This is a genomic window from Rhodococcus sp. NPDC060176 (assembly GCF_042728675.1).
Taxonomy (GTDB): domain Bacteria; phylum Actinomycetota; class Actinomycetes; order Mycobacteriales; family Mycobacteriaceae; genus Rhodococcus_F.
On sequence record NZ_JBHWYS010000012.1, the window covers coordinates 1 to 57,671 of the forward strand.

Consider the following 57,671-nt stretch of genomic DNA (forward strand, 5'->3'; position numbering starts at 1 on the left):
ATTCGTGGCACCAGGTTCCTCATGCGCAACGATCCCGAACTTGCCGCTCAGGCTCCCAGCCGTCGACGCCCCCACCTGTCCGATTTCATCGCGGCCGGTAAGCGAGGCACAGTTCCCACCTCGTTCGAGCTGGTCAAGCGGATGTCGACCTACTTCAGCAAGTCGTACCACCCCAGCAAAGAGGGCTCGACCGCCCAGGCGGTGCAATACCTCGCGTCGTCACCCGCAGCCCAGGCGGCCGCACGGTGACTTCGCACTCGATTCGCGGAAGATGAACATTGCTTGGTTGTCGATGTGTTCGGATCGGTATTGTTGGGGAGCGATCGCGGGCCCGCTCCTGACGTGCCTTATGTTGACTGAGCCGGTGTCGCGGGTGCAGATGCCCGGTCGTAGGCGTCTTGCACGATGAATTGGCGGATTTTGCGAGATGTTCGAAACCGAAATTTCTTGGGATGGGATGTGTTTCGAGGTGCCGAAGCGCTGGTAGGCGGCTGTGCTTTTCTCTGTGGATTTCGGCTGGAAATGGCGTGGCTTTGACGCCGTGGTTGGCACGGTGGATGCGTCGTTGCGCGTGGCAGTATGCCGTCGTGTTTCTTGTTGTTTCGCTGGGGTTCAGGGTGAGGGGAGCCTGAAGATTTGTGACAGTGAAGCACCAATGCGGGCTGATGCGCCGGTTCTCGACGCCTGAGCGTTTTTCGATGACGCTGCTCGGGGCGGTTTCGTGTGATGTGTGCGATCCGCCGCTGGTTTGCCAGATCTTCTCGTGTGCGGTGAGCTTTCGCTGGGCCGAGTTGCGTTGGTTTGCACGTTCGCGTGCTGTCCGCAGGTCGATGATCGGCGTGGTGCGATCAGTGGTGTGGTGTTCGTCGTCGGCTCGTTGGGGCTGGGGTGGTGGTGCGGAATATGCGCAGGATGAGGGTGGCGGGGTTGTCTGCTGTGGTGGCGGTGAGGGTCTTGAGCTCGTTCCACAGCGGCGTGAGTTCCTCGATGCGGTCGGTGGTGAGGTGTCGGAGTTGGTGTTCGGCGGTGGCGTAGAGAGGAAGGGGGGTCATCGGGTGCACGGAGTATCCCAGCGACTGTGTGTGTATCCAGAATTCTTCTGCCAGTGCACCGCCGCGGATGTAATCGCCTGCCGAGGTGCCGGTTTGGGTGATGACGGCAATCGCGCCACTTGAGGTCAGGCGCGCGAGAGTATCTGAGCGGAGTGCGTGCCCGGTGTTCCATTGGTTGAGGTGGGTCATGACGTCAGGACGGCGGAGGAGTTCGAGGACGGCGAGCTCCGCGGCGGGGGTGCCGAGGCTGGTGACTTCGATGCCGGTGTCGAGATCATTCGAGTCGGGCCAGCGCAGTTCGGCGATCATTTCCCGGTGCAGGTGGTCGGTGAGGAAGCGGATGCGGTCGGTGGCGCTGATGGTTTCCGCAAGTCGATCGATCGTGTCTCGGTCCTCGATGAGGTGTATGCGGTGGGTCTCGGTGGACAGGCACGCGGCCAAATCGGTCAGATCCGTCAGGTTGGTGGAGGTCGGGTCGGTGTCGGGTGCGCCGCGGTGAGTGACACGGTTGAGCATTCCGGGGAGTTGCGCGGCGAGTTGAGGGTCGGTGCCGGTGGTGAATGCGATTCGGGCGATTGTAGCGGTTCCGTCGCCGCTGATCTCTGTGGTGCCGAGGATGTTTCGGTGGGCGGCGGCGATGCGCGCGTTGTGCAGCGCTGCGCCGAGGGCGACGAAACTTCCTCGGTGTTCGATATCGACTGTCGAGGAACGAGTTTCGTCGATCCGCAGGGTGAGCCCTGTCGTATCGACGTCGATGATCCAGGGTTGAGCGTTGCCGCCGGAGGGGGCGCGGGTGGCAGCGAATGCGACGGCGTCGGTGGCCGTGTACGCGTCGTACAGGGACCGGACGTCAGGTGCGCCGGTGCGTGCTGTTTGACCTGCGGCCGCGCCGGTCAGGTCTTGGGGAAGGTGTGGTTCGCGTAGCTGATCGAGGTGGTCACCGATGTCGATCCGTACTCGTCCGGAGGGTAGCAATTCGCCGAGACCGAACCGGCGTACCGCCGCGGCGACGGAAGCGCCGCCGAGCAGGACGTCTCCGCCGAGTTGGGGCCAAGTGGACAAGGCGGTACCGACGTCGAGAACGGAAGCAGCCATTCGGGAAGAGATGGCACTTCCTTCGAGGATGCGCAGGCCGAACGGGATCTTTTCCCGAACCGGTAGTTCGGCCACCGATGCGGAATCAATGTCGCCGAGCAGCCCATGGAACAGAGATCGTTGCGGGTCGAGATCGTAGCGTTCGACGTCGATCAGGCCGCGATCGCTGGTTTCCATGACGACGGGGATACCGCGTCGGCGGGCACGGTCGCGGATGAGGACTTTGACGTCGAAGGAGTCGCATTCCTCGATCACCAGATCCAGTCCGTCGAGGAAGGCATCGATCGTGTGTTCGTCGACTCCACAGGCCCAGGCCTCGACGCGAAGATACGGATCGATTTCGGCAATGCGACGCTGCGCGAGGACCGCTTTGTTCACGCCCAGGTCAAGCACGGTGGCGGAGAGGCGGTTGAGGTTGGAGAGGTCGAGGTCGTCGAAATCGGCCAGACGTAGATACCCTGCTGTTCCTTCGAGGGCGATGGCGTGAGCTATAGCGCTTCCGACGCTCAGTCCCACGATCCCGATCCGCAACTGCGAGAGTTGTTCCTGTTCGGCCGTGGTGATCTTGTTACGGTTGCGATCGAGGCGCAGGCGCCGGAAACCGGCCGGTCCGAGAAGCCGCACGACGGTACGCCGCCACGGGTAGTGAATCCACCGAGGAGTTTCGGTGAGTTCGAGTTCACCGGGCGCCGGTGTCAATGCGCGCAGCGAAGCTCGTTGGGTGGCAAGTGTGTCGAGGACATCGACTCCGGTAGTACGGAACTCGGCGACGCGGCGCAGGTGAGTGGGGTCGGTGTCGTCGAGGACTTCTGCGTGCACTGTCGGTGTCTCGATCGTTACCGGGGACCCATCTTCTGCCGTGTATTTCTGCACCACTGGTTTCCTGCTTCCTTTCCCGTACCCGCCGCGACCTCTCGGCCGGTATTCGGATATTCAAGCACTTCGAGGGCGTTCTTGTTGCCTGGCTAGCGTGTGTGCGTCGTTCTGGTTGGGTCCTGGCAGTGCGGCGAGATGACAATCACCGGTGAGTAACCGCTTCGGGTTGCTCACCGGTGTCCGGGCGCACCTCGCCGCTCGGAACTTTCGAAGGGGCCATCGTCATGACCGTAATTTCCGAGAGCCAGTACAAGTACGAGAGTGGTGTCAAAACACTCAGCACCGTGGTGATATCGCGGCTCGATGGTGTGGAATTGGTTCTCTCCACACCATCGGCGGACGGGGGCCTATGGGAGGAATACCTGCACGGCGCGTACGAGTCGTACTGCCGGCACGGTGCCCAGGCAGCACTCGATGTCTCGGCAGTGCGCGAGGGAACATCGACGTCGTTGTTCTACGCGCTAGTCGAGGGGGGCCGAGTGGTTGGTGGGGTACGCGCTCAGGGTCCGTACACATGCGCGTCGCAGTCACACGCTCTGGTCGAGTGGGCAGGCAACGCCGGATACGTACAGGTCCGGGACGCGATCGCCGCCCGGGTTCCCGGCGGGGTGGTGGAGATGAAATCGGCGTGGGTGTCCCCGAACGCCCTTCGACCACAACAGCTCGCGGGTGCGTTGGCGAGGGTGGCGTTACCGACCATGGAGCGCCTGCACTCTCGGTACGTGATGGCCACGGCCGCCGATCACGTGTTGGCGAGGTGGGAATCGTCCGGTGGCCGGGTCGATCCTTCGGTGCCGGCGACCGCATATCCGGACTCGCGGTATCACACGCGTATTATGTGGTGGGATCGCCGCACACTGCACGCGGATGCGGATCCGATCGTATGGCGGCGGATGTGGACGGAGCACGACGCATTGTGTCGATCGTCTGTGCCCGGCGCTGCGCTGCCGGTGCAGTCGCAGCCACCAGCGTTCGGGGACATCAGTGTGGAGTTGCCGTTGGTGTCGTGATCTCGAAGCGGACGGGTTCGGTGCCGTCGGTGTGATTCGGAGCGAGTAGATCGACGCTCATCGGCGGGAGGTGTTCGCACCTGATCGTGTTGCGGCCCGCCGCTTTCGCTGCGTACATCAGCGTATCCGCACGGCGGGTCAGCACATCGACGAACTCACTGAGAGTCATACTCGGTGCGGGTGCGTGATCGTCGACCGCGCAGAAGATCCCCCCGATACTGACTGTGACATCACAGGATTCGGCAACCGCGCCGCGGATACTCTCCGACAGCGCAACGACCTCGTCGAAGTTCGAGGCGGGGAAGAAGGCCACGAATTCTTCCCCGCCGAACCGCCCCACCAACACATCGGTGCGAACAGCCCTTCGGGTCGCTGCGACGACCTCGTTGAGAACGTGGTCGCCGACTGCGTGACCGAAATGATCGTTGATCTGTTTGAAATGATCGACATCGACAACGAGAAAGCCCACTTCAGCTGCACCACTAGGATTCTCGCGGGTGTACCGTTCGATGCGATCGAGAAAACCTCGCCGATTCGGCAGACCCGTCAACGGATCGGTGTTCGCGAGCTCCCGGTACCGGGCGCGGGAGAATTCGAGAGAACGCCTCAATGTGCCGATCATGAACACCGGCAACCCGATCACGGCGACCGACACTGCGCAACTGACCAACGCCGATGCGAGGCCCTCGGCGACGGCGATCGACACCGACCACGCCAGCGCGATGGCAACAATCGTGTGCCCCACGATGACGCGCCTACTCGATGCCATTGCCGCGATCGCAGGTATCGCCGAGAGCAGCGTCACGATGCCCCGGGCAGCGGACGGATCAGTCACCAGGTACGCAGCCAGAGCGATACCGGCCATTCCGACGAGTCCGAGTGCTGAGAACATCCGGTCGGACAGTCGCCCGACGACCAGCGTGATCAAGAAAATCGCGGTCGTCGTCGCCCACACCCCGAGCAGATAAACAGGTGCACCCTCTCGAACGAATGACGGCGACAACAACGCGATCAAAGGCAGGGGAATTGCACCTGCGGTACTGATGAGGACCGCCATCGACCGCGCGTCCGTCCGCTCACGAAAGCTCGCATACCACCCGTACAGCCCACCTGGCCTCATTCACGAGACTCTAAACGAACCAACTCATCAGAATACAGCCGCCCCACGCATAGACACCCTTGAGCATCCATCAAGAAGATCTGGAGAAGGCGCATTTGTACAGCGAACATCCGCTTATCGACGTGAACTACGAAGCAAGTGTCGTTACAATTTCGAACTGCAGCACACTTTTCGTTATCGAGGCGTCCAGTCGCCGGAGGAGCGCACACAGACAGGAGTGGAGACATCTTCGCCGAACAACTCGACACGCTCTGCACTCGGCCGGAACGGCGGGTGACGAACGTGATGTTGTCGCGCGCCCTCGCCGACAGAGGCTGCGACGTGTCGAAATCGTACCTCTCTCAACTGCGCAATGGTGTCAGAGCGGATCCCGCAGTGGAGATCGTGGAAGCGCTCGCCGATTTCTTCGGGGTGCCGGTGGACTACTTCTTCGCGCCGCCCCAGCCCCCAGACCCAATCTCCTGCATGCAGGCGGACATCGAGACCCTCCGCGACGTCGATAATGCGGCACTGGCACGACTGCTGATGTCAGTACAGGATCTTTCGCTCGTCTCGTTCAATCTTCTGATCAATTTGGCCGACCGACTTCGCGTGGCGGAGGGCTGCCGCAGTTTCCGCCGACCTGCACATCTATCACCGCCCCACACCACGGCGTGAAGATCGCAGCCCCGAGGCCGATCCGTCCGCCACCTGCTGAACGTCGGACATGACAACGGGAACACTGCAGGAATACACGGTCGTCCCGCCCGGACCTACGACCGAGTCTCGCGGCGAGGTGGTCTCAGAGGCATGAAGCGCAGTTCTCACGCAGACGCGAAAGAGATGATTTCCGATATCGAACGGCTCACTCGCGATCAGTGGGCGATTGGTGACGATAATTTCCGTTATCGCACCGTCTCATCGAAATCGCCTGGTCAGCACACTTTCCGACCGCGAACTCTGTCGGTAGCCGCAGGTAGCGTGCGGTTTATGGCCGAAGTCGCGAAGAACATGCTGGTCGAGGCTCCGGCTGTCGGGAATTCCCGACAGCCGGAGCCTATGGTGTCGGCGGATGTTCGTGCCCGGATCGAACGTTCGGTGGCGGAGTCGAAGTCCCCGAGTACCGTGCGGGCGTTCGCGTCGGATTGGCGACGATTCGACACGTGGTGCGCACGTCACGAACATCGGGAGTTACCGGCAGATCCACTGGTCATCGCCGCATGCCTGACCGACGCCGCCGCCGCCGACACACTCGCCGACACCGGGACGCGGGCGTATGCGCCGGCAACACTCTCGCGGTCGATCAGCGCGATCGGCCACCGGCACCAAGTAGCCGGGTACCCGCCACCGACAACGGATCCGATCGTCACCGCGACCCTGTCCGGGATCCGCCGAAGCTATGCCGCGGCAGAGGATCGGCCGCGTCGGCAGATGGCTCCGCTGCTGACCTCCGACATCGTCGCCATCGTGGCGCACGCCCGAGAAGCTGTTACCGGTTGGGCCGGCGAAGTCCTCGAACGCCGCGACACTGCCCTGTTGTTGATGGGGTTCGCCGGTGCGTTCCGGCGCAGCGAACTCGTCGGCCTCGACTGCGGCGACATCGCCGTGCACCGCCTCGACGGGTTGCATGTTCGGCTGCGGCGGTCGAAGACCGACCAGGACGGTACCGGCGCGGTCAAAGCACTGCCCTTCACCACGTCGCACGTCAGTTGCCCGCCATGCGCTGCATTGCGCTGGTTGCAGGTCGTCGCCGCATACGAACGAGGAGAGAGCCGGAGTGATCCGGTTGCTGCGCACATCGCCGGTCTTCGACGGTCACCTGTGCCGCGGCGCAGTACTCACAGCCTCGCCCCACATGCCGCTGTTCCGGTCGATCGCCAAGAACGGAAACCTCTCCACCACAGCGGAGTCGGGCCGATCCAGCTCGGATCGTAGGCGACAGCGATCCGTGGAGCACATCTCGCGGACCAACTACCGCGAACGACGATTCGTCAACACGTTGAAAGCTTGCCGGATAGAACAAACGGAGGAGTCTCATCATCTCGGTCCTGAGTTGCGGCATTTCCCGGTCAGTGAAACTCCTGGTCATGGTATCCGCAGGACCGCCGATAACCGATTCGAACAGCAGCGCGACCGCTGGTCCTTGCGCAGTGACGATGGGAATCTCGATCAGCTCACCAATACCTGGGACGCAATTCAGGGTCACGCCTTCCGGCGTTGGGCGACTGATGCCAGTGACGAGGGCGGCGCAGATGTTGCGGCCGACACCAGGATTCCGAGGGATGCCCGAGCGTGGAGGAAAGACGAACTGCATACTTCCCTGGCCGGTGGCCACGACCAACAGTTCGTGTCTGGCCGCGACTTCATCGAGTTCGTCGATGTGCACGCGGCGATTGATGAGGCGTCCGCCCAACTCCTCGAAGTCTTTCATCAAAGTTGTAGGTACAAACGATAGTCGACTGCGACGCTTGGTCCGGCGGCCGGCACGGAGTATCCCGTCACTATGTCGGTCCCCATGTGCTGGTAGCGGTGGCTCCAACCGAAATCATCGGGATTCCAATGCAGTACCCCCCACTCTTGTTCGCGGGCCAAGGTGTGGTGGTGATGCATCACGGTATTGAGCAGCCGTCCGCTTGCGAGCTCGTCGCCAGAGTTCGCCGTGTACACCGTTGCCGGAACGCCCCTTTTTCGTAGAAGAATGCCGAGGTGCAACCCACCTATTCCGGCACCCACGATTCCTATAGAAGACATCAAACTCCTCGACTCGTGGTTGGTCATGTCAGATTAGGTGCGAACTACCGAACCAAGACGTACCTATTCGGGTCAATTGGCAATCCCACGCGGCGTCCGCGCCGATACCGCCCCAGCGGGTGACAAGGCCCCGGCGGGTGACAAGGGTGGGTGAATCGGACCGGAGTTTCCGGGGACTTTGATATGCCTCGAGTTTCCCGGAGTTCGTTTGTTTTACTTCAGGCATTGATGCACCCGAGAGAGGTCCACGATGCCCCGACGCTACCCACCCGAGTTCCGCCGAAAAGTCCTCGACCTGTTGAAGTCAGGACGCACCGTCGCCGAGGTCGCCGCAGCTCTCGATGTCACCGAGCAGACCATCTACAACTGGCGCAACCAAGCTCATCGATACCGGGCAAAAGCCGGGGCTGAGCTCGATCGAGAGCGCCGAACTCGCCGCCGCTCGACGTCGCCATCGCCGAGTTGGAGACCGAACTCGCCATCGCCAAACGCTCCACCGAGTTACTGAAGTCGGTGGTGCTCCCAAAAGGCGGTTCGAAGCGATCGAAGTGACGGCCAAGGAAGACTACCCGTTCAGACAGCATGCCGGGTCCTGGAGGTGTCCGAGTCCGGTTTCTACAAGTGGCGCAATCGCCCACCCTCGGAACGCTCACTGCGACATGCCTGGTTGACGCAGCTGATCACCGAGGTGCATACCGCCTCGAATCGCACCTACGGTGCGCGGCGCATCCACGCTGAACTCACCCTTGGTCACGGTATTGCCGTGGGACACGGCTGCATCGAACTATTGATGAGAACTGCTGGTGTGAAAGGACTTCCGGGAAACAAGCGTGCCCGTTCCAAGCATCAGACCCCAACCGCAAGCGATCTCGTGGACCGTAAATTCACCCGCAACGAACCGAACAAGCTGTGGGTCACGGACATCACGGAACATCCCACGCCTTGGATTCCAGCAATCGTCGCAACACCTACTGAAAGGTGTTGCAATGGCTGGCAAAAAGTACACGGATCAGCAGAAAGAAGAATTCTTCCGACTACTCGATAGAGGTGGCACGGGCCGCGCCGCAGCGCGTGCAGTCGGCGTTCACGAAGACGCCGGCTACAACTGGTTGCGGAAGACAGGGCTGACCATGGCGCGGGCAGCGCCTCGCACTTATCCTGTGGAGCTCAAAGCTGAGTTCTTGCGGCTCGTTCGCGAGCGACAAATCATCTCAATTGTTGCCCATGAGCTGGAGATTCATCGGCCAACCGCTTATGCATGGGCGCGGAAAGCAGGGATATCGACCAGCGAGGCGCGCAAGGTTAACCCGCGGCGTGAAGAGTTCCTACGTCTGCGAGCGGCGGGACTCACGCGCGTAGAAGCGAGGGCTCGCGTCGGGGCCGATGCCCGATCGGCGACCGACTGGGACAAAGGCATCACGATCATCAACCGGGGTCGGGTCTATTCCGACGGTCGGGTGGTGCGGTACCCCGTAAAGAACAATGATGTTGTGCCAGAACGAAGAACTCGCGCGATCGGCGGAAGTGTCGACCTCAATGTGGTCGAGAAGATCATCCATCCCCGTTACCTCAGCCTGCTCGAACGGGAGCAGCTGCAGGATCTACGGCGTGCGGGGTTGTCGATCCGGGCGATCGCGTCGGAGATGCGACGCGCACCGTCGACGATCAGCCGAGAGCTCAAGCGCAACACCGTCTCGGTGAGGGGATATATGCCTCATACGGCGCATCGGCTGTCGGTGAAGCATCGGGCCACGCCGCGGCAGGCGAAGCTGGTTGCCAATGCCGAGCTTCGTTCCTATGTCCAGGAGAAACTGGCGAAAAGGTGGTCGCCGCAATAGATCAGTCACCGACTGATCAAGGACTTTCCGACCACTCCGCAGATGCGTGCGAGCGCCGAGACGATTTATCAAGCGATCTACGTGCACGCCCGAGGCGATCTCACACGTGAACTCGGAAAGCAACTGCGCCGCGGTCGAATTGCGCGCAAGCCGCATAGGCAGCCCGATGCCCGTCGGCCGCGGTTCGTAGACCCGATGAACTCGATCAGCAATCGGCCGGCAGAGGTTGACTCGCGAAAAGTGCCAGGTCATTGGGAGGGCGATCTCATCATCGGTGCGCTGGGTGGATCGGCGATCGCGACACTAGTCGAACGCTCCTCCCGCTTCGTGATGCTCGGGCACCTCGGACGTGAACGGACTGCCGAAGCCGTCCGCGACTCTCTCATTCCCACCGTCCGTCATCTGCCCGCATCGCTGCGAGGAACTCTGACCTGGAACCAAGGCGCCGAGATGGCCGAGCACCGGGCATTCGCCGCCGAGACCAACTTCGACGTCTACTTCGCAGACGCGGGAGCTCCCTGGCAGCGCGGCAGCAACGAAAACACCAACGGGCTTCTCCGCCAATACTTCCCGCGCGGTACCGACCTGGAAGCGCACAGCGTCGACAAACTCTTGGCCGTCGCGGAGGAGCTCAACAACCGACCGCAGAAATCGCTCGGCTGGGACACCCCTGCAGAGCGCCTGAGTGCTTTACTGAAAGTCTCGTAATCACGAGTGTTGCGACGATTGCTGGAATCCAAGCGCGCGAAGGAAAAATCTACTGCGCTGTTGTCTTGGATACGTTTTCGAGGCGGGTCGTCGGTTGGTCGATCGACAGTTCTCAGACGGCGACATTGGTGACGAACGCTCTGGGAATGGCCATTTCGAATCGAGGCCCGACGCCCGGAACACTCATTCACTCGGATCACGGAGTGCAATTTACGTCCTGGGCGTTCACCCGGCGGGCGCACGACTCGGGCCTGGTCCCGTCGATGGGGTCGATCGGTGATTGTTATGACAACGCCGTGATCGAATCTTGCTGGGGCAGAATGCAAACCGAACTCTTGAATCGGAAACGATGGAAAACGAGGATCGAACTGGCCAACGCAATGTTCGAATACCTCGAGATCTTCCACAACCGCCAACGCCGGCACAGTGCCCTCGGGATGCTGACACCGATCGAGTTCGAGAACATACACTTCACACGTCAACCCGTAGCCTGAAGTCAAATATCGCGGCTCCACGAAACTCGGGGTACATCAAAGTCCCCGGAAACTCCGGTGCGATTCATACTTACCTCGCGCTGTGAGTCGCGTCATCCGAACGCGGCAAGTCAACGATCACCCTGAGCCTGAATCCGCCGACAAAGCTCTGAAAGTCAATTCGGATCTAGATCTAAAACTGATGGAGGTTGTTGACAGTTGGGTCTTCCGATGAGAGGAAGATATTCATGTCACCACGAGAGCTTGAACTGTTCACGGGTGACCGACAGCCCACCCAACTTTTCCACGATTGGATGGCATCGATCTGCCGCCAGCGATTCTGTAAAGTTTCGGGCGCTGGATGGTGCACGATAGTGTTGTCTCACAATCGAAGCCAAGCCGTTGGGAGGAAGGTCGCGGTTTGGTTGCCGACCGCAGTCACGCTCGAAGATTTCGAGTATACCAATGCGAAAAGGTATCGATCGGAAAGGTTAATCGCCGAACTCGCAGCCTCCCGTCGTCGGGGCGAGGGTGGCAGGCATTTTGTTGATCCGTCCCAAGTCCGTTCTCCCTAAAATGAGCAAGTTCAGGTACTGCTATCTCGCGGCTTCGACCGTTACGCAACGGCACGCAACTCGGGCGTCATCTGCCTGCGAGCGCGGGTGGGCAATTCACACCTTCAGGGGATGCGGTCTCAGCGTCAGCTGTTGCGGAATGCCTGACATTCGGGCTGCTCACGTAGGTGTTCCACCAGACCGGACAGCAGCACGGCCAGCCGGTTCTCGGAGGCTGGGGGAAGCTGCTCGAAAAAGTGCTCGTGCAGAGACTGGCGTACAATCTGCTGCGCGCGGATGACCAGATCGACGCCCACCGGGGTGAGCGCCACGACCTGGAGTCGCCCATCACTCACATCGCTGAACTTCTTCAAGAATCCGGCGGCGACCAGGCGGTTAACTTGGTGAGTCAACCTGCTCCGCGAGAACCAAACTTCATGACGCAGGGCACGCATTGACAACTCGTTTCCCTCTGCTTCCTGCAGACGCCGAAGGACTCCGTAGTCGGCATGCGAGAGGCCCAGGCCATCCTTGAGCTTCCGATCGAGGATCGCTCCGAGCAGTTGGCTGCTCTCGGAGATGGCCCGCCATGCGCGCAGTTCAGTGGCGGTCAGTTGCGCTGCCGTAGCGCCGGCGGTAGGTGAGGACACGCCGCCAAGCGTGCCATCCCGCTCGGCGGCGTCCATACTTGGCAGGCTCTCACGGCACGTCGGCGTCGATCCAGTTCCGTTCACGCGGTGTGTCCTCGGTCCGGATGCCTCGGCGGTCAAGCGGAAACGAGACGGCACGATGTTCGACATCGGTCGCGGCGGCGTGTGCATACCCACCGTCGCAGTAAACGACCGACCCATGGATCCAGTCCGACTCGGAGGTTGCGAGGAAGACTACCGGTCCGACGAGGTCCTCTTCGAGTCCGAGCCGCTTGAACGGGAGCCGCAACAGTCGCTCGTCGCGCGCCTCGCGCGTATACGGAGTCGACTCCATGGCGCCGCGCGCCAGCGCGACGACTCGGACCCCGTACTCCCCCAACGAGTGGGCGACCGCGTAGGTCAGCGAGTTCACCCCGCCGCGCACCGTGCCCCAGCCGACTGCTCCACCGGAGCCCAGCTCGGCGACGATGGAGGTGAAGTTGATGATCTTCCCGTAGCCCTTAAGTGCCATCTCCTCACCGATATACTGGCAGGTGAGGAAGTAGCTCTTCAAGCCCCGGGCAATCGATAAGTCCCACTCGTCTTCTCGCATGTCGAGGAAGACGCCATGCCCTGCTTCCATCGCGGTGTTCACCAAGACATCGACCTGCCCGTAACGGGCAATAACTGCCTGTGTCAGGTCCTGGGCACCGGCGCCGGTAGTGAGATCGTGCACCCCCCAGTCCACCTCGATGCCCTTCGACTCGAGGTCCGCTGCGACCTTCTTCAGCCGGTCCGCACGCTCCGCCCAGTCCTGCAGGTAGAGCTTGGCCCCTTCCCTGCCGTGTGCCTCCGCTGCGGTGCGTCCGAAGTTGGACCCAGCCTGGGTGATCACTGAAACTTTGCCGTCTAGTCGCTTCATCTCACACCGCCCGCTCTGCTGCTGGCGCCGTCATGCCGGCCAGCGCGGCTCCAGCGTCGGGTACCACTGGTTCGAGATTCAGGGAATCGAGGATGTTTCGGACCGTGCAGGTTGCCGCGGTGACGACCGGGAGTCCAAGTGCTTCTTCGACCAACGGAACCGCCGGCAGCGAGGGCAGCTGCACGCATGCGGAAAGCACAACGACATCAACGCCCTGTTGGTCCAGACGCTTCACGTCTTCCACCAAGAGGAGCGGGTCACGTCGACCGACTTCGAGGTTGTCGGGGATCTCGAGGGAGACCGAGTCGACGACCATGAAACCTTCGGCTTCGAGATACTTCACAACCAGTGCAGTCAGCGGCTTCATATACGGAGTCAACACGCTGATCCGCTTGGCTCCCAGCTTGCGCAGCCCATAGACGAGCGCACCGGCAGAAGTGATGACGGATGCATCCGAGATGGAGCCGTCGATCACGGCCTGTAGTTCGTCCTCGACCACTCGGTGGTGGTTCGGACCCTGCGCCATGATCGCGACCAAGCATGCTGTGGAGAGGACATCGACGTTTGCGTCGGTGAGCTCAGCGGCGCATCGGCCGGTCTCCGCATTCATTGCACGCAGTTCGTCCTCGGTAACCTGCTTCATGCGCATTCGCGCCGAGTGGAATGTGAAGCGCTCAGGCCTGATAGCTTCCCGGCGTCGCAACATCTGCGGCACCTCGGTCTCCATCGTGGTGTTGGAACTGGGCACGATTTGCCCGATGCGGTAAGTTGTCATGCCCGCTCCCCTGGGACCAGCGTCGGCTCGTTATGTCGGTCAATCACACCGTGTTCGAGCAGGACCTCACCGTAGAGAGGCATGCCGTCCTTGATCCGCATCTTCTCCTGAGCCGCGGCCGGATCGAGCGGAGCGAGCCGCTTCAGCGGCTTCTTACTGTATATGGTCAGCATAATATTGGGGCCGTCGCCGACGTTTCGATGCGCCATCCCGCGCGGAATGACCGCCATGTCACCCTCTTCAAGAGTGATGTCACCCGACTCGCATGCCAAGGTTCGTCGTCCACGGTATTGAAATACCCACTCGTCGGCTCCGAGGTTTCGATGCCAGCCGCCCTGCTCGACCGGACAGTTAGTCACTTCGATGATGAGTTCGTCGTTGGCGAAAGCAGCCAGTGGCAGATACCCGTTGACCATGTCGACGCCAGTCTCCACACCCTCGGCGAGAATCTCGTCGACATTGATCTTCCGCATTACCCGCGCTCCGTTGGCAACTCCGCCCTCCAACAGGCCAAGATCCCTCTTCGTGCTCCAACGACGTTCGGAACCATCACCCCACTCGTTGATAGAGGGTCCCCAGTACGTCACGAACTCGTCTACTTGCTCGCTCATCATTTCTCCTAGATTGTTCGCTGAACATTCAGCAATTTATACTATTTATAGTACAGTTGCGGTGAATCACAAATCAGTTCCGATATGATCTACGCCTTGAGCAAAGGGGCGTTCCGGGCCGTAGTGGCTCAGCGGCACCGCGTCCCCGAACATCAAGACTCAAATGGAGCACTCGATGTCTCACTCCCGACAAACCCTCGATTTCGTTCAGTCATTACAGTCCGCGCTGACAGTGGAGGAGATCGGTACGAGCTACGTGGCTGCAGTACGCTTCATGATCTTCGCTCGGGGTCATGGCATCTACCGACTCGATCCGCAGACCAACGCCTTCGTCGACCAGGCCGCAGACGTCCCGAGCACCCTGCTCGACGAGTACGCGGCCGTCGGCATGGGGCAAGACCCCGTGTTGGAAGCTGCTGTCCATACCGGACGTCCGGTGGACAGTTCGAACGAGGCCGTGGCGGAGACCTGGCCCACGTCTGGGGCACAGCAAGTGCTTGCGCATTTCGGCTACGCACACTCATTGAAAGCGCCTCTGGTGGTCGGCGATCTTGTCTGGGGGAGCATTCATTTCACGCGTTACGCAAGTGACCCACCGTTCGACGAACGCGACCGAAAGACCGCTGCGCTGCTGGTCAAGCATCTGGGCGCAGCGTTGACGCGTGCCGTTCGATATGAACAAGTCAACTGGCAAGCCAGCTATCTTCAAGCTGCATTGGACTGTGTCGCCCAACCGGTGGTGGTCACCGACAAGCAAGGCGACATCATGTTCACCAATGCGGCTGCGCGGACCACCGATATCCGCGGTCGACAGGTACTGGACCTGGTCGGCCCCACTATTCACCGCGCAACCGACCTCATCAACAACGAGGGACGACGGGTGGTCAGTACTCATGTCGACGCCCCCGAGCCGACTTTGCTGTCGGTGCGGACGGTTGCCGTTCCCCGCTACGCGGCAACCGTCTCGGTGATCTACGCCCGCAGCGACAAACCCAATATGGCGCTGCCTGAACTGGGCATCTTGTCCAAGCGCGAGCGGGAAATCGCCCAGTGGGTCAGCCAAGGATTGTCGACCAGAGAGATCGCTGCCCGGGCCTTCATCACCGAGAACACCGTCAAGCAGCACCTGAAACGAACCTTTAGCAAACTCGGCGTTAACAGCCGTGCCGAGATGGTGCATGCAATGTGGGCCGCGGCGCGCGCCGAGCGAATCTGAACCTAAGGGATCGACACGCCTTCGGATCAACGATCCTCCACGCTTCGGACGAAGGCATCCACCCGCTCCGGAGTCGCTATAATTCGCCACATCTCCCGCGGGTCCGCGAAGGCAGCGGCTACTCTATTTGCCACTTCCTGGCTCCGCACGCTCGCCTTCTGTAGTGTTCGCAGATGTTCGGGGAATTCCAAATACATGTTGGTTACCAACGTCGCGCCGAGCACCATCTCCTCACGCGACGCCGCCACGCGACGACAGAACATCTCGTCGTAGACGATCTCGTCGAGAATGGCTTGCCCGGTGACGAGGGCGCTGTACGAAGCTGCGTTAGCACCCTGACCCATCAGTGGGTCAACGGCAGCATGGCAGTCACCCACGGCCAGTGCATAACACCCAGAGTCGAGACGGATGTAGTCGTTGCGAACAACCGGTGTGACACCACCCTGAAGAATGTCATCGCCGGAGAGTATCCCGAATTTGTCGAGCCGCACTCGCTCGAAGACCCGCGGGTAATGCTGCTCCAAGGCAGAAAGCACCCGCTTGTCGAAAGCCCCAGGATCGTCAGCGTATTTTTGGTGCACCAGCTGCGCCAGGTCACTGTCAGGCATGTTCTCGAACAACAACGCCGTCGCCCTTCCCTGCGCCGTCAACATAGGGAACTCGATCAGCTCACCTTCGCCACGAGAGGCGTTAATGCTGACGCCCTCGACGTCGGGCCTGTCGACGCCGGATACCAGCGCGGCGAGACACAGCCGCTGTGGGGCCGAGTATGGTGAGTACTCCTTGCGGAGGCCGAACATCTCTGCCACCGGGCCGCGACCTGTCGCGACTACCATCAAATCGTGCTGGCCTGATACCTGCTCTAACTCGGCCACGTCCAGCCGTTTGAGCTGAATCTCGCCTCCCCTCGACACAAACTCCCGCTCCAGGTGTGGCAGATAGAGCCGATAGTCCACCGCGACCGACGCAAGATCGAAATTTCCCCGGTAATCCACACCGGATGTGCCGCGCACCGAGTGGTATCGCGTCCACCATCCACACTCGGCCAGTGGCCACGAGGCAGCGCCGAGTTCACGGTCGCGCTCACGCGTCGCGTGGTGGTGCATAACGGTATTGAGGAGGCGCCCTGTGGCCACCTGCTCCGGAGTCCGATCAGTGTAAATGGTCACCGGCACCCCATGCTGCTGCAGCATGAGCGCCAAATGCAGGCCGGCTATGCCAGTACCAACAATACCGATCGACCCAGTGCTGTCACTCATTGTCTGCTCCCATTTCTCGAATTCACGATGCTTCTGGCTCCTCGACATGTCCGTAACGCTGGAGGAGGCTGCCTGACGACGACGTTAGGCTTCCGGCGCGGCCGCTGGTGTCACCCAATGGGGTCGAATCCTCACCACTTCCATACCCGCCCACCGGCAGTGTCACGTCAACCTGAACATTCGGTAGCCCAGTATGTTCGGATGCGTAGTGACACAACGGCCATGTCGCCGTTTCCTTTTCAGCCGACAACCGTGTTGCCGATGGCCTCACGCCAGACGGCGAACTGGTCGTCCATCACCCACTTGGTACTCACCGGCCGATACAGGCATCGTCTCGGACGGAGGTGCGAGCCGATCACGCCGAGCACGACATGGACAGCTGCGCGTGGCCAGGCGACGTGAACGGCGACGCTCCACCTAGGGCATCAGCTCGCGGTGTGTGAGCGGGCAGCTGCCGAGTTTGTCTGTCCTGATCACGCGCAGCACGTACTCCAGCCCCTTGACGGTTCCGGAGACACTGTTTGGGCGCCTCGGCATTTCGGGGGGGCACTACGCCAGCACGTCCAGGACCGAACCGTCCTGATCAACGAATGCCACAGGTAGTACTGAACTCTATTGATCCCGGCCAAAATTCCGGCGAGGAACCACATCACCGGAGCGGGCGCGGTGACGACGCAGCCGGTTAGCATACGCCTGCCCAAACTTGGTGCACCACCACCGGATCGTCTCGTAGGAGACCACCATCGCGTGTTGGTGCATCCGCTTCTCTACGTCGCGGAAGTTCAACGCGAGCCGGGAGGTACAGCCAGACGCAATGGTCGAAAATCTCGCTCGGGTAGTGGTGACGCCTACAGGACGCCGTGGTCGTGGTGACGACCACAATCCTGCCGGCCGGCCTCGACAGCACGTTAACGTGAAAATGCCCCTCGTGATGCCCGTGTCGGGACTAATGATGACCATTCCCCACAATCGGGTTCATCGCGAAGGCCGTCCATGCCCGCGCGATCGGCCTCGACGAAGTGCCGCAGGGACACGCGCCGAGGCCGATTCCGGCGAACCCCCAGTTCGTCCTCGATCCCCACGATCTCATCGCGTGATCTGATCCACTCCGTACTCGGATACGAAGCGGTAAGGGCTCGCAGAATTGCCTCATCTTTCGACCAGGTTGCACTCGCTATCGAACAGGTCCGCAACTCACCGGACAGGCTTAGTCTCGACAGTTGCAGCACCGTGTGCCGGACGGGGTCGTCGGCACGGCGAGAACCAATTGGTCCGGACACGGATTGCATTCGGCACGAGTGTGTTTCAGACACGCTGAACGAGCACCAAGGACAAGCCACCACATGACTCAACACATCTACGTCGATCGCGTCCACGCGCGGTCGGCCGGTTATCCCGGCCGCAAACCCGCTCACCGCGCACGAACCAATGTGTGGCTTATCGGGGACGACAGGAAGGTGGTGATCGTCGATCCGGCAGGTGCTCCCAAATTGGTTGCCGATGCTGTCGGCAAGCGGAAGCTGATCGCGGTATCTGCACGCACGGTCATCGTGCCCACATTTCGTCTGCGATGGCGCTCGGAGAAGGGTTCAGCGCGCCGGTCCTGATACATCCGGCCGACCATGCCTCGTGGCAGGCGGTGCACGGTGAGCGCCGCTACTGGCGTCGGAACCACCACTTAGAGAAAGGAGAACCATCTCGTGCCCGAATAACCGCACCGCCGCAGCGCGAGCGCGCCACACCGAGACCAGAGCCCGCGCGGAAGCGGCGCTGCTGGCACTCAGCAATGCAGGCGAGCCGGTCACTTTCGCGGCCGTCGCTCGCCGCGCCAGGGTCTCGACCGACTTCCTCTACAACCAGCCCGACCTGCGCACGAAGATCAACGACCTCCACACCAGGCGGTCGCACCGCCGAACCACTCCGGAACAGATAACAGATAACCGAACCCGGACAGCAGTCTGCATCATCCGCGGTCAGAGCACTGTCCGCGCAGCTTAAGGAACTCAAACGGCGGCACGCCGAAGAGGTCGGCGAGCTGCGGCGACGATTCGCCGACTCCGGCAAGCGTCCTGCGGCAAGCGACTTCGCCGCTCGTTCACGAAACACGACCCGCTGCCTCGGCATCGGAGGGAAGCGCCTGTCCGGGACACGTCGACAGGAGGGTGGCGATCGCGTCTTTCTCCGCCTGGGTCACCCACAGTCGGTACCGGCGTTTGACCGCGACCTGACGGCCACATAAGCACAACGGAACGCCTTGTTCGGCGGCAGCCACGATGCGGCATCCGAATCACTTTTCGCCGAGTTCGGAGCCTGCGTGGTAGCGATGAGATTCAACGGATCATTTGCCAGATCGAGCCGCTCGGTGGCCGACAACTGTTGCGCGCCCTTCTGCCACGAATCACCAAGAGCGACGACATGCTCGATCGGAACGAGCGGCGAAGTCGTCACCCCGCGAATGAAATTCACCGTGGTCCCGGTATAAGGATCGTGAAGGTCTCCGACTGCACCACGCACGGCGGCGAGGCCACATCCGAGCGGACCTGGCACGTGACGTTCAGAAGGTCACAGGACAGTATGTCCTCGCGGATACTGAGCGAGTTCCCGCCCCACATAACGGTGTTCGTATCAGTCCACGCGACACCGAACTGGCTGCGCGCATACCCCGTCTTCGGCGCACGCCCTTTCACCGCAAGCTTTTCCAGGGCCGACAGTGCCTCATCGACCTGTGCACCAGGCGCCGCGGTTCCCGACACTGGAGCGGCGAATACCGACCCGCCATCAGCCGGAAGGACCGAGCAACCAGACACAGTGACAACGAACGTCGCAGCCATCGCCGCGACCCCGGTCACGCGCTGGCGCATCACAAGCCCACCACAGCAAGCAGCGGCATTTCATCGACATAGCGACCAGCCGAAAGAGGAAGACCCCTTGACAAAGCTAACTACAGATAAGACGTGGTCGATTTGAATGACGGAGGGGTTCGAGGTGAAGAACGCGAGGTCGGTTCCGGTGTACGGGTCGTGGAGGGTGCCGGCAACGACTTTGCAGTCGCGGGTTCCGGGCTTGAATGCGACATTGGCGAGTTGGCGCCCCAATACGTCATTGCTTGTGTCGCAACCATTTCGGGCTAGCAGGCCCTCGTACTTGTCGGTCCATGCTGTTCCGAAAAACGCAACTCTCGTCTTTGCCGCACCCGCGTTCGTAACCGGGCACGTTCGGGAGTGTGTCGACGACGGTCAGGGTCTCGATCAGTTGGTCGAGACCCGGGTTCGTCGCTCACGCCTGAACCGCGACAGCAGGTGCCGTTGTCGTTGCAGCTGCAGGGCCCACTGCACGCCCACAGCGACCCCTACGCATCCGGACACCGCGGCGACAACGAATCCCGCCAGCGCGAAGGAAGCGGCACACCTTCTTCATCTCGGGTCCTTGGCAGGTTCGGAAGGAAGCGCGCTTCGCAATCCGGATAGCGATGACCAGATCAATGCCGCCAGCGCTGCCGCGAGAATGAGGATCCCGGAGACTGCCGGCCACTGATAGAGCGCACTGAGCGGGAGTTCGACGATGGCCGCCAAGAAAACCGAGCTGGAACCATGTTGTCGGTACGGGCGCCCTGCTCATCGTGCCTCTTCTCGTGTGCGGTGCGGCGCACTTCCAGAACGCCGCGTGAATGTGGGGTGGGCGCACTCATCGCGTCACTTTCTTCTCCGCTCTGGGAAAGGGCTGCCACTCCCATGTATCCGGGGTGGCCGGGGTACGTCTATTCGTCGAGGAACAGCACTTTCATCGACGAATGGAGTGTGGTGTCCGGCGGGGGCGTCTCCCACGTTCCGGGTACGGGCAAGAACACCATCTTGCCGCCGTGTTCCGTATTCACGCACCAACGGGAAAGCCCTTCGCGCTTTGCGTGATAACTCGTCTCCTGGTTGCGGAATCGAAAGTGGATGTCCACCGCCAGCGGCGCGGGTCAGGTCGATTGTCAGGTGCTTGGGGCATGTTCATCATCAGCTCCGCTTCTCGTTCGAACCGGCAGGATCGGCGGTCGGGGGGTTCCACATCAACTCCGCTGTGGAGGAGCGTCCGGACAACGAGAGTCGGGCCGTAAAGTTGTCCCGGAACGACGGCGACATCGCTGTGCTCATGCGGTATTCCTGATCGGCGCAAGCATTTTCGGGAGTCCGCAGGAAGGATTTTCCTAATCCAGGCGTACCGATGATCGGAGAGTCCTCTGGTATCGGGGCGCAGGAAGGCTGGGCCCCTGAGTCGAGGTTGAAGCGGAATGTACGGCCTGCTCGCGCGATGCGTTCGTACTGCGTCAGAGAGTCGTTGGGTGAAGGTGTAGCCGAGTCGGTCATAGTCTCCCCTTGGGTCGTCGTGGTGTCGGGTCAGCGGAGGGTGGATGCTGCGACGGTCATCCATAGGTCAGAGACGGTGGAAGTTGTTGTGGCCCCGGCGTACTGGATCCAGTGAAGGACTTCACTGCCTGTCACCGTCTCGGCCGGTGACAGGCAGCGGCGGCGATGACAGGACGATCCCGGCTCGTCCGACGAGTGCCGGATCGACAGCGGACGTCGATGTCGATTGCGCTGCTTTGAAGCGGGAACCTGCGGGTAGGCAACGTAGTTCGTATTCCTCGAAAGCTGCGCTGGCACGGTCGGCCATCATTTTTTCGATCTCGGCCTGCACCCGCTCGGCATATCCCGGTGTGTCGTGCTTGGGGTTGGCGGCGGAGAGTCCGATCGCAGATTTGTTGTTTTTACCCATGATCAGGTCTCCCTCCCAAGGACCTGAAACCGCACGGTCCTCGATCGACTCCGGCCGATCGGCGATCAGGATTTTGTCCGGTATGTAGTGGACACTGCTCGGCACCCGGCCGTGCGACGTCCGATGCGCTCAACCTGTCCGAAGCGCTTGCAGTACTTCTTTTTTCAGTGCACCTTTCGACTGCACGTAGACGGCCTGGTAGATCGTTTCGTGGGATACGTGCATCTCCGGTTTGAATGGGAACCTCACAGTGAGCATCGCGGAGATCGAGGCCGATCGCGATCTCTTCTCGATCTGTCAGCGATAGGAACCGCCCGCTGTTCACCCGTTCCCGGGTCGGTGAACGGCGGCGGACGATTCCATCGCGTTTGTCGATCCACCGTTGACCCGTGGGTTTGGTGACCCCGGCGGCTCTTGCTGCCTTCTCGATCGATCTTCCGCTATCTGCATGGCGAAGAATGTAGCGACTTGTCCTTCGCTCGCGGCGACCCCAGATCGACCTATCTGTCATCTCCCCAGATCAGGGCCGTTGCAACCACCGGTTGAGCCCTCCCTGAGACTACACTATACAACTCCCTAAATCGAGAAAGCAGGCCATTCTTTTGGTCCGATGTTCATCGATACGCGATACCTGTTCATCCCTCGGACAATGAAGTCGTAGAAGTTTCACCCGACCTTCCCTCATCGAACGAGCGATCAGTCAGGCACGCGATGGAGCACCTTGAACTCACTGGGAGTAGTTCACGAATTTCGGATCGACATCGCGCCTGGTCGCGCGCCGCTGGCGCTTTTAGCACCCTTCGTCACCGATGGAAGCCGCAATGTTGGCAAAAATGCCACCACATTAAAAGCGGCTAGAACGAAGAAGGCCATGCGGTATCCGTTGGCGATCTCGCCAACCGAAACGCCGTCGCCCACCACCAAAACCATCGTAGTACTCGCGATTGCAATTCCAACAGCGCCACCAAGCCGGCGCCCGACGTTGAAAATTGTCGACGCTTTGCCATTCGATGCCGATGAAATCGATGTGAAAGCTGCAACCTGGGTCGAAAGAAAAACGACTCCGACGAACACGCCCGTACAGAAAATACATACCGCGATTGCCCCCAGGCTTCCAGCGAAACACACGTATCCCAGCGCGGCGACTGAAACACTGGTTCCAAGCAAACCCAGTGGCATGACAAACTTCGGCCCGAAACGCCGATACAAGATCCTGCTGGACAATTGGGATCCGATCAGAACTCCGAGTGACTGCGGGAGCAACATCAATCCGGTCGTCAAAGCGCTTGCATGCCGTCCATCCTGCAACATCAGCGAAGTGACGAAGACCGAACCGATGAATACCACCGAGACGCTGGTGATTCCGATGGTACTCGGCCGGAAGAAGTTGTCCGCGAATAGCCTTGCCTCGATCAGTGGGTCGTCACGGCGTAGTGCGCTCAACACCATCGCGACGAGCAGGGTGACCCCGATCGCGCCGCTGGCGAGCACGGGTGCCGATAGCCAGCCGAGGTGGGGTCCTTGGGACAGCGCGTACATCGACAAACCCAACCCGCCGGCTGAAAGAACGAATCCCCATGCGTCGAATTTACCCTTGATGCGTTCACCTGTATCGCGAACAAACAGCAGGCCGAACACACAGGCGAATACGCCCACAGGCACGTTAACGAAGAACACCCAACGCCAGGACAGATTGGTGACTATCAAACCTCCGAGGGTAGGTCCCATCGTGGGTGCGATTGCCGTAGCGATGGTAATCACCGACAAGGCACGAACGCGTTCTTCAGGCGCAAAGGTACGCAGAACCATCGCCATTCCGACTGGCGTGAGCATTCCTCCCCCGGCGCCCTGGATGGTTCGGTAGGTCACAAGCTCGCCGACGCTGCCGGCGAATCCGCACATGATCGATGCGCCGGTGAAGATGACAACCGCAGCGAGGAGCACCTGTTTATTGCCGAATCGATCACCGAGCCACCCAGACGCCGGTATACAGATGGCCAAGCTGACCAAGAACGCAATGGTTATCGAGTTCACCGATGTGGATGGCACTCCGTAGGCCGCGCCGATGGAGGGCAAGGCCACGTTGACGATGGTGGTGTCCATTGTCGAGAGGAAGATGACCGCGACATAGACTACCGAAACTGCCTTCGTATGAGCGACTTTCATACAGCAGCCTCTGATCTGTCGGCGAATAGATGCGCTGCCAACTCGTCGAGGAGGTCATCAGCACTGCGATCGAGGCGCGGGTTCGTGGTCAGTGTCCCGTCATCACCTAGTGCGCGGGCGATGATCGGAATGTTCACCGATCGCGCGGCGGGCAGCATTCCGAGCGACGACACGACGGGAATAAGGCTGTGGATGGCTCGGGCCCCAGCGGCGGCACCACCGTATCCGACGAAGCCAATCGGTTTTCCGTGCCATTCCTTGCAGAGAAAGTCCAGAGCGTTCTTCGTCGCCGCGTTGTATCCGTGGTTGTATTCCGGTACGACGAAGATGAAAGCGTCTGCCCGCTGAACCGTTTCACTCCACCGGATGGTGTGTGCGTGGGTGTAGCGTCCTGCCCTCGGGTGATTTGGCTCGTCCAGCAGCGGCAAATCGACATCGGCAAGATCTACCAGTTCAACGGCGAAGCCTCCATGGGCGATCGCCAGATTACGCACCCAGGTGGCGACGGCGCTTCCTGCTCTACCTGGTCGGGTACTGCCGATGACGATCTGGAGTAGACAGTTATTCACGAATATTCCTAGTGTGTGAGTGAGCACGGCGCCGGAGCCGCAGCTGGCCAGCATGAACAGCGAGGCCAGGTTCTGTATTGACCGAGCCTCACGAAGTCGTCAGTTCTGCTGCCAGGCCAAGGCGCGGCGTTGGAAAATCCCCACAATCGAGCTGAGGGCGACGACCATGGCGACGATGATCACGATTGCCGCGAAAAGTCCTGCAGAGTCGAACTTTTGGGTAGAAGCCATGGCGTAGTAGCCGAGGCCCTTGTCGGCGGATACGAATTCGCCGGCGATGACTCCAATCATGGCCATGGACACACCGATCCGCAGTGCGGCAAAGAGCGGTACGCTGACCGACGGAAGTACGACCCTGCGAACGATATACAGGCGGGAAGCACCCATCACTTTCGCGACGTCGACAAGTGGCTGGGGGACGTTGCGCATGCCCTGGTACACATTGTTGAAGACCAGGAAGAAAACTATCATCGCGGCGATGGCAACCTTGGATCCGATACCGAGGCCGAACCACAGGAGAAACAGCGGAGCCAGAACCACTTTCGGAATACCGTTGACCGCGATAATAATGGGCTCAAGGACTTCGCCGAAGAACTTCACCGAGCCGATGAACCAACCGATGAGTGCGCCAGCCGTCGCTCCGATCGTCCATCCGTAAATAAGTTCGGTGCCGGTGGTGATGATGTTCTCGTGCATCGTCGAGTCGGTAATCGAGTTGGCAAGTCGTTGGGCGACTGCGATCGGATTGCTGATCAGGAAGTCGTCGACGAGCCATCCACTCGCGAGCTGCCAAGCGACGAGAACGAGGAGAACGAACGCTACTCGGGTGATTCTGACGACCATAGCGCGGTGGCGGGGATCGTCCATCAAGCCTGTCTTCGGTCCGGGAGCAGACGTTGGCGCAGCTCCCGCCGCAGGATTTCTGTGGGCGGGTACCTTGACGTTGGCGGTGGTCATTTCGCAGTCTCCCTGATCGCGATGTCGTTCTCGAGCAGCTGCCAGAGATCCCGGCGAATGGACTTGAATTCGGGTAGATCGGTCACGTTGTAGACGTCGCGGGGGCGGGGGATCTCGATGTCTACGAGAGCGTGCACAGCACCGGGACGTCCGGTCATCACGGCGACTCTGTCCGAAAGGGCGATCGCCTCGGTGAGGTCGTGCGTGATGAACACGACGGTTGTACGTAAACGCTCCCAGAGATCGGTGACCGTCTTCTGCAGCGCAGATTTTGTGATCGCATCCAATGCCCCGAATGGTTCGTCCATCAACAGCACCTTCGGCTCGAAAACCAAGGTCCGAGCGATCGAACATCGCTTTTGCATACCGCCGGAAAGCTGCCGGGGGTAGTGGTTCTCGAAGCCTGTCAGTCCGACGTGAGCGAGCCACTCTTCAGCCCGGCTGATCCGTTCCTTTTTGGACACCCCTCGAATCTCCAACGGCACCATCACATTCTCGATTGCTGTCAACCAAGGAAAGAGGTTGGAATCCTGTGTGATATAACCGATGTCAGTCTGGATCAAATCCCGGTTCTCGTGCAGCAATCGGATCTTTCCGCCGCTGGCATCGACCAACCCTGCTGCCACATTGAGCAGCGTGCTTTTGCCGCATCCGCTGGGCCCTACGACGGTGAAGAATTCGTTTTCGCGCACGGTCAAGGAGATGTTTTGCAAGACCGTCATCGCGCCACCGTCGGGCAGTTTGAACGCGTGAGTGAGATCCTCGACGACGAATGCAGGGTTTCTCGTCAACAGACTGTCGCTGGTGACCATGGGTAGGTCCCTTTCTGGTACGTGGCTTCGATCCAGTGTTGTTCGCGGGGCGGAGTCATGGCTCAAGGACTGGATTGAAGGCCGCGTTGACTTGTTCTGGAGTCGGGGTTGAGAACATGCCCATGCCTCCGAGTACGTCCACGCCGTTGGCAAACTCGGCTTTGGTTTGGGTGGCGTTGGGCGCCCACTGGTACATCGGCATGGATTCCTTAAGAATGTCCGCCGGAACTGACATACGATCCTGCAGCTTTTCTGCAGCGTCGACTGGATTCGCATTCAGGTAGTCGTTCGCCTGACCAATTGCCGCGCAGAACTTTCGAACCTCGTCAGGATGCTCATTCGCGAACTTCGTCGAGGTCGCGATCGTCGAGTAGGCGACGTTCTGCATCTCGTCAAACAGAGACGAATCCTTCATGCTGTAAATGATCTTGCCCGGCGCCTGAGACATCACCAGCGCCGGCTGGGGCTGCGGCTGGAAGATCACTCCCACTTGTCCGTTCTGGAAAGCAGCGGTCGACGAAGCTGCGTTGGTCATCGACAGGACGCCGATACTGTCTGGTGCCAAGCCGTTCTTCTTCAGCAATGTCTCGAGCATTTTTGCGCCGGGATTACTCGCTTTGCTTCCTGAAACCGTGATGTTCTCTCCTTCTAGAGCAGAGAGCTTCTCTCTCAGCGTCATATCGTCCCTGAGACCGCGGGATTCCCAGACTTTGTCGCTGACGGCCATCACGTAGGACGGATCGACCTGCATGATGCATACAGCCTGCAAACCGACATTCTCGGTTGCAGATTGGATCAGAGTTGTCGTGTTCACTCCGCCCATGTCGATGTTATCGGCGGCGATCTGAAGTGACGCGTTCGCAATTTCCTTCAGTTCTACTGTCAGTCCTTGGTCGCTGAAGTAGCCCATCTCTTCTGCTAGCAGAAGGGGGGCCGACGCGGGTGCGGCGATAGAAAATGACGCTGTCACATGATCTTGCTTGCTCGAACCTCCGCTACAGGCAGTGGTGGTTACCGCGAGTACGATGACTGCAACTGCGACACCGGATGCTCGACGGCAGCGCGACACTCCGCCGCCAGCCCTAGTCAAGTTCGTCATAATGCCTCCATTTCTGTTTCTCGATCGATCTCGATGTAGGGAATACTCTTAGATCCTTGTTACAGAGCGCTTTCGGAACGGCTGATGTCTAAGGCCGTCATCGCGCGTGAGGCCGGCTCAGAAGGGATGCGGTTGGATCGCGCCTTGAAGTGTCAGCCACTGGGCTTCGGTGAATGCCTCGACGTTCGCTTCCGGTCCACCGAATCGGGATCCGGTTCCCGAAGCGCCTACTCCGCCGAAGGGTGCGAGGGCCTCGTCACCCACCGTTTGGTCATTGATATGAACGATGCCGCTGGGAATTTGGTCCGCGAGTGCTACTGCACCCATCACGTCGTTACTCAAGATGCCCAGGGAAAGACCGTATTCTGTGGCATTTGCCAGAGCGATGGCTTCTTTCTCGTCGCTGAAGCTGATGACCGGTGCAACAGGACCGAAGACTTCCTGTGCGTATGCGGGCGTGGCTTGGGTGACGTTTGCCAGGACGGTGGGTCGGTAGAACAAGTCTTCGTAGGTTCCGCCGGCGACCAGTGTGGCTCCCGCTTCGACACTGGAAAGAACCAAATTGTGGATCTTGTCGCGCTGGCGCTCGTCGATGATCGGCCCTAGCGCCACTTCGTGGGTGGACGGATCTCCGACCGGAAGTCGATTTGCCTTGTCCGCCAGCCTCTCCAGGTAGCTGTCGAGAATGTCCTTGTGGACGATATGACGTCCGGTCGTCATACAGATCTGACCTTGATGAAGGAACGATCCCCACGCACCGGCCGACGCGGCAAGGTCCAAATCGGCGTCGGGCATGACGATCAGGGCCGAATTGCCGCCTAGTTCGAGATGTGCTCGCTTGAGATGGCGCGATGCGAGTTCTCCGACACGCTTGCCGGCAGCAGTAGATCCGGTGAAGCTGATGACCCTGACATTCGGGTCTTCGACCAATGCTTCACCTACGTCGACGCCACCGGGGAGCACGTGGAGAACGCCGTCCGGCAGTCCAGCCTCCTCAAATATTCGCGCGACTACGATTCCGCCCGAAACTGCAGTTCTCACATCGGGTTTGAGGATGACCCCATTTCCGAGAGCCAGAGCGGGAGCTACGGATCGTATCGACAAGACCAACGGAGCGTTGAACGGTGAGATCACTCCGACAAGACCGACCGGTCTCCGGCGCACCAGGCTCATACGGGATTCGGCGCTGGGGATGATCCCCCCTATTGCGCGGGAGGCGAGTGCCGCCGCCTCGTAACATTCTTGAGCTGCCGCAGTGGTTTCGACCGCTGCCTTTGCTGGGATCGCTCCCGCCTCGCGGACGAGCCAATCCCCTATCTCTGCGGCGTGCTCCTCCCATAGCTGGCCTGCTCGGCGCAGAACTGCAGCGCGTTCGGTGTACGGTCGTGACGCCCATGCGCGCTGCGCCTGCGTCGCGCTTCGAGCGGCCAGGCTCACATCTTCGGCTTCGGCGATGCCGACCATACCGATGACTTCACCTGTCGACGGTGAAACGACGTCAGCGTCACCACCTATAGAGTTTATCCAGCTTCCACTGAAAATGTTTCCGTCCCAGAGATTTTCGTTGAGAAAAGTCATGTCGTTTCCCTTGAATGGTTGTAAGTCAGAGATTTTCGGAGGTCACGGTGATGTCGAGCAGGAGCGGCTCACGCCTGCTCGCGAGGTCGGGAAGCACTTCATCGAAGGTCAACAAGAGCTCGTCGTATGTCGTCACTCGCCGAGCGGGGCAACCCAGTGAGGTTGCGAGTTCGGTGATGTTGACGTTGGCGAACGGTGGCCAGATCGGTTTTCCACCGGCATCGCCGGCCAGCTTGTCCATGATCGCGTAGCGACCGTTGTTGAGGACGATGTACAGCACACCGCACTCGTATTGCGCCGCACTCCAAAGTCCTTGTACCGCATATAGTGAAGACCCGTCGCCGATAACGGCAACGACGGGCCGGGTCGGGTCGCCCATACGTAGCCCTGCGGCTGCGGGCAGGGCGAATCCGAGGCCTCCCATCGCCGCGCTGACAAAGCCGCGGGGAGCCCGGGCTGGAACCAGTCGGTGCAACTCGGGTCGTGTCGAGGGAGTCTCCTCCACGACGACGGTGTCTTCCTGAATTCTTTGTGCGAGGGCGGAGAATACGTGTGACGCGGTCATCCCCTGGCCCTTTACGGGTGCCTCTACTGACAACAAGGTCCGCAGTGTCGGTGTCCTGTTGCTCGGACGAATGCGAGAGTTGATCGCCGCGCATGCTGACGCAGGTTCCGACAGAAGTCCGATCAATGCGTGGCTGTGATGGAGTTCCTCGGCGTCCTCGGAAATCACGATTATCGGCATACCCTCCGGGACAAGGGGCCCCGGTTCGTACCCATACTGCCGGAAGGCTCCGGCGCCGATGACGATGGCGACGTCGTGATCCGAAAGGGTGTGCCGAAGTTGCGAACGCCCTGCAGGCAGATGCCCGGCGAACTGTGGGTGATCCTGAGGAAAGCCGGCACGCGAACCGAACGCCTCCTGCCACACCGGAGCTCCGATGCTTTCCGAGAGACGAATCAGCTCGGACCAGGCCGAAGGGGAGTCGGCGCCGGCGCCGACCACGATCACTGGTTTCGAAGCCGACTCGAGCAGATCCACGATGTTGGCGACGACGCGGCTTGCGTCGTGCGGTGCGCGCATGATGTGCAATGGCCCGACAACCGGGACTGTCACGTCGAATTCGGCATCCCAGTCGTCCATTGGAATGATCACCAGTGCTGGGCCGCGTCGCTCGATGGCTTCGTGCCAGGCACGTCTAATCGCGCCGGGTACGTCTTCGGGGCGTCCTGGCTGGTGCTCCCATACCGGATAATCACCCGCCAGTCCCGCAAGTCGACCCGCTAGAAACGGCTCGTTGGCCAGATGTCGGCGATCCTGTTGCCCGACGAGAACGACCAGGGGGGCGCGGTTCGCGCGAGAAGTCGCGAGTGCACCGACGGCATTTCCGAGGCCGGCTGCGGTGTGTAGCAGGACAAGTGCCGGCTGTCCGGTGGCAATGGCATGGCCGGTCGCCATACCGACCACCGCGCCCTCGTGTAAGGCGAGAACGAACTCGAAGTCGTCCGGTAGGTGCACCAGTAGTGGTACTTCGGTGGAGCCCGGATTGGAGAACATCCTAGTCATTCCGCATTCGCGCATGACCTCGAACGCCACATCCCGTACGGGGGTCACTTCGACCCGCCAAACGTCAACGTAGTCACTGCGCCGTTCGCATTGGGATGATCGGCGGTGCGGGCACTCGCGGCGTCAGCCACAACATTGAACGCAACAGCACCGAGCCCATCGATCTCGCCCCGTATGCGATCTCCGGGGACGATAGAAGTCACACCAGGTGGGGTTCCAGTTGACAGAATGTCTCCGGGAAACAGCGTCAGTGCTTCGGTCAGCCACGCTAGCTGCTCGGGGATCGGATTGAACATCTCCGCTGTGCTGCCCTGCTGCACGAGTTCTTTGTTGATCCACCATCGGATACCCAGGTCGTGCGGATCTCCGATTTCATCGGCCGTCACGAACCACGGTCCCACGATGCCGAAAGTGTCGAAGCCCTTACCGCGGTCCATCTTGTTGTTGTCGAGTTCGGAAATGTCGCGAGCGCCGGTGTCGACGAACAACACGTAGCCGGCGACCGAGGCCATCGCGGCTTCTGCCGTCAGGTGACGACTCCTCCGTCCGATGACGACACCGAGCTCAATCTCCGGTGCAACGCGATTGCTGATCGACGGGTAGATCAAGTCGTCGTGGGCACCGGAAACAGCACCCGCGGCCTTGAGAAAACCTTGCATACCCGCTGGTCTGATCCCACTCGCGGAATCATTTTCGGTGACATGCTGACGTGGGTAGTTCGCTGTCATTCCCCATATCGTCGATGGGCGGCCTACTGGTGAACCGATCTTGTACCTCTGATCTGACCAGCAGCAATCCAGGTCCAAGGTTCCCGCGAGCGCAGCAGCCGCTGACCAGTCGTAGACCGATCGGAACAACGACAATGTCGGATCATCGACCAACGCATCTGCCAGCGTGGACGGAATCGAACGACCCGCCCTGGCGACAGCGTCCTCGCGGTGCACACCTCCTGCCATCAGCTGAGATGAATATGCCGCCTGCACGTCGACGACAGCTCCGTTGACAAGTTCGGGAAAGCACAAACGATCTCCGAAATACGTGCGCCGTGTTGCGAGCTTCACTGCAACCGCCTCGCTGGCTCCGTCGAGCTCTTAGAATTCAAGTCAGGACTCCGTTCGATTCCACATGTTCGAAAATTTGCACCACTTCCCCGGAAACTCCTGCGGCAGAACTTGGTGTCGAGGACGCTAACTTCGGACGAAGGCCACGATCAAGGGAAAGGCGAGGGTTTTCTGCGATGTCGAACAACGAGCCTCATGACGCCGTCAGCAAATCGCTAAGAGCATTGCTGGTGCTCGCTACCCACGAGTCGATGGGCGTCAGCGAATTGAGCCGAGAGTTGGACGTCGCAGCTTCGACCGCGCACCGCTTGCTCAACATCATGCGGCTACACGACTTTGTCGAACAGAACATGCACAATCGTCGATATCGTTTGGGCCCGGCCGCGCGTAAATTAGGTGAAACATCCTACAGAGATGGACATCTCGTTGCCGCGGGTCGACCTCATCTGGACAACTTACGCAACCTCGTCGATGAAACCGTCAACCTTGTCGCACTCGACGGAACGGATGCACTTTTTCTCGATGGAATTCAGTCGAGACAACATTTGAGAGTTGCCACGCGAACAGGAGCACGTTTGCCAGCCTACGCAACTGCTGGTGGAAAATTGCTGTTGTCGCGACTGCCCCGAACATTCGTGCACAGTCAATTTCCCATCACGTTGGACCGGGTAACCCGCTTCACCATCGCCGATCGTAATCAGCTCGAGATCGAACTGGAGCAGATACACGCGCAGGGATTTGCCATCAATTTCGGCGAGCATCTCGCCGACGTGTGCGCGGTCGCTGTCCCCGTCCTCGGGATCCATGAAGAGCCGATTGCCGCATTGACGATGGCCGCGCCCCTGAGCCGCTGGACCAGGCGGCGGTTGGCGGCGATGGCCCCAACCTTGTTGGCGGAAGCTGCGGCAATCACCCGAGATCTTCGGACAATCGACTCTTGATTTCGACGAATGACACGGCAGCAGGCGCCAGCGAGACGCCTTCTTTCGGCACCCCATCCCTAACTCGGCTTGACCTGGCGTTCCTACGCACCACCTATGGACACCGGAAGCCTTACACGTCAAGCTTTCGTTTCCATGACCCCGAGGTCAGTGGAGCCGCGCTCCGACACGGACATTCGCGCTGAGCCAGGAGGAGAGGAATTTCGACAACGCGGGATCGTTCCGGCGTACCTGCTTGACCACAGGCGCCGTATGCAACCGCTCCAGCACCACATCATGGTATTGCCGAATCAAGTTCATGGCCAGAGGTTTGTCACGGTTGGCGATCGCCCCGGCGATCTCCATCCTCTGTCCATGCATTGTGCCGGCCAGCCGTATCCATCCTCTCCGATTTCCTTGGGACAATTCCACCGCGAGGCCGATCTGAAATTCGGTCAAAACGCGGCACAGCGCCGCCACCACGGGATTGTGGGAAATCCGCGACAGAGTGGTGAAGAATTGAATAACTGCCTCCGCGGATGATCCGATGTCCGGATGCTCAGCCGAGTTCTCAGCTGCATCAACCAGTTCCGCGATTTCGATATCCGTGGCGCTCTCGACCGCGAGTTCGACCGCGTACACATTTAGCATGCGCAGTAGCCCGATCACGTCGACCGCGCCAGCCCCGTCGAATTGCACAACAGATGCGATCGACATCGCCAGCAAAAATGACCCGTCGGCCCTGACTGTGGCACGGCTCCCATTACGCGCGTTCAGAAGCCCCATCGCGGAGAGAACCCGCACCGCTTCCCGCACCGTCGGAACACTCACACCGTACTGCGAGGCTAAGTCACGCTCCGAAGGCAGGCGCGCCCCGTCCTCGATCACTCCACTGAGAATCTGCCCTCGGAGATCGTCGACGATCTGGTCCGCGACGCGATTACGGTGCACGTTGACATTCGACACAGGCAGCGGCATGTCGTAACTCCCCCACGATCAGTCCGACCTCGACGGCCGGAAACGACAACTACAGCACAGATCTTTCGAAACACTTTCTGACACTTTAAGACCCAGGTTTTTCGGCGATGCGGAAAACCGCACAAGTTTCCTTGACGCGAAACCTATCAGATAGGTTGACTGCTCTTGTCGAACGCGAACAGCTGAAGTGTGCTGACGCGGATACACGACGCATAGCCAAGCGGCTCCGGACCTGTTCCATCTGGGCCGCATGAACGCCACGGAGGGCGCATGAAAATCACACCATTCGACGAAAACGGCTTCAAGATGGACCACCCGAGGGGCACTGTGTCCTTCAACTACCTCCTCATGGGCGGTGAGCCGGAAAAGCTCGAAAACTTCCGCTACATCCTCGGACGACAGGAAGGGGACTTCTCGATGCCCCGGCATCGTCACACCTTCGAACAGATTCGCCTTCCCCTCATCGGAGACATGAATCTCGGCGAACAGGGAATCCTCAAGGAAGGGGAAGTCGGTTACTTCCCCGAGGGCGGCACCTACGGCCCTCAGAACGATCCACTGACAGATCCGAATCAATTACAACTCGTGCTCCAGTTCGGCGGAGCGGCCGGACTCGGCATGGCGGCAGCGCGCGGACGCGGACCGGAAGCACGACGCGATGGAGTAGTGTTCCGCCAAGAGCGCACCGAGGTCACCTTTCCACGGCCCCGGTACAAAAACGTAGTGATCATGGACCCGACCGTCTACAACTGGATTCCTGTCGAGGGTGCGCCCGGCGTTTCACGGCGCTATCTCGGCGCATTTACCGAACGCGCATTCTGGATCGAATTCATCAAGATCGACGCCGGCGCGACGTGGACGAACAAAACCGATGCGGGTCGCCAGCTCATGGTTCTCATGTCTGGCCAGGGAACTGTCGACGGCACCGGAATCGGCAAGCTCGCAGCTCTACAGGTCGAAGCGAAGGAGACACTATCCTTCACCGCATCGGAAGAAACCGTCATTTACAACGTCGGCCTGCCGATGATAGAGCTTCCTGAAACTCCTTCCGATCAATTCGACATCGTCCGTTCCAACGGTGGTATCGATTTCGAGAGAAAGAGCAAGCCAGCAACGGTCTGACACCTCCAACACTGTTTCCCAACGAAGGAATACCATTGTCTCTTTCTCTCGACCAAGCATCCGACATCACCGATGCAGCTCTCGCGAAAGCTCGCGAACTCGGTCTTCGTCCCTTGTCCATCACCGTCCTTGACCCGGGTGGACACCCGATCGTCGTCAAGCGTGAAGACGGCGCCGGCATACTTCGTCCAGATATTGCACATGCGAAGGCGTGGGGAAGCCTCGGTACCGGTCAAGGCGGCGCGGCCGGTGCACGCCATGCAACACGAGACCCGGCATTCTTCGCAGCCTTGGCTTCCATCTCTCAGGGCCGAATCGCCTCCTCGGCCGGTGGCGCCCTCATCCGCGATACCGAGGGAAACCTACTCGGCGCCATCGGAGTGAGCGGGGACAAGCCCGACAACGATCAGACAGTCGCCATCGCCGGCGTCGAAAAAGCCGGATTGAACGCAGACATCGGCTGATACGCAAGCCGAAAGCGATAGGGAAGCGGCGCCACTTACCAAGCAGCGCCGCTTCCTCCGTTGAGAGACCCACACCGCATCCAGGGAGATCGCCTCCCTCGCTTGCGGAAGTAGTAGAACGCCTCCGCCCGATGATCCTTGCCGAATCGACAGATTTGAGCGTTGCAATCGGGCTGCCACGCGCAAGGCTGGACAAATTCGTCGCGTCCGTCGTCAGGTTGTCCATCTAAAAGCGCTTGGCGCACTCTGCGGTTCCACCTGCACCCCAGTTCATCGCTTTCACCGATATCGCACCGGTGGCAATGCTCGACGACGACACAGAAGCATTCGGCCAGTTCGTCCGCCAAGTGTTGGGGCCATCGGCAGTGGACACGGTGCGCAATACCGAACTGCGAGAACCTCTACGCAACTACCTGGCCTACCATCAATGTCTGGCTGCTGCAGCAGAGTCGATAACCCTGCGTCGCAATATGATTCGCTACCGAACCCAGCAGAACATCGACAAGTTCGGCATCCGATGAAGACATCAGTTCCTATGCGCTGACGTCCGCGCTTGAAATCTGTCGATGGTTCGGAAGGGCTGTGCTCTCTCGGGCGAAAGCACACACCGACACCTTCGAACGAATTCACAATCATACCAAGTAGAACAGCCATAACCTGGATATGTCCAAGTTAGCGGCGTCGAGCACCTATCGACGGTACCGATCGGCGCGACTATGCTCGGCTGTGTCGGCCCAAGCGCTGTTAGCCGACGCATATACCGTCAACGCCGCCAATCTGACGCAGGTGAGGTCACCTGTCGGCGAGGTACTCAACCGCACCCCCGACGACTATCTCGGCGACCAGAAAACATGCAACTCAAAGGTGTCCCCCGGCCCGTGCCGTATTTCGGTTTACGTTGATCGAAAGGCCGGTTCGGAGTACGCACGTCCGTCGTCACCGAGATTCCAGCAACCCCACCTCTCCCCGCTCGGGGAACCCCGAGCCGTAAGGACCGATTCAGCCCTCCGGGCCGAACGGGCAGTTGGTCGGGACGACGAAGCCATGGATGCCCGACCATGGGTACGGCTTCGTCACGGCGGCCGATGGCGATGAGGTTTTCCACATCTCGAGGCGAGCACTTTGTACGACGAGGACGTCGAGCATCTAAGACCACTCAAGTCCTGTTTCTTCCCGCCGATGCCGCCGAGTCCGGGAAGTCTCGGCGAGTCTTCAGCGCGGTCGTCATGGGTCAGGAGGCCGAGGGCAGAATGTCGTTCATTCACGCGCGCGCTCACACTTGCTCCGTTCTGACCGAGTCGTCGACGACGATGCAGCGAGATCCATCGTCGATGCTGCGGCCGTGGTACCTGTTCAGGGACTGCGTGGTACGCGGATGGTTGGGCCAAGGCGCGGTTCGCCTCGGTTAGAGGATTTCACCAGCCGAGGTGGTGCTCTCCAGCCCGCAAACTGGATCAGGCTGTCCGCGACCCGGCGTCTTCAGTTCCTAGTCATGCCGGTAGCAGGCCGCATGTCGTCGTACTGTCTGAGCTGCGTGCGGCTTATCCACGGATAGACGGAGGATGTTGGTTGCTTCGCCAACAGACGTTCGCGACTCGCGCTTGTAAAGGGACTCCGTTTGTTGCGGGACCCGCAGTTCGGCGTCGATGACATCGGACATTCAATCGACGTCACAGCCCGCTCCTTCAGAGGTGATGGTGGTGCAACTTTCGGTGAGGTTGGAGGCGAGATTCCGAAAGCTGAGCGCGGCAAAAAGTCTTCGTACACGATAAGAAACGCAAGGAGAAAATCTCGTCGGACGAGCGTGCCGATATCCCCATACTTGATAGCTATCTCGGTGGACTGGCGGTGCCATCAACCGCTGACATGTCTGCAGAGTAAGTGAAGTGAGCAGGTCCTCCACGGCGTCCGCCATTCCGGCCAACCATGCCTCGGTAGCGACATCTCGCCGGGATGCGCCGCCAGAATCGTGTGCCACTTCCTGGTCCGTCTGCGCCATGAGTTCGTAGTAGAGTTCTCGGCCTACTTCGCTCAGCGCGATTCCAGGCGCCCCACCTGGCCGAACCCGACACGCAAATCGCCTTCGGTCTCAGTTCCGTCTTCCTCTCGAAACTTGCGGTCCAGCGAATACTCGGACCGACGTCTGCCTGGGAAGTCCTTCCAGGCCGTTCCAGCGCGGCGGTCCCTGAATCTGGCCGGACATCTCGATTCCGGATTTCCGCATCGACCGGTACAGATCATCGATGTTGAGGACACGAGGAGTCAGATAATTTATGTGAGTCGTCGTCACTGCTCCGATATAGTCGGCGACGCGGAAATCCGCTCCAACTCCATGTACAAACTCCGGTCCACCAGGGGAGAGCGCGAAGGATGCCATAGCCAGGCTCAGGAATCATTCGACATCTGAATCCCCATAAATTGGTTCTTCGGAAGAAGATTCGCGTAAAGATGTGCGATGTTCCACCAGGGTGCACAGCACGTGCAGGTCTACCGAGTTGTGCACGAATGGAGTCGAGGTGCGGTTCAGTCGACCGCGTCGGCCCAGATACGGTCGACATCCAACTCGACGAATCCCTGCTCGCGAGCAGCCTGCGCGACGAGAAGCTGCCCGGTGGTCACCAAATGAATGCGCATGGCCTCGACAGCGTCGTCGGCCCGGCCGGCGACGACGGCCTCGATGATCGGAATGTGTTCGTTGTCGATGTCGGTCAACGATCGAGATCGATCCGCCGTCGACACTCCCAAGAGTCGGGTCGACTTACGGAGTCCGGCCACGATAGTTCTAGATCTGGCGTTCCCGGCGCATTCGAGCATGTGATCGTGCAGCAGCAAATCATGTACAGCGAAACTCTTTTCGTCGCCGGTTGCCAAAGCAGACCGCATCAACTGCATCCGTTTGCTCAACACCTCGTGCACGGCCGCCGTCGCGTTCACCGCTGTGCGGCGTACCGCGGGAAGCTCGAGCGCCAGCCGAACGGCGAAGATGTCCGCGATCTCCCGCGGGTGTGGCAACAGAATATAGAACCCTCGCCTGGCCTCGAAGCGGATGACGCCGGCCTCTTCGAGCGTGAGAAGCGCATCGCGGACCGGGGTCCTAGACACACCCAACTGCTCAGCTAGCTGATACACGGAATACTTGACGTCCGGCTTCATCCGACCGGCATCGATGGCGATGCGTATCGCCTCCACGACCTGATCCATGCGCCGTCCAGGAGAACTAGTCAGATATTCGAGGTGCAGGTCGGATGACGTCACGTCCGGAACTCTATCAATCAGACAAACTTCTGCGGCATGCGACAACACGCGAATTCGTTCCGTAGCATGCTACGGACTGGTAGCATGCTACGCATGGTTTCTCCGCATTCAATGGCCTCCCTACTGCATCGCAACGGGGTTGGCGACGTTCACGTGGACGGCACCCACCGAGCCGCATATTCCTCCGACGCCTCGCTCTACCGCGTCATGCCGTCCGCGGTGGTGTTCCCACACGATGCCGATGATGTCGCGGCGGTTATTGAAGTATGTAGAGAGCAAGGCGTTCCGCTAACAGCCCGCGGCGCCGGCACGTCCGTCGCGGGCAACGCAGTCGGCACCGGCGTGGTGCTCGACTTCAGCCGCCATATGAACCGTGTACTCGCGGTCGATGCGCAGGCTCAAACCGCGGTGGTCCAACCAGGCACCGTACAAGCAATCCTGCAGGCTGCTGCAGCACCTCACGGAGTCCGGTTCGGGCCCGACCCGTCGACTCATACTCGCTGCACGATCGGCGGAATGATTGGCAACAACGCCTGCGGCTCGCGAACTTTGGGATACGGACGAACATCAGACAATGTCACCGGCTTGCGGGTACTGACCGCGACTGGGGAGAAGCTGCAACTGACCACCGGTGTCGGAGGATCCACCGTGACACGACCGCGGTCGGCTGTACTCGACACCCTACATGCCGTCACAGGTTCAGGCCTTGCCACCATTCGCACCGAGTTCGCCCAATTCGGTCGACAGGTTTCGGGGTACGCGCTCGAACATCTGCTTCCTGAGAACCGATTCGACGTGGGGCGGATGCTCGTCGGAAGCGAAGGAACTCTCGCAGTGATCACCGAGGCCACGGTCAGGTTGGTCAGCGACCCACCTCACCGAATCCTCGTCGTTCTGGGTTACCCCGACATCGCTGTGGCTGGAGACGCATCCCCGACGGTTCTGACGTTCTCACCGACCGCATGCGAAGGCATCGACTCGCGAATCGTCGACGTCGTCCGCGAACGTCGGGGTGCCTCTGCGGTTCCACCACTGCCCGGCGGCAATGCCTGGCTGTTCGTAGAAGTGGTTGGCGATACGTATGCCGAAACTCTCGCCAACGCAGAAGCAGTTGCTCGCGGATGCGGCGCGGTCGACTCACTCGTCGTCACCGACACCACTCGTGCCGCTGCGCTATGGCGCATTCGTGCCGACGGCGCCGGTCTCTCGGGGCGCAGCCCCGCGGGTCTGCCGGCACACGCGGGATGGGAGGATGCGGCAGTTCCCCCCGAACGTCTCGGCGACTATCTCCGCGACTTCGACGTTCTGATGGACGATTTCGGTGTCACAGGCCTGCCCTACGGTCATTTCGGTGACGGCTGCATGCATGTGCGCATCGACCTGCCGCTGGACAAACCTGGAGGAGTGGACGTCTTCCGCCGATTCCTGAATGCTGCCGGCGAACTCGTCGCCGGTTACGGCGGATCACTGTCCGGTGAACACGGTGACGGGCGAGCACGCAGTGAACTGCTACCACTGATGTACTCACGCGAGGCGCTAGATCTCTTCGCTGCGGTGAAGTACGCGTTCGATCCCGACAATATCCTCAATCCAGGCGTCGTCGTCGACCCCCGACCACTCGACGCCGATCTGCGGGTTCCCGCGGCTCCGCTGATTCGCCGCGACCTAGCCCTGGCCTACCACCACGATGGCGGTAACTTCACCCAAGCCGTACATCGATGCACCGGTGTCGGCAAGTGCCGGGCGGACAACACCTCAACCGGAGAAGTGATGTGCCCGTCGTACCAAGCAACTCGCGACGAGAAGGATTCCACACGCGGTCGAGCGCGAGTGCTTCAAGAGATGATCAACGCCACCGCCGTCACCGGCGGATGGCGGTCACTGGAAGTGCACGACGCACTCGATCTGTGCTTGTCCTGCAAAGGATGCGCCTCGGACTGTCCGACCGGGGTCGACATGGCCGCCTTAAAATCCGAAGTCCTGCATCAAAGCTACAGAGGACGGATCCGGCCACCATCGCACTACTCCTTGGGTTGGCTACCACGATGGGCGAAAGTCGCCAGCAAGGCACCAAAAACGGTCAATACGCTTATGGGTCTTCCCGGACTCGGGCCGCTCGCGCTGTCGACCGCCGGTGTCGATCAACGACGCACCATCCCGCCCTTCGCTCCTCGCACCTTCCGCGACTGGTACGCAACCCGCAGTGACCATCCGCGCTCGGGTGATCCGGTGACCTTGTTCGTCGATTCGTTCACCAACTACTTCACCCCCGACGTCGGAATCGCCACTGTCCGAGTTCTCGAAGACGCGGGCTACAGTCCGCGCCTGACAGAGAAACAGCAATGCTGCGCACTTACCTGGATCTCCACCGGACAACTCGGGGCAGCCAAGAAGATCCTCGGCCGCACGGTCGGGGCACTCGCGGCAGGCAGTGGACCGATCGTCGGTATCGAACCCTCTTGCACAGGTGTACTGCGATCGGACGCAGTGGAACTGGTGAACAACAACGCAGCACGACAAGTAGCCGACTCGACCCGCACCCTGGCCGAGCTCCTGACAGACCGCGGATGGACTCCGCCGTCCTTGGACGGTACTAAAGTCGTGGCACAGCCACACTGCCACCATCACGCTGTCATGGGCTGGAGCCCTGATGCGCAGTTGCTGGAGAGGGCAGGCGCCGAGGTCCAACGTCTCGGCGGATGCTGCGGACTCGCAGGAAACTTCGGAGTCGAGAAGGGACACTACGAGGTATCTGTCGCTGTAGCCAAGCAACAACTACTGCCGGCCGTGAACGCTGCAACGCCTGAAACGACGATTCTCGCCGACGGGTACTCCTGCCGGACTCAACTGTCCGATCTCACCGACCGGAGAGGACAACACCTTGCACAACTATTGGCATCGAGGATGATCGATCGCCACGATTGAGACGAACGGCTAGATACGCATGGACAGGGAATCAGACCGATAAGATTTCCCTGTCCAGCAATGTATGCGAAATATCTTGCATCGCAACAATATTGTGTAGATGCGCCATCGAGAATTAGAGTAGGCAACCAACGACGCCACTATGTCCCTGGCCATGATGCACCGACGGATGATCTGACACCACGGCGAGTCAACGCGCGGTCGAGATCCGCCCTTTCACGTTTCAATGCCAGATCACGATCTTGCGATCTACAGCCATCGCTCTGATGCGGCACCTGACAACCAGGGCCGGCGCTGCTCACCAAGTGGCGCCGATGACCTATCCCCTATTGTACCACCAGAAGGAAAGTCGACATGCGAAACCACTTCACCGCTGCCGTTCTACCTCATCCCCACAGCTCGAGCGCGCTGCCAGGTACTGAACACGCGCAGGCGCTATGCACTCGATAGCGGTGAGCCCTACGGGGTGTGGGGTGGTACGACGCCGACCGAACGGTTCTCAATGGTGGAATAGTGACTGCGGGACGACCCCAGCTACCGCTAACCAGCAGCCGATAGCTACAAGGCAGTCGATGTGTGGCACATCACGTTGTCGATAATTTTCCCGTTCATGAAGTCCTGCCTTCTCGCGGTAAGTGTCAGGAAACTGGTCATGGTCCGCGCTGCTGCACTTCTACAAGTCGCAACGGAACTGCGATGTCGACGATTCCTGAATGCTGAACCACCTTGGTCCCGCGAGATTGATCCATCTGCGGCAACGCTGGGAGCGTTGATGATTCCCTCACGGCAACGCTCCCACATCCTATCGAGGATGTGGGAGCCGATCTCACAGATCAGGTGTACACCGAAAACACTGGTGCGGGCCGAGAATCGGCGATCGGAGAAGGCCGGAAAGCCCACGACCGTGGCAGCGACGTTCGCGGCCCGGATCCAATTGGTGCCACCGAAGATCCGGAATACAAGGGCATGGTCGAACGCGCCAACGGCTACCGAAAAACATCATTTTTACCCGGCAGAGAATTCACCTCCCAGGCCGATTTCAACACACGACTCCAGGACTCTGGCTCACGCCCGCAAATATCCGCACCGTGAGGGGCTATCTGTGGCTGACCGGTAGATCTGCTCACCACCGACGTTGCGACGATGATCGAACTGCCACCGCTAGTTCTGTCGATCGGACTCAGCCATCGGATCCGGTTAGCGCGGGACTACTACGTCCGTATCGACGCCGCCGACTACTCGATCGAACTGCGAGTAATCGGCCGATCGATCGTAGGCCAAACATGCGGTCATCACCGATCCCGGTCACGTCGATACCGCAGCGCAACGGCTCCGCGGATTCTCATCCGAACGGGCACACCGCGCTGCCGCGGCCACCCGTCATGCTACATGCACTGCCGGACTACGACGCTCTTATCGGCGTTGATTTCGACTCCACTCCGACAACAGTGATGACTACGCCATGACAACCACAACGGCGAAGACGAAAGCGGAGGCCCAGACAACCGCAGCAGTGTGGTAGGACCCCGTTTAGTGAGTCACTCGCTATCAGAGAATCAATGCGTGTGAATACAGCTGGCAGCGTACTCATTCGGTGTTCGGTACGCCAGAGAAGAATGACGATGTCGGTTGTTGTAATCCTCCTTCCACTCCTCGATGACCAACCGGGTCGAGGAGGCTACGGAATTCGTTCATGTTCAAGCACTCGTCGCGGACTCGATTGTTGAAGGATTCGATGTACCCATTCTTCCACGGCTGACCAGGGGGAACATATCCGATTCCAGTCGGTCTTCACAGAACGTCCGCAACGCCTCGGAGATGAACTCGGGCCCGTTGTCGCACCGCAAACACCCGCGGCGGGCCACCCCAGAGTGCGAACGCCTTCTCCAAAGCTGCGACGAGATTCTCTGCCGGGATGGATCTCTCGGCCATGTTGAGCTCCGAGTGACGAGTATATTCGTCGACCATCGACGCGATCTTGAACTTCCTCCCGTCCGTCGTCGAATCGAACTGGATGTCGATCGCCCACACCAACTCGGAGCGTCCGCCTCGGTGGTCGAAGCGCAGGCACGTTCGCGGATCTTCACCCGCAACCCTTCCTCGCGCCAGAGGCGCTGAACCGTCTTCTCGTTGATCACCCAGCCCGCGCCACGAACGTCCGCTCACGCCCGACGAAATCCTTGCGGGCATTCGCTTTGGCCCAGTCCCGCAGCCACTTCCGCAGATCAGCGGACGGATCGTCCGGGGTGTTTCCCGCAAGCGCTTTCCGCTGAGTCGATCGCGGTTGCCCGACGACCTTGCAGGTGAAACGCTGTGAGAGCCCCATCGTTTCCTGGAGCATGACGACAGCGTTTCGTTTGGCGGTCGGTCTCAGATTGTCCCTTCGCAATCTCCTTGAGTGCCGCCTTTTCGAGTTTGGCTTCGGCGAGGAGCTTCTTGAGAAGGCGTTTCGTTCTTGAGTTCCTTGAACTCTTTGGCGTCGTCGGCTTTCATACTGCCGTACTGCTTTCGCCCTTCGTAGACCGTCGGCACCGATACATCGAGTTGTCGGGCGATTTCCTCGACGGCGGCGCCTGCGGCGGCGAGTTCATCGCCTTGGCGCAGATTTCGGATGTTCGGACGTGAGCCGTTTACGTCCAGCCATGAGTTGCAGCCTTTCATTCCCTTGATCAGGGCGGAAGGATTCTCATAACTTGCGGGTCACTTAACGGGGGTCATGCCAAGTGGCCTTGTCTACGGACGGACTGCCATCGCAAATGGCATACCTGACGAGAGCGTTGAAAACACCGACCATCGGACGGATCTGGGAAGAAATCGCCGATCACGCCCGAGACAAGAACTGGTCACACGAGGAATACCTCGCCACGGTGCTACAACACCAACCTCGCCGATCGTGAATCGAGCACCACCATGCGGATCCGCACCTCGCGCTTCCCAACAGTGAAATCGCTCGAAGACTTCAACCTCGACCACCTACCAAGTCTGGGACGTGATGTGTTGGCAATTTGGCGACTAGAATGTTCGTCCCCAAGGAAGAAAACATCATCCTGCTCAGCCCAGAGTATCGACAAAACACATCTCGCGATCGGACTCGGAGTCAAAGCCGCCTACGCCGGGTATTCCGTCTTGTTCGACACTGCATCGCACTGGATCACTCGGTTGAGCACCCGCGCGTCATACCGGGCAACTCGACACCGAACTCAAAGAGAACCGCCGCTACAAACTGATAATCATTCGACGAAGTCGGATACATCCCATTCGACAAGGACGCGACCAACCTGTTCTTTTAGCTGATGGCCACCCGATACGAGCAAGGCTCGGTCATGGTCACTTCCAACCTCCTCTTCGGTCGTTGGGCGAAACCCTTCCGACGACGTCGTCGCCGCAGCGATGATCGACCGACTCGTCCACCACGCTGAAGTGCTCACCCTCACCTCACCCGCGACACGTACCGCGCCCGATCTCGTAGAGAACTGCTCACCAAGAACCGATCCAGCAGGGACCGCAAGAGGGGCAACTTTGCGGGACTCATAAAGGACCAGAATTCAGAGACCCCTGACATGCAAGAAATTGGCTAGATGGCAGACCGCGCGATGAGACGCGATGGGAAAGGTCTTGGCATCGATCTGACCCGATGTCACCCGGCCACGACCCTCGCCAATCCCGCCGTATCCGGTCACTATCAATCTGATCCGCAAATCTGAACCGCCCCATTGCCCTTGCCTGACCGCCAGAACATTGCCTTGGACCCCGCCTGGGCAACGATTTTTGTTCAGCACTCTCTCAAGGTGCGCACCTACGTTCCGCACTGTGGCGTACACACCCTTCTAATAATTGGATGCTTTGCAACACAACTTGATTCGGATTGGTGAACTGCCATCCAGGGGTATGACCTACACGTACAGATGAGCTCCCGTTGACCTGAGCACCCTCATCCAGGGGGCGGAGTTTTCGCCCTGAGAGACGCTTTCATCATCGCACTTGCAAAGCCGCTGAGCATATCTGCCAGGTAGCCCATCTGAAATCGTTTTTGCTCTCGTTGATTTCATCAGTCGCACTCAAATGAAAGGAGGTCTTTAATGGTGGCGAGCATGCCGCCGCGCATACCGATGCGCGTGCGACTTGCGGTGCCGTTACTCCGAGGCACCCTATTACCGGGTGTCTTCAGCTCTCGACCGAGTTTCAGTCGAGAGGGCAAGAGCTACATACTCTCGCGTGACCACCGTCATCCGCCTGCATTCGGGTGGATATCTGACGTACCCGCACTCGCGGGTCGGCATGGACGAGAGGAGTACAAGTGATGTCTCGAGAATCCGAGCATCCGGAACCTGTGGTACTTCTGGCTGATGTGGAAAAGACGTTCGCCAACGGAACCACGGCACTGAACGGTGTCGATCTCCGAATCAGCCAAGGAGAATTTGTCTCTCTGCTCGGTGCATCCGGGTCAGGAAAGTCCACGATACTTCGACTGATCGCCGCTCTCGACGATGCCAGCGCCGGCGAGGTCCACGTTTTCGGTACCACGCCGGAGCAAGCACGGCGGAGCGGAAGATTGTCCTATGTGTTCCAGGACGCGACCCTGCTCCCGTGGGCTTCAGTGCGCAAGAACGTCGGCCTGCCTTTAAGTTTGGCCGGCCGCACTCGTAGCGAGATCAACGCGGTGGTAGATCACGCACTGGAACTGGTCGGTTTGGCTGATCGCGATCGTGATCTGCCAAGGCATCTCTCCGGTGGCATGCGGATGCGCGTGTCTATCGCCCGTGCACTCACTCTCGACCCGAGTTTGCTGTTGCTGGACGAACCGTTCGGCGCGCTCGACGAGATCACCCGGCAGGATCTACAGGCGGAAATCAAGTCGATCTGGCAGCAGACCCCCGGTCTGACTGTCGTATTCGTCACGCACAACGTGTTCGAGGCAGCGTTTCTGTCCACTCGCGTCGTAGCCCTCAGCTCACGCCCCGGCCGGGTGGTTGCAGAGTTCGAGAATCCGGCCGGATCCTCGAACCTCGGACAGATTCGTGGCAGCGCCGAATACACGGAAGCAGTGTCACGGATCTCGGCGGCACTCGAACGCAGTACCGGAAAGAATGCCACGTGAGTACCGGGTTGGACAAAGGCTCGGCCCCTGCGACGGCGCCCACCCGGCAGCCAGCAATGCTGAGGCGGGCGCACGGCAATCGTTGGGCTCCGATAATTTTCCCGATCCTTCTCGCCGTACTGGTAATCACCGTCTGGCAGGTTGTGTGCACGGCGCGCGACATCCCCGAGTTTCTCTTTCCGGCGCCCTCTACTGTTCTCGGTGCCGCCAGAGAACACGCCGGGCTGATCACTTCCGCCTTCGTCGTGACCGGCACCGAAGCCGCAATCGCATTCGGTGCCAGTGCCACCGTCGGAATTGTCGGAGCGTTCATACTGTCGAGTAATCGTGTGATCGAACTGAGTGCCTACCCGTATGCGATTCTGTTGCAAACCATTCCGAGTATCGCAACCGCGCCGCTGATCATCATCTGGTTCGGCGTCAACCAGACCTCGGTGGTCATCATCGCCACGATCATGGCGTTCATCCCGGTGCTTTCCAACACGCTGATCGGGCTACGTTCCGCCGATCGCCGGATGGTCGAACTATTCACACTGTTCAACGCATCGAAGCGACAAACCTTACTGAGGCTGTGTATCCCGGCATCGCTTCCGTACATTGTCAGTGGCTTACGGGTGTCGAGCACGATGTCAGTCATCGGCGCCATAGTCGCGGAGTACATTTCAGGGATTGGCAGCGGCAGAGCCGGACTTGGGTTCCTGATCACCAAGTCCGCGAGTCGCTTCGAAACGCCGCTGCTCTTCGCTGCCGGCCTCGCCTGCGCCGCACTGGGAATCATCTTCTTCCAACTCGTGCAGCTCACCGGTCGACTGCTGCTTTCGTCGTGGCACGAATCTGAAATGTCGACGATCTCCTGACCTGCGGGCCGCCTTCTCCACCCCATCCACTTGTCCTAATCACGAAAGAATCTGCATCATGAAGCGTTCCTGCTTGCTGCCACCACTCGTCTTGGCCATTGCACTCGTGCTGTCCGCCTGCTCGTCGAGTGAGACGTCCTCCGCCACCGATTCGAACAAGGTCACCATCGCGTTAGATTGGCTGGCGCAGCCGACCAACGCTGGGGCATACGTCGCCCTCGAAAATGGCTACTACTCGGACGTTGGCCTCGACGTCGCTGTTCAACCTGGCGGCACCGAAGCATCGAGTGTGAAGATCGTCGCAGGCGGAGGTGCTCAGTTCGGTCTCGAATACGGCGGTCCGCTCCTCGCCGCGCGCGAGAAAGGTATCGATGTGGTCGCATTGGCCCCCACGTTGCAGAAGAGTCCTGCGGTGTACGTCTACCACGCCGATCAGAACATCAATTCCCTCGCAGATCTGAACGGGCGCACCGTCTACACCCAGCCGTCCTCGGGAGATTGGGAACTGACGGTGGAGGAGTTCGGTCTCGACAAAGCCGACGCGGTGCAGTTCCAGGGCAGCTACGCACCGTTTGCCACCGACCCCACCGCGGTCGCTCAGGGATACGCCACATCCACTCCCGCAGTTCTCGCCGCGCAAGGCATCGAGGTGAAAACCATCCCGAGGATCTCCGAAAACGACTACGGAAGCGTTCTCTTCACCACACGGAAGCTGATCGACGACAACCCGGAACTGGTCCGCAAATTCGTCGCCGGCACCGCCAAGGGCTGGGATTTCATCCGCGACAATCCACGTAAGGCCGCCGAGATACTAGCCTCGTACATCGAGGACAGCTCGGTCGATGCCATCCTCGCCGAATTCGACGCACAGGTGCCGTTCATCTGGAGTGGAGACGCCGACGCCCACCAATTCGGTTGGCAGACGCAGACTCGGTGGGATTCCATCTACGATCTTCAGGTCCGTCAAGGCACGGTCACGGACCTGAAGGTCCTCGACGGGGCTTGGACCACCGATTACCTGCCGGCGTCATGAGCAAGCGCATCCGACTCAACGCCGTGACCGTCAACGGCCCCACCGTATCCCCAGGACTGTGGGCGCACCCCGACGATCATGCTCACGAATTCACCAGTCTCGACTACTGGATCCGGCTGGCACGAACACTCGAACGCGGCCTATTCGACGCAGTGTTCTTCGCCGACATGCTCGGCCTGTACGACGTGTATCAGGGAAGCGCGGACCCAGCCCTCGCCGGAGCGATCCAGGTTCCGATCCACGACCCCACCTACTTAGTTCCGGCGATGGCCGAGGTGACCGAGCATCTCGGGTTCGCGGTGACGGTCTCGACGAGCTACGAGAATCCGTACACCGTCGCCCGTACCCTCTCCACCCTCGACGTCCTCACCGAGGGGCGGATAGGGTGGAACATCGTCACGTCGAATCTCGACAGCGCAGCCAAGCTGCACGGGCTCCCTACCCAATTCACTGCCGACGACCGCTACGCTCGCGGCGAGGAGTTCCTCGAGGTCACGTACAAGTTGTGGGAGAACAGCTGGGAAGACGACGCCGTTGTCGTCGACAAGGCGCGGCGGATCTACACCGATCCGGAGCGCGTACACGGCATCGACCATCACGGCGAAAGGTTCTCGGTTCCGGGCGTACACACGGTTGCTCCGACTCCGCAGCGCACCCCGATGTTGTTCCAAGCGGGCAGCTCCGAACGTGGACGCCAGTTTGCTGCCACCCACGCCGAGGCAATCTTCCTGAACACCCCCACCAAGGAAGCGACCAAGTTCATCATCGACGACGTCCGTCGGCGGGCCGAGGAATCGGGACGCGATCCGCAGTCGGTTCTGTTCTTCCCGAAGATCACCCCCATCGTCGCAGACAATACTGCCGACGCACGACGACGGTTCGATGATTTTCTGAAGTATTCCAGCACCGACGGCATCTTCACGTTGCTCGGCGCGTGGACCGGCATCGACTTCGCGGAGGCACGCGAGGGGAAGCTGTTGAGTATCGCCGAGAAGGCCGACTCGCGCGGGCTGGTCGAATCCTTGAAGCGGCACAACCCCGGTATCGATGTCTCAGCCGACCATCTCGCGCAGGTATTCGCGTTCGGCACCAGTGCTCTGACGATTGGCAGTCCCGCCGAGGTCGCCGACGAACTCGAGGAATTCATCGACTCCACTGGCGCCGACGGCTTCAATGTCGCCTCCGTCGTCCAACCTGGCACCATCGACGACTTTATCGATCACGTCATTCCCGAATTGCAGAAGCGAGGCCGTGTGCAGACCGAGTACGCCGAAGGCACGTTGCGGGAGAAGGTCACCGGAAGCGGCCCCCGACTGCCCGAAGACCACCCCGGGTCCACGACAGGGTTCCTGCGATGACCAAACCAATGCTGCTGACATACGTCGAACAGGCCGGTCCTGCCGCCGACAGTGGACTGTGGACTCACCCGGACTTCGAACCTGGTCTTGCCACCAACCCGGCCTACTGGAAGGAGTTGGCACGCACCCTCGATAACGCCGGTTTCACAGCACTGTTCATCGCGGACATGCCCTCTGTCGGTTCGGACGACCCGCACGAGCACGCACATCAGCTACGTCAGGGCTTCGGACCGCGCATCGACCCCGCGTACCTCATACCAGCGATGTCCCGTGCAACGAGCCGATTGGGTTTCGTGGTGACGTCGTCGATCACCTACGACCATCCATATCGACTCGCCCGCAAGTTCGCCACGCTCGACCACCTGACCGATGGCCGTATCGGCTGGAACATGGTCACCACCAACGCCAAACAGGCGGCACTCAACCATGGTCTGTCCGATCTGCTAGCGCACGACGAGCGCTACGATCGCGGCGACGAATTCCTTTCAGCCGCCTACGCATTGTGGAACGACAGCTGGGAAGACGAAGCGATACATCGCGATACTGACACTGGGATCTACATAGATCCGAGCAAAGTACGGTCGATTTCGCATCACGGCCGATATTTCGACCTCGAGGGTATTCCGGTGTTCGCGCCGTCCCCACAGCGAACGCCGGTGCTCTTCCAAGCCGGCTCGAGCGATCGTGGCCGCGAATTCGCAGCCACCCACGCCGAAGTCGTCTACCTCAACGTGACTACCGCGGAAGAAACTTCATATCTGGTCTCCGACATCCGTGCTCGTGCCGAGCGCATCGGACGGGACCCCGCGCTACTTCGCTTCCTCCCGCGAATCATTCCGGTGGTAGCAGGTACTCGCACCGAAGCGGAACGCAAATACAACGATTTCGTCGATCATCACGACGAAGGCAGCGCAGCGTTTGTGCTAAAACAATGGGCCGGCATCGACGTGGACGCACTACCCGAGACCGGAGAGATCAACCTCGACGATTTGACCGTCGAAGGCTTGACCTCGCAACACACTGCCGACTACCTGAGGCGACTGAGTCGCTCCGAGCGTCGCTTCGACAAACGAGATCTTCTGCGTGCTTACGCATTCGGCGGCGAAGGGAATGTTCAAGTCGGAACCGGCGCCGAGATCGCGGATCAGCTCGAGCAATTCCGGGACGAGACGGGCGTCGACGGATTCAATGTTGCGTACATGCTGCGAAGGCACAGTCTCGACGACTTCGTCGAGCACGTGGTACCCGAACTCCGAAACCGCGGTCTAATCGAGGACGCCAAGGCAGGTCCGAAGTCATTGCGCCAGAGCATCACCGGCCACGGACCACAGTTGTCACCGGATCATCCGGGCAGACGCGGCCGATCTCCACGGACTGTCGCCGAGTAGATGAGTAAGCACCTACCGGCCCTCGTAGGCTCCGACTGGCTTGCAACACATCTCGATGACAACAATCTGATAGTGCTCGACGCAACCGTCCTGAGCATTCCGCGCAGCGGCGGCGGAGTCGAGTGGATCAGCGGCAGAGCCTCTTTCAACAACGAACACATCAGCGGAGCGCTCTTCGCGGACGTCTTGGAAGATTTCTCCGCCCCACGGAGCAACCCGGGCGACTTGGTGTTCACGCTCCCCGACGCGGACCGATTCCAAGCGGCCGCGCGCCGACTCGGAATCGGTCCGCAGTCGTCGGTGATCGTCTACGACACCACGACGTTGGCTTTCGCGGCGCGACTCTGGTGGCTTTTTCGCTACTTCGGTCACGATCAGATCGCTGTGCTGGACGGTGGGCTGCAAGCATGGGTTGCAGCCGGTGGCCGCGCGGAGTTCGGTCCCGAAGCTCGAACCGAGACGGGCACATTACACGCCGAAATCCGCAGCGGGTTCTTCATCAGTCGCGACGAAGTACTTGCTGTCGTGGAGGGAACGCGTCCCGGAACTTTGGTGTGTGCCCTACCGCCGGAGGATCCCGACGTCGACCGGAGTTTTCGAGGTAGACCTGGACGCATCCCCGGATCGGTCACGATCCCTGCAGTTGAGCTACGAGACCCTGACACCGGAACCCTGACACTGGGCAGCCACTTCGACGGAATCGACCGGGATCGGGGTCTGGTGATCGTCTACTGCGGCGGCGGGATCGCCGCCAGTCTCGACGCTTTCACACTGACGTTCCTCGGCTTCGAAGATGTACGGGTCTATGACGGATCACTCAACGAATGGGTACTCGACGAGAATGCCCCGCTGACAACTTCCGTCGAACCATAAGCTCAACAAGATACTTGAGTATGGTGCGAGGCGCTGTTTGCGTAGGCCGTGCAGCCGGTGGGCTCGGGAGGTGTGAACGCCCGCCCTTGGCGTCGTATGCAGCATGGGCAACGAGGGCCATCCGGAATCCTCACTCACTCGGTAAGGTCTATCCCGCTGAGAAAGCTGAGGGGAGAAGCGACAGTGGTTGATCGGGTGTGCCTGGATGTCCGCACTTGGAGAAGTAGGTGCGCGGCGGGATCCGTCCGCCAAGCGTGAGGATGTGCTCAGAGTTGCAATGGCAGGTTTAGCGCAATGGGTCGCAGCCCCGACATTGCGGAGATGATGCGGGGGAAGACCGGTCTCTCTGCCACTAGCTGTTTGTCGTGTTTTTCGACCTCGTCCCTGAAACCTGCTGGTTCACCAATGGCCGGTCGTGTGTCGAACCCAGGAACTGGGCACGCCTGCGCCGCATGGTCACACGGCCAGCCGGGATGCATTGCGAGATATACGGTTTCCCCGATGACAAAGAGGCGCAGCAGCGGCTCGAGATGCACGAGATAGCTGTACGACTGGCCCAACAAAGTGCAGAGGCTGGGTCGACTCATCTACCTCTGCACTTCCTACCATCAAGTGATGTCGACGACGGGTGAAACTGAACAGATGTCATCGGACGAAAATTGACCACCGTGAGTGTTGCGGGGTGATCTCAGTGGAGGATTGGGCGGAGATCCGCCGTTTGCATCGGGCCGAGGGCCTGTCCATCAGCGAGATCGCGAGCCGGTTGGGTTGACCCGCAATACCGTGCGCTCGGCATTGGCATCGGATCGTCCTCCGAAATATCAACAAAAACGGCAGCGCACACTCGCCGATACGGCCGAGCCGCAGGTGCGGGCATTGTTGTCGGAGTTCCCTCGGATGCCGGCGACGGTGATCGCCGAGCGGATCGGGTGGCAGCATTCGATCACCACGATCAAGGACCGCATTCGTGAGATACGTCCGGAGTACGTGGGTGTCGATCCGGTGGATCGTTTCGTCTACAATCCTGGCGCGATCGCGCAGTGCGACTTATGGTTTCCCGCGACCGTGGTGCCGGTCGGTGGTGGTCAGAACGGGCGCTGCCGGTGTTGGTGATGACGTCGGGGTACTCGCGGTTCATCTCGGCGGTGATGCTCCCGTCCAGACAAGGTGGTGACATCTTGTCTGGAATGCGGGAACTGATCTCAGGGTTGGGTAAGGTCCCGAAAACGCTGGTGTGGGAACGAGAATCAGCAATCGGAGGCACCGGAAAGGCCACCACACCTGCTGCTGCGTTCGCTGGGACGCTAGCGACCCGGATCCAGTTGGCTCCACTGCGGGGCCCGGAGTACAAGGGCATGGTCGAACGCGCCAACGGCTACAAGGCTACGTGAAAACTTCGTTTCTGCCCGGCGGGCGGTTCACCTCACCGACTGCTTTCAACACCCAACTCCATGACTGGCTCCACGAGCGAATACCCGCACAGTGAGGGCGATCGGTGGCCGACCGGTCGATGTGCTCGCAACCGACGTTGCGGCGATGATCGAACTGCCACCGGTTATTCCGGCGGTAGGACTCACTCACCGGATCCGGTTAGCGCGGGATTACTACGTGCGTGTCGACGGCGCCGACTACTCGATCGACCCGCGAATAGTCGGCCGATTCGTCGATGTGAGCGCCCGCCCGACCCGTGTGATGGCACGATGCGACGACCAGATCGTGGCTCGCCACGACCGTTCATGGGCGAAACACGTGGTCGTCACCGATCCCGATCACGTGAGTGTTGCTGCCCAACTACGCCACGGATCAGCGGACGAACGGCGCCGCCGCACAGCAGTCGCCACACACCGACACATCAACGGGCATCCCGTCTCGTTGCGAGCATTACCGGACTACGACGCTTTGTTCGGCGTCGATTTCGAATCCACCCCGACAACAGTGAGGACCACATCATGACAACTGCAACCAAGAAGAAAGCCGCCGAGGCAGCCGTATCGGCATCACCAGCGGACGGAGTGCCATCCCAGATCGACTATTTGACACGAGTATTGAAGACCCCGACGATCGGGCGAGTGCGGGAAGAGCTCGCCGAGCACGCCCGCGACGAGAACTGGTCACACGAGGAATACCTCGCAGCAGTATTGGGCCGCCAACTCGCCGATCGTGAGCCGGCTGGCACGATCATGCGGATCCGCACGGCGCAATTTTCAGCAGTGAAACACTCAAGGACTTCAATCTCGACCACCTACCAAACCTACGACGTGATGTGTTGGCTCACTTGGCGACTGGAATGTTCGTTCCCAAATCGGAAAACGTCATCCTGCTCGGGCCCCCGGGCATCGGCAAGACGCACATCGCGATCGGACTCGGAGCCAAAGCTGCCTACGCCGGATATTCCGTTCTGTTCGACACCACATCGAACTGGATCACGCGGTTGAGCACTGCACATCATGCCGGGCAGCTCGAAACCGAGCTCAAGAAGATCTGTCGTTACAAGTTGATCATCATCAACGAGGTTGGGTACATCCCGTTCGATCAGGACGCAGCCAATTTGTTCTTCCAGCTGATCGCCTCCCGATACGAGCAAGGCTCGGTCATGGTCACCTCCAATCTCCCTTTCGGGCGATGGGGCGAAACATTTTCCGATGACGTCGTTGCCGCAGCGATGATCGATCGACTCGTGCATCATGCCGAAGTGCTCACCCTCAGCGGGGACTCTTACCGCACCCGGTCTCGCCGAGAGCACCTGACCAAGAACCGATCCAGCAGTGACCAATCAAAGCCGGATGGTGAATATTCGTCCGACGATCACCGATCACTTTTCATTCGACGTTGACACCGCCCTGTGACTCACAGTGTTGCTCCACTGACCGTGGAGGGGAGGCCACGCCTGCTCAAGGCATTCGTCGAAGTCGGCGACACCTCCCAGGATGCATTCGTCGAAGTCGGCGACACCTCCCAGGATCTGATCCCGGTGGGCATCGAATCGGATCAGGGCCTGTGGGTCATCGCTGTGCGGCAGTGGCCGGTGATCTAACTGATCAGTCCGCTCACTACCTCGCGGTATCGTTCGTGGCATTAGACCTCCGGATAGAGGTGCGATTCCGCCGACGCGATCATGCTCGCGAACGTCCGACGTACCGATACCGGCGCGCATCGCCCGCTGTTGACCGAAACCGACGCCGCGCTGGCCAGTCGGTTCTCGCCCGCGCCCAGCAGGACGCCAACCATGACTCATCAGCGCCTCAACCGACAAGCCGCCAAGCGCTTGCGTCCGCGGTGCAGTCACCGGCGGTCAAGTCAACGAGACCATCGCAAAACTCGGCCTACGCACTACGCTCGAGCATATGCTCCATCACGTTCCGCAGGCATCTGGAGCTGCCGGCATCTACGGGAAGCGAGGCAAGAAACGCGATTGACCCGACCGAGAAGACGGACCCACCACGCGGAGTCTCGAAATAGACTATGTCCGCATGGATCTCGGGATCATTCGGACCGCTGCTTCCGCCGTGAAAAGTGTACTCCAGCTCTTCCACGGTTCGCTGAGCGTCGAGGGGGTGGTTACTCGATGAGGCCAAGACCATTGCTTCCGGCGGAGTTCCTAACAGAACATCGACGCGATCAATTTCATCCCCAGATGCACCGCCTCGAGCAAAGCCATCCAAACCGAATGTTTCCGGGAGGCCTTCGTAGAACCACGAGTGAGTGGTCCTGATCTCGCCGTGAGCCAAATCGAACGGACGCGAGTCCCCACCTGCTGCCGCCATCCCCACCCCGACCAATCGCTGGGGCGGCCTGCCTCGGTGACGCCATAGTCCGCCGGTCTCCCAACCGGAAACTAGATCGGCTTCACCGGGCTCCGATGTCCACATCCGCATCCCAGTGTAGCCCCGCCTGATCTCGATGCATGGCGCATCGGAATCGATAAGCCCTGTCACCCAATAGAATCCGTTGCCGCCGAGATAGAGAAGATTGCCACTTCGGTCTCGATACTGTTCGAACGCGTCGAGCGATCGGGCGGTGTGGTATTCAGGATGACTGCCTGTCAGCACCAGGTCATAGCCGTCCAGCGCCGCCACGCCTTCCTGATGAAGCTCGAGATCGGTGATGACATCAAACGGATAGTCATGAGTCTCCAACCATTCGAGCAAATAGAGATCGGCTCCGAACCCGCGAGCCCCGCCGCCGCTCGAATAACCCCAGTACTCGATGTCGGGCCTCATGTTCAGCAATGGCCTCAATGCACTGGAGTAGTGGACCCCAACACCGTCTGTGTACTTGTCGTAGGTCGACAAACCGATATCTACACTGCGGCCGGTGTGCAGATCACGTGCTCTGTCAAGGACCCCCGGGCCCGACAGTCTCGTACCCGTTGCTTCGAAGAAGCTGATTAGATCTTCATTCCCGTAGGCGAGATACGTGAGTGTCGAGGCAACGAACACGCTCCTGGCCTTCTTGGCGCCACGAGCTCTCCGCACAAAGAAGGGAATTACGTCCGCCGTACCATCGTTCGAGGTAAGACGGATCGCGTACACACCGCTCGGCAAATGCTCGGGCACAATCGATTCGACGGCGGCGTCCCAACCGACGTCGATGATTGACTGAAAGTTGAAGTATGCTGCCGAAAACTGTTCCGGGCATTCGCGGAAAGACACGGATCTGCAATCCCAATCTGGCCCAGTAACACCTTGATGCGGAAGATTCACCAATGTGGCCGCACTTCCTTCGCCTGCGACCAGTGGAACGCGATGGCGGGAGTCTCCAGTGGGCTGCGGAGCCAGGTCCCACAGCGCTCCTCCGGATCGACCGATGTCGCGTAACCTCTCGAGTAAGGTCGGCCGCCGTCCAAGTGAGGGCGAGTCGCTCCCTCTGCGGACGAACGGCGCCGAGATCTTGCCGTCGAAATGATCTTGTGCGCGTCCTCGGGCCCAGCCGCGGCCGTCGGTGACGTCGCGCGCCGAGGACGCAGCGACGACGAGGCGAGGCTGATCGAACGCCACGCTGACCGAAGGAAGGGCGCATTCTCCGAACCCGTCGCCGGAATACAGGGCGTTGGACGCGAGAACTGTCAACCGCATGTTGTTCGGTGTCAACGAAATCCACACCTGCGCCCACGTGCGATCACGGATCGGGCAGACAGAGTCGATCGCCGCGACGAGTGCACCACCGATCTCCAACTCGGCCGACACCACGCCGCGCACCAAGTAGACGCGCATAGTGTGAGATTCGTCGGAGAGTTCGAGGATCACTTGCTTGTCGGGACGAGCACTGTTCGTGGGATAAACACCTGCCCCTAATGCGAAACCCTCTCTCGCATCAAAGAAACCGGCAGGTTCACCAAGGAGGAACGCACCTGTACAACTCACCTGCGGCTTCACGGCAATCGAGCCAGCGTCCGCCCAGGCAACGGACTCCACCACTCCGCTCATGTCTCGCCCGGGTACCCGTCCCCGCCCCAGACGAACTAGGTCGACGTTGACGTCACCGCTTCCGCTCGCATGCACGCTGAAGGGGTCGCCTGGCGAGAAGGACAGCCGATTGAGATAGCCAATCACACTGGGCATTTCGTTCATTGGAATTCCTCGACTCGGTCTGATCTGACATGTGGCGGAGTTGCGGCGGAAGTGTCGCGCCGTTGTTGCAAGGCGGAGGCTGGGCGATGGCAGTGCTCGGCTCCACTTCGGTTGGTCGCCTTTCCTGCGCTCTGAGCGACTGCGACGGGCGCTCATGCCAATCTGACCGATCGGACACGATCCGCTTCTGCCACCCCAGTAGATCATATTGAATTCAAAATGCGCCATATCTGAACAAAACCTACCGCAAAGACGTCCGCATTGGCCATATTGGACCCAATGTGTTGACTTCTCGTCACCACTGCATGACACTCGACACACCCATTGGGTGGTGGAATCGTCTAACGCCCCACGCACCCGGGAAAGCCGGCATCATTCCGCCGCGAGGTTCT

48 protein-coding genes and 9 pseudogenes are annotated in these 57,671 nt (G+C 60.2%); 30 read left to right on the plus strand and 27 right to left on the minus strand.

From position 1 onward, the window contains the following. Positions 1-249: pseudogene (locus ACFWEM_RS31285) on the plus strand (metal-dependent hydrolase); the annotation flags it as partial. 599 nt (positions 250-848) lie between these two features. On the opposite strand, the gene ACFWEM_RS31290 reads toward ACFWEM_RS31285, so the two are convergent. Next, a complete protein-coding gene (locus tag ACFWEM_RS31290) occupies positions 849-3,020 on the minus strand; it encodes an Rv1355c family protein (protein ID WP_378539572.1) in 2,172 nt (723 codons plus the stop codon). 227 nt (positions 3,021-3,247) lie between these two features. Between ACFWEM_RS31290 and ACFWEM_RS31295 the strand changes: the two genes are divergently transcribed. Further along, positions 3,248-4,033, plus strand: a complete 786-nt coding sequence (locus ACFWEM_RS31295; protein ID WP_378539573.1) for a hypothetical protein — start codon at positions 3,248-3,250, stop codon at positions 4,031-4,033. On the opposite strand, the gene ACFWEM_RS31300 is transcribed toward ACFWEM_RS31295, so the two are convergent. Next, positions 4,005-5,153, minus strand: coding sequence for a GGDEF domain-containing protein (locus tag ACFWEM_RS31300; RefSeq protein ID WP_378539574.1), 1,149 nt, complete (start codon positions 5,151-5,153; stop codon positions 4,005-4,007). The two genes, ACFWEM_RS31295 and ACFWEM_RS31300, sit on opposite strands and share 29 nt — an antisense overlap. Positions 5,154-5,426: 273 nt before the next feature. Here ACFWEM_RS31300 and ACFWEM_RS31305 point away from each other — a divergent pair, with 273 nt between their 5' ends. Both ACFWEM_RS31305 and ACFWEM_RS31310 read left to right on the plus strand, forming a co-directional pair. Next, entirely contained in the window at positions 5,427-5,810 is a 384-nt protein-coding gene (locus ACFWEM_RS31305; RefSeq protein ID WP_378539575.1) for a helix-turn-helix domain-containing protein, read from the plus strand. 312 nt (positions 5,811-6,122) lie between these two features. Then, positions 6,123-7,067 (plus strand): hypothetical protein, encoded by a 945-nt coding sequence (locus ACFWEM_RS31310; RefSeq protein ID WP_378539678.1) that lies wholly within the window; start codon positions 6,123-6,125, stop codon positions 7,065-7,067. Between the two features lie 121 nt (positions 7,068-7,188). On the opposite strand, the pseudogene ACFWEM_RS31315 reads toward ACFWEM_RS31310, so the two are convergent. Together ACFWEM_RS31315 and ACFWEM_RS31320 are read right to left on the minus strand one after the other, a co-directional pair. After that, positions 7,189-7,563 (minus strand): annotated as a pseudogene (locus ACFWEM_RS31315) (styrene monooxygenase/indole monooxygenase family protein); the annotation flags it as partial. Next, entirely contained in the window at positions 7,563-7,883 is a 321-nt protein-coding gene (locus tag ACFWEM_RS31320) for a hypothetical protein (protein ID WP_378539576.1), read from the minus strand. The pseudogene ACFWEM_RS31315 and the gene ACFWEM_RS31320, both read right to left, overlap by 1 nt. Positions 7,884-8,133: 250 nt before the next feature. Here ACFWEM_RS31320 and ACFWEM_RS31325 point away from each other — a divergent pair, with 250 nt between their 5' ends. The 5 genes and pseudogenes from ACFWEM_RS31325 to ACFWEM_RS31345 form a co-directional block, all read left to right on the plus strand. Then, a complete protein-coding gene (locus ACFWEM_RS31325; RefSeq protein WP_378539577.1) occupies positions 8,134-8,391 on the plus strand; it encodes a transposase in 258 nt (85 codons plus the stop codon). 90 nt (positions 8,392-8,481) lie between these two features. After that, positions 8,482-8,928 (plus strand): IS3 family transposase, encoded by a 447-nt coding sequence (locus ACFWEM_RS31330; protein WP_378539578.1) that lies wholly within the window; start codon positions 8,482-8,484, stop codon positions 8,926-8,928. Between the two features lie 85 nt (positions 8,929-9,013). Beyond that, positions 9,014-9,163 (plus strand): annotated as a pseudogene (locus ACFWEM_RS31335) (hypothetical protein); the annotation flags it as partial. A gap of 122 nt (positions 9,164-9,285) precedes the next feature. Then, positions 9,286-10,429: pseudogene (locus ACFWEM_RS31340) on the plus strand (IS30 family transposase). Between the two features lie 8 nt (positions 10,430-10,437). Further along, positions 10,438-10,923 (plus strand): annotated as a pseudogene (locus ACFWEM_RS31345) (IS3 family transposase); the annotation flags it as partial. 679 nt (positions 10,924-11,602) lie between these two features. Here ACFWEM_RS31345 and ACFWEM_RS31350 read toward each other — a convergent pair. The 4 genes from ACFWEM_RS31350 to ACFWEM_RS31365 are packed head-to-tail and all read right to left on the minus strand — an operon-like array spanning position 11,603 to position 14,393. Next, positions 11,603-12,142, minus strand: a complete 540-nt coding sequence (locus tag ACFWEM_RS31350; protein WP_378539579.1) for a MarR family winged helix-turn-helix transcriptional regulator — start codon at positions 12,140-12,142, stop codon at positions 11,603-11,605. Between the two features lie 13 nt (positions 12,143-12,155). After that, entirely contained in the window at positions 12,156-13,007 is an 852-nt protein-coding gene (locus ACFWEM_RS31355) for an SDR family NAD(P)-dependent oxidoreductase (protein WP_378539580.1), read from the minus strand. Between the two features lies 1 nt (position 13,008). Beyond that, entirely contained in the window at positions 13,009-13,782 is a 774-nt protein-coding gene (locus tag ACFWEM_RS31360) for an Asp/Glu racemase (RefSeq protein WP_378539581.1), read from the minus strand. Beyond that, positions 13,779-14,393 (minus strand): cupin domain-containing protein, encoded by a 615-nt coding sequence (locus ACFWEM_RS31365; protein WP_378539582.1) that lies wholly within the window; start codon positions 14,391-14,393, stop codon positions 13,779-13,781. The genes ACFWEM_RS31360 and ACFWEM_RS31365 overlap by 4 nt, the downstream gene beginning before the upstream one ends. A 175-nt stretch (positions 14,394-14,568) precedes the next feature. Here ACFWEM_RS31365 and ACFWEM_RS31370 point away from each other — a divergent pair, with 175 nt between their 5' ends. Continuing rightward, positions 14,569-15,609, plus strand: a complete 1,041-nt coding sequence (locus ACFWEM_RS31370) for a LuxR C-terminal-related transcriptional regulator (RefSeq protein WP_378539583.1) — start codon at positions 14,569-14,571, stop codon at positions 15,607-15,609. Between the two features lie 26 nt (positions 15,610-15,635). Here the strand turns inward: ACFWEM_RS31370 and ACFWEM_RS31375 are convergent, their stop codons facing one another. After that, positions 15,636-16,868 carry a styrene monooxygenase/indole monooxygenase family protein gene (locus ACFWEM_RS31375; RefSeq protein WP_378539584.1) on the minus strand — a complete coding sequence of 411 codons (1,233 nt, stop codon included), beginning with the start codon at positions 16,866-16,868 and terminating at the stop codon, positions 15,636-15,638. Between the two features lie 1,343 nt (positions 16,869-18,211). On the opposite strand from ACFWEM_RS31375, the gene ACFWEM_RS31380 reads away from it, so the two are divergent. Together ACFWEM_RS31380 and ACFWEM_RS31385 are read left to right on the plus strand one after the other, a co-directional pair. Next, positions 18,212-18,475 (plus strand): hypothetical protein, encoded by a 264-nt coding sequence (locus ACFWEM_RS31380; RefSeq protein WP_378539585.1) that lies wholly within the window; start codon positions 18,212-18,214, stop codon positions 18,473-18,475. A gap of 88 nt (positions 18,476-18,563) precedes the next feature. Continuing rightward, positions 18,564-18,866: a DUF6262 family protein gene (locus ACFWEM_RS31385; RefSeq protein ID WP_378539675.1), complete on the plus strand. Its 303-nt coding sequence runs from the start codon at positions 18,564-18,566 to the stop codon at positions 18,864-18,866. Positions 18,867-19,058: 192 nt separating this feature from the next. Here the strand turns inward: ACFWEM_RS31385 and ACFWEM_RS31390 are convergent, their stop codons facing one another. The 12 genes from ACFWEM_RS31390 to ACFWEM_RS31445 form a co-directional block, all read right to left on the minus strand. After that, positions 19,059-19,316, minus strand: a complete 258-nt coding sequence (locus tag ACFWEM_RS31390) for an HNH endonuclease family protein (protein ID WP_378539586.1) — start codon at positions 19,314-19,316, stop codon at positions 19,059-19,061. A 965-nt stretch (positions 19,317-20,281) separates the two neighbouring features. Beyond that, positions 20,282-20,440, minus strand: a complete 159-nt coding sequence (locus tag ACFWEM_RS31395; RefSeq protein WP_378539587.1) for a hypothetical protein — start codon at positions 20,438-20,440, stop codon at positions 20,282-20,284. A gap of 429 nt (positions 20,441-20,869) precedes the next feature. After that, a complete protein-coding gene (locus ACFWEM_RS31400; RefSeq protein WP_378539588.1) occupies positions 20,870-21,007 on the minus strand; it encodes a hypothetical protein in 138 nt (45 codons plus the stop codon). Between the two features lie 334 nt (positions 21,008-21,341). After that, complete coding sequence (locus ACFWEM_RS31405) at positions 21,342-21,629, minus strand: hypothetical protein (protein ID WP_378539589.1); 288 nt, start codon at positions 21,627-21,629, stop codon at positions 21,342-21,344. Positions 21,630-22,370: 741 nt separating this feature from the next. Beyond that, the gene (locus ACFWEM_RS31410; protein ID WP_378539590.1) at positions 22,371-23,795 is read right to left on the minus strand and encodes a DHA2 family efflux MFS transporter permease subunit; all 1,425 of its coding nucleotides are present in this window, start codon (positions 23,793-23,795) and stop codon (positions 22,371-22,373) included. Next, entirely contained in the window at positions 23,792-24,364 is a 573-nt protein-coding gene (locus ACFWEM_RS31415; protein WP_378539591.1) for an NADPH-dependent FMN reductase, read from the minus strand. Before ACFWEM_RS31415 ends, ACFWEM_RS31410 begins: the two co-directional genes overlap by 4 nt. Before the next feature lie 99 nt (positions 24,365-24,463). Continuing rightward, the gene (locus ACFWEM_RS31420) at positions 24,464-25,321 is read right to left on the minus strand and encodes an ABC transporter permease (protein ID WP_378539592.1); all 858 of its coding nucleotides are present in this window, start codon (positions 25,319-25,321) and stop codon (positions 24,464-24,466) included. Then, the gene (locus ACFWEM_RS31425; protein ID WP_378539593.1) at positions 25,318-26,133 is read right to left on the minus strand and encodes an ABC transporter ATP-binding protein; all 816 of its coding nucleotides are present in this window, start codon (positions 26,131-26,133) and stop codon (positions 25,318-25,320) included. Before ACFWEM_RS31425 ends, ACFWEM_RS31420 begins: the two co-directional genes overlap by 4 nt. A 55-nt stretch (positions 26,134-26,188) precedes the next feature. Next, complete coding sequence (locus tag ACFWEM_RS31430) at positions 26,189-27,232, minus strand: ABC transporter substrate-binding protein (protein WP_378539594.1); 1,044 nt, start codon at positions 27,230-27,232, stop codon at positions 26,189-26,191. A 117-nt stretch (positions 27,233-27,349) separates the two neighbouring features. Further along, positions 27,350-28,810 carry a benzaldehyde dehydrogenase gene (locus ACFWEM_RS31435; protein WP_378539595.1) on the minus strand — a complete coding sequence of 487 codons (1,461 nt, stop codon included), beginning with the start codon at positions 28,808-28,810 and terminating at the stop codon, positions 27,350-27,352. A gap of 25 nt (positions 28,811-28,835) precedes the next feature. Next, positions 28,836-30,425, minus strand: coding sequence for a thiamine pyrophosphate-dependent enzyme (locus ACFWEM_RS31440; protein WP_378539596.1), 1,590 nt, complete (start codon positions 30,423-30,425; stop codon positions 28,836-28,838). Further along, positions 30,422-31,438, minus strand: a complete 1,017-nt coding sequence (locus ACFWEM_RS31445; RefSeq protein ID WP_378539597.1) for a fumarylacetoacetate hydrolase family protein — start codon at positions 31,436-31,438, stop codon at positions 30,422-30,424. The genes ACFWEM_RS31440 and ACFWEM_RS31445 overlap by 4 nt, the downstream gene beginning before the upstream one ends. Before the next feature lie 176 nt (positions 31,439-31,614). Between ACFWEM_RS31445 and ACFWEM_RS31450 the strand changes: the two genes are divergently transcribed. Next, entirely contained in the window at positions 31,615-32,379 is a 765-nt protein-coding gene (locus ACFWEM_RS31450) for an IclR family transcriptional regulator (RefSeq protein ID WP_378539598.1), read from the plus strand. A 147-nt stretch (positions 32,380-32,526) separates the two neighbouring features. Here the strand turns inward: ACFWEM_RS31450 and ACFWEM_RS31455 are convergent, their stop codons facing one another. Further along, entirely contained in the window at positions 32,527-33,336 is an 810-nt protein-coding gene (locus tag ACFWEM_RS31455; RefSeq protein ID WP_378539599.1) for a FadR/GntR family transcriptional regulator, read from the minus strand. 270 nt (positions 33,337-33,606) lie between these two features. On the opposite strand from ACFWEM_RS31455, the gene ACFWEM_RS31460 reads away from it, so the two are divergent. From ACFWEM_RS31460 to ACFWEM_RS31470, 3 genes are all read left to right on the plus strand, one after another. Further along, positions 33,607-34,458 carry a hypothetical protein gene (locus tag ACFWEM_RS31460; RefSeq protein WP_378539600.1) on the plus strand — a complete coding sequence of 284 codons (852 nt, stop codon included), beginning with the start codon at positions 33,607-33,609 and terminating at the stop codon, positions 34,456-34,458. Between the two features lie 35 nt (positions 34,459-34,493). Then, entirely contained in the window at positions 34,494-34,922 is a 429-nt protein-coding gene (locus tag ACFWEM_RS31465) for a heme-binding protein (protein WP_378539601.1), read from the plus strand. Positions 34,923-35,158: 236 nt separating this feature from the next. Then, positions 35,159-35,443: a hypothetical protein gene (locus tag ACFWEM_RS31470; protein ID WP_378539602.1), complete on the plus strand. Its 285-nt coding sequence runs from the start codon at positions 35,159-35,161 to the stop codon at positions 35,441-35,443. Between the two features lie 1,568 nt (positions 35,444-37,011). Here the strand turns inward: ACFWEM_RS31470 and ACFWEM_RS31475 are convergent. Beyond that, a complete protein-coding gene (locus tag ACFWEM_RS31475) occupies positions 37,012-37,299 on the minus strand; it encodes a 2-oxoadipate dioxygenase/decarboxylase family protein (protein ID WP_378539603.1) in 288 nt (95 codons plus the stop codon). A 146-nt stretch (positions 37,300-37,445) separates the two neighbouring features. Then, the gene (locus ACFWEM_RS31480; protein WP_378539604.1) at positions 37,446-38,177 is read right to left on the minus strand and encodes a GntR family transcriptional regulator; all 732 of its coding nucleotides are present in this window, start codon (positions 38,175-38,177) and stop codon (positions 37,446-37,448) included. An 84-nt stretch (positions 38,178-38,261) separates the two neighbouring features. Here ACFWEM_RS31480 and ACFWEM_RS31485 point away from each other — a divergent pair, with 84 nt between their 5' ends. The 4 genes and pseudogenes from ACFWEM_RS31485 to ACFWEM_RS31500 all read left to right on the plus strand — a co-directional run bounded on the left by ACFWEM_RS31485 (position 38,262) and on the right by ACFWEM_RS31500 (position 42,568). Further along, positions 38,262-41,102 carry an FAD-binding and (Fe-S)-binding domain-containing protein gene (locus ACFWEM_RS31485; RefSeq protein ID WP_378539605.1) on the plus strand — a complete coding sequence of 947 codons (2,841 nt, stop codon included), beginning with the start codon at positions 38,262-38,264 and terminating at the stop codon, positions 41,100-41,102. Between the two features lie 226 nt (positions 41,103-41,328). Next, positions 41,329-41,616, plus strand: a complete 288-nt coding sequence (locus tag ACFWEM_RS31490) for a WhiB family transcriptional regulator (protein WP_378539606.1) — start codon at positions 41,329-41,331, stop codon at positions 41,614-41,616. 629 nt (positions 41,617-42,245) lie between these two features. Then, a pseudogene (locus ACFWEM_RS31495) lies at positions 42,246-42,362 on the plus strand (hypothetical protein); the annotation flags it as partial. Between the two features lie 23 nt (positions 42,363-42,385). Further along, positions 42,386-42,568, plus strand: coding sequence for a hypothetical protein (locus tag ACFWEM_RS31500; protein WP_378539679.1), 183 nt, complete (start codon positions 42,386-42,388; stop codon positions 42,566-42,568). Positions 42,569-42,658: 90 nt separating this feature from the next. Here ACFWEM_RS31500 and ACFWEM_RS31505 read toward each other — a convergent pair. After that, positions 42,659-43,763 (minus strand): annotated as a pseudogene (locus tag ACFWEM_RS31505) (IS3 family transposase). Between the two features lie 249 nt (positions 43,764-44,012). On the opposite strand from ACFWEM_RS31505, the gene ACFWEM_RS31510 reads away from it, so the two are divergent. The 10 genes and pseudogenes from ACFWEM_RS31510 to ACFWEM_RS31555 all read left to right on the plus strand — a co-directional run bounded on the left by ACFWEM_RS31510 (position 44,013) and on the right by ACFWEM_RS31555 (position 54,743). Further along, positions 44,013-44,396 (plus strand): ATP-binding protein, encoded by a 384-nt coding sequence (locus tag ACFWEM_RS31510; RefSeq protein ID WP_378539607.1) that lies wholly within the window; start codon positions 44,013-44,015, stop codon positions 44,394-44,396. Positions 44,397-45,402: 1,006 nt separating this feature from the next. Further along, a complete protein-coding gene (locus ACFWEM_RS31515; RefSeq protein ID WP_378539608.1) occupies positions 45,403-46,200 on the plus strand; it encodes an ABC transporter ATP-binding protein in 798 nt (265 codons plus the stop codon). Further along, a complete protein-coding gene (locus ACFWEM_RS31520) occupies positions 46,197-47,057 on the plus strand; it encodes an ABC transporter permease (RefSeq protein WP_378539609.1) in 861 nt (286 codons plus the stop codon). Before ACFWEM_RS31515 ends, ACFWEM_RS31520 begins: the two co-directional genes overlap by 4 nt. A 58-nt stretch (positions 47,058-47,115) precedes the next feature. Then, a complete protein-coding gene (locus ACFWEM_RS31525) occupies positions 47,116-48,090 on the plus strand; it encodes an ABC transporter substrate-binding protein (RefSeq protein ID WP_378539610.1) in 975 nt (324 codons plus the stop codon). After that, the gene (locus ACFWEM_RS31530) at positions 48,087-49,448 is read left to right on the plus strand and encodes an LLM class flavin-dependent oxidoreductase (protein WP_378539611.1); all 1,362 of its coding nucleotides are present in this window, start codon (positions 48,087-48,089) and stop codon (positions 49,446-49,448) included. The genes ACFWEM_RS31525 and ACFWEM_RS31530 overlap by 4 nt, the downstream gene beginning before the upstream one ends. Further along, positions 49,445-50,836, plus strand: coding sequence for an NtaA/DmoA family FMN-dependent monooxygenase (locus ACFWEM_RS31535; RefSeq protein WP_378539612.1), 1,392 nt, complete (start codon positions 49,445-49,447; stop codon positions 50,834-50,836). The genes ACFWEM_RS31530 and ACFWEM_RS31535 overlap by 4 nt, the downstream gene beginning before the upstream one ends. Next, entirely contained in the window at positions 50,837-51,709 is an 873-nt protein-coding gene (locus ACFWEM_RS31540; RefSeq protein ID WP_378539613.1) for a sulfurtransferase, read from the plus strand. 682 nt (positions 51,710-52,391) lie between these two features. Next, positions 52,392-53,662 (plus strand): annotated as a pseudogene (gene istA / locus ACFWEM_RS31545) (IS21 family transposase). Further along, positions 53,659-54,542: pseudogene (istB, locus tag ACFWEM_RS31550) on the plus strand (IS21-like element helper ATPase IstB). Before istA ends, istB begins: the two co-directional pseudogenes overlap by 4 nt. A 9-nt stretch (positions 54,543-54,551) precedes the next feature. Beyond that, entirely contained in the window at positions 54,552-54,743 is a 192-nt protein-coding gene (locus ACFWEM_RS31555) for a hypothetical protein (protein WP_378539614.1), read from the plus strand. Between the two features lie 41 nt (positions 54,744-54,784). Here the strand turns inward: ACFWEM_RS31555 and ACFWEM_RS31560 are convergent, their stop codons facing one another. After that, complete coding sequence (locus ACFWEM_RS31560) at positions 54,785-54,937, minus strand: hypothetical protein (RefSeq protein ID WP_378539615.1); 153 nt, start codon at positions 54,935-54,937, stop codon at positions 54,785-54,787. A gap of 95 nt (positions 54,938-55,032) precedes the next feature. Further along, positions 55,033-57,507 (minus strand): N,N-dimethylformamidase beta subunit family domain-containing protein, encoded by a 2,475-nt coding sequence (locus ACFWEM_RS31565; RefSeq protein WP_378539616.1) that lies wholly within the window; start codon positions 57,505-57,507, stop codon positions 55,033-55,035. Positions 57,508-57,671 lie beyond the last annotated feature (164 nt).

Coding starts and splice junctions, on each gene's coding strand:
- ACFWEM_RS31430 (WP_378539594.1), bottom strand. CDS start 27,232: ATGACGAACTTGACTAGGGCTGGCGGCGGAGTGTCGCGCTGCCGTCGA.
- ACFWEM_RS31560 (WP_378539615.1), bottom strand. CDS start 54,937: ATGGTTGGCGTCCTGCTGGGCGCGGGCGAGAACCGACTGGCCAGCGCG.
- ACFWEM_RS31485 (WP_378539605.1), top strand. CDS start 38,262: ATGCTACGCATGGTTTCTCCGCATTCAATGGCCTCCCTACTGCATCGC.
- ACFWEM_RS31565 (WP_378539616.1), bottom strand. CDS start 57,507: ATGGCGCATTTTGAATTCAATATGATCTACTGGGGTGGCAGAAGCGGA.
- ACFWEM_RS31500 (WP_378539679.1), top strand. CDS start 42,386: ATGCGGTCATCACCGATCCCGGTCACGTCGATACCGCAGCGCAACGGC.
- ACFWEM_RS31405 (WP_378539589.1), bottom strand. CDS start 21,629: ATGGGTAAAAACAACAAATCTGCGATCGGACTCTCCGCCGCCAACCCC.
- ACFWEM_RS31510 (WP_378539607.1), top strand. CDS start 44,013: ATGCGGATCCGCACCTCGCGCTTCCCAACAGTGAAATCGCTCGAAGAC.
- ACFWEM_RS31525 (WP_378539610.1), top strand. CDS start 47,116: ATGAAGCGTTCCTGCTTGCTGCCACCACTCGTCTTGGCCATTGCACTC.
- ACFWEM_RS31410 (WP_378539590.1), bottom strand. CDS start 23,795: ATGAAAGTCGCTCATACGAAGGCAGTTTCGGTAGTCTATGTCGCGGTC.
- ACFWEM_RS31535 (WP_378539612.1), top strand. CDS start 49,445: ATGACCAAACCAATGCTGCTGACATACGTCGAACAGGCCGGTCCTGCC.
- ACFWEM_RS31515 (WP_378539608.1), top strand. CDS start 45,403: ATGTCTCGAGAATCCGAGCATCCGGAACCTGTGGTACTTCTGGCTGAT.
- ACFWEM_RS31325 (WP_378539577.1), top strand. CDS start 8,134: ATGCCCCGACGCTACCCACCCGAGTTCCGCCGAAAAGTCCTCGACCTG.
- ACFWEM_RS31435 (WP_378539595.1), bottom strand. CDS start 28,810: ATGACTTTTCTCAACGAAAATCTCTGGGACGGAAACATTTTCAGTGGA.
- ACFWEM_RS31375 (WP_378539584.1), bottom strand. CDS start 16,868: ATGAGTGACAGCACTGGGTCGATCGGTATTGTTGGTACTGGCATAGCC.
- ACFWEM_RS31530 (WP_378539611.1), top strand. CDS start 48,087: ATGAGCAAGCGCATCCGACTCAACGCCGTGACCGTCAACGGCCCCACC.
- ACFWEM_RS31475 (WP_378539603.1), bottom strand. CDS start 37,299: ATGGCATCCTTCGCGCTCTCCCCTGGTGGACCGGAGTTTGTACATGGA.
- ACFWEM_RS31300 (WP_378539574.1), bottom strand. CDS start 5,153: ATGAGGCCAGGTGGGCTGTACGGGTGGTATGCGAGCTTTCGTGAGCGG.
- ACFWEM_RS31360 (WP_378539581.1), bottom strand. CDS start 13,782: ATGACAACTTACCGCATCGGGCAAATCGTGCCCAGTTCCAACACCACG.
- ACFWEM_RS31365 (WP_378539582.1), bottom strand. CDS start 14,393: ATGAGCGAGCAAGTAGACGAGTTCGTGACGTACTGGGGACCCTCTATC.
- ACFWEM_RS31400 (WP_378539588.1), bottom strand. CDS start 21,007: ATGAGCACAGCGATGTCGCCGTCGTTCCGGGACAACTTTACGGCCCGA.
- ACFWEM_RS31370 (WP_378539583.1), top strand. CDS start 14,569: ATGTCTCACTCCCGACAAACCCTCGATTTCGTTCAGTCATTACAGTCC.
- ACFWEM_RS31460 (WP_378539600.1), top strand. CDS start 33,607: ATGAAAATCACACCATTCGACGAAAACGGCTTCAAGATGGACCACCCG.
- ACFWEM_RS31540 (WP_378539613.1), top strand. CDS start 50,837: ATGAGTAAGCACCTACCGGCCCTCGTAGGCTCCGACTGGCTTGCAACA.
- ACFWEM_RS31455 (WP_378539599.1), bottom strand. CDS start 33,336: ATGCCGCTGCCTGTGTCGAATGTCAACGTGCACCGTAATCGCGTCGCG.
- ACFWEM_RS31295 (WP_378539573.1), top strand. CDS start 3,248: ATGACCGTAATTTCCGAGAGCCAGTACAAGTACGAGAGTGGTGTCAAA.
- ACFWEM_RS31425 (WP_378539593.1), bottom strand. CDS start 26,133: ATGGTCACCAGCGACAGTCTGTTGACGAGAAACCCTGCATTCGTCGTC.
- ACFWEM_RS31380 (WP_378539585.1), top strand. CDS start 18,212: ATGACTCAACACATCTACGTCGATCGCGTCCACGCGCGGTCGGCCGGT.
- ACFWEM_RS31320 (WP_378539576.1), bottom strand. CDS start 7,883: ATGTCTTCTATAGGAATCGTGGGTGCCGGAATAGGTGGGTTGCACCTC.
- ACFWEM_RS31310 (WP_378539678.1), top strand. CDS start 6,123: ATGGCCGAAGTCGCGAAGAACATGCTGGTCGAGGCTCCGGCTGTCGGG.
- ACFWEM_RS31490 (WP_378539606.1), top strand. CDS start 41,329: ATGCCAGATCACGATCTTGCGATCTACAGCCATCGCTCTGATGCGGCA.
- ACFWEM_RS31355 (WP_378539580.1), bottom strand. CDS start 13,007: ATGAAGCGACTAGACGGCAAAGTTTCAGTGATCACCCAGGCTGGGTCC.
- ACFWEM_RS31450 (WP_378539598.1), top strand. CDS start 31,615: ATGTCGAACAACGAGCCTCATGACGCCGTCAGCAAATCGCTAAGAGCA.
- ACFWEM_RS31420 (WP_378539592.1), bottom strand. CDS start 25,321: ATGACCACCGCCAACGTCAAGGTACCCGCCCACAGAAATCCTGCGGCG.
- ACFWEM_RS31350 (WP_378539579.1), bottom strand. CDS start 12,142: ATGGACGCCGCCGAGCGGGATGGCACGCTTGGCGGCGTGTCCTCACCT.